Source organism: Microbacterium sp. AG790, assembly GCF_003634765.1.
In the GTDB taxonomy this organism is placed as follows: domain Bacteria; phylum Actinomycetota; class Actinomycetes; order Actinomycetales; family Microbacteriaceae; genus Microbacterium.
The window spans coordinates 284,093-340,928 of the sequence record NZ_RBWZ01000008.1 but is presented as its reverse complement, the minus strand read 5'-3'; the positions used below and the strand labels follow the sequence as shown (position 1 = coordinate 340,928).

General features: G+C 67.2%; 54 protein-coding genes and 4 tRNA genes (2 of these 58 cut by a window edge). 28 read left to right on the top strand and 30 right to left on the bottom strand.

Annotated elements, in window-relative coordinates; translation table 11 throughout:
* Positions 1-908, bottom strand: the 5' portion of a protein-coding gene (locus DEU37_RS09520) for a sugar-transfer associated ATP-grasp domain-containing protein (protein ID WP_121190470.1). 118 nt of this gene lie to the left of the window's left edge; the window shows 908 of its 1,026 coding nt (coding positions 1-908); the start codon lies at positions 906-908; its stop codon lies beyond the left edge, outside the window.
* 60 nt (positions 909-968) lie between these two features.
* On the bottom strand, positions 969-1,187 hold the full coding sequence (locus DEU37_RS09515) for a hypothetical protein (protein ID WP_005049478.1): 219 nt from the start codon (positions 1,185-1,187) through the stop codon (positions 969-971).
* A gap of 192 nt (positions 1,188-1,379) precedes the next feature.
* Here DEU37_RS09515 and DEU37_RS09510 point away from each other — a divergent pair, with 192 nt between their 5' ends.
* Positions 1,380-3,452, top strand: a complete 2,073-nt coding sequence (locus tag DEU37_RS09510) for a type IIA DNA topoisomerase subunit B (protein ID WP_396652197.1) — start codon at positions 1,380-1,382, stop codon at positions 3,450-3,452.
* A 311-nt stretch (positions 3,453-3,763) separates the two neighbouring features.
* On the opposite strand, the gene DEU37_RS09505 is transcribed toward DEU37_RS09510, so the two are convergent.
* Positions 3,764-4,933, bottom strand: coding sequence for a sensor histidine kinase (locus DEU37_RS09505; RefSeq protein ID WP_121190469.1), 1,170 nt, complete (start codon positions 4,931-4,933; stop codon positions 3,764-3,766).
* A gap of 207 nt (positions 4,934-5,140) precedes the next feature.
* On the opposite strand from DEU37_RS09505, the gene DEU37_RS09500 reads away from it, so the two are divergent.
* Positions 5,141-5,803, top strand: coding sequence for a response regulator transcription factor (locus DEU37_RS09500; protein WP_005049481.1), 663 nt, complete (start codon positions 5,141-5,143; stop codon positions 5,801-5,803).
* 8 nt (positions 5,804-5,811) lie between these two features.
* On the opposite strand, the gene DEU37_RS09495 is transcribed toward DEU37_RS09500, so the two are convergent.
* Complete coding sequence (locus DEU37_RS09495) at positions 5,812-8,256, bottom strand: DNA topoisomerase (ATP-hydrolyzing) subunit A (protein ID WP_121190468.1); 2,445 nt, start codon at positions 8,254-8,256, stop codon at positions 5,812-5,814.
* Between the two features lie 72 nt (positions 8,257-8,328).
* Between DEU37_RS09495 and DEU37_RS09490 the strand changes: the two genes are divergently transcribed.
* On the top strand, positions 8,329-9,465 hold the full coding sequence (locus DEU37_RS09490) for an alkaline phosphatase family protein (RefSeq protein ID WP_121190467.1): 1,137 nt from the start codon (positions 8,329-8,331) through the stop codon (positions 9,463-9,465).
* 30 nt (positions 9,466-9,495) lie between these two features.
* Here the strand turns inward: DEU37_RS09490 and sepH are convergent, their stop codons facing one another.
* Positions 9,496-10,536, bottom strand: a complete 1,041-nt coding sequence (sepH, locus tag DEU37_RS09485) for a septation protein SepH (RefSeq protein ID WP_121190466.1) — start codon at positions 10,534-10,536, stop codon at positions 9,496-9,498.
* 247 nt (positions 10,537-10,783) lie between these two features.
* Here sepH and DEU37_RS09480 point away from each other — a divergent pair, with 247 nt between their 5' ends.
* Positions 10,784-11,074 carry a DUF4193 domain-containing protein gene (locus tag DEU37_RS09480; protein WP_005049487.1) on the top strand — a complete coding sequence of 97 codons (291 nt, stop codon included), beginning with the start codon at positions 10,784-10,786 and terminating at the stop codon, positions 11,072-11,074.
* Between the two features lie 43 nt (positions 11,075-11,117).
* Here the strand turns inward: DEU37_RS09480 and DEU37_RS09475 are convergent, their stop codons facing one another.
* A complete protein-coding gene (locus tag DEU37_RS09475) occupies positions 11,118-11,594 on the bottom strand; it encodes a DUF3093 domain-containing protein (RefSeq protein WP_121190465.1) in 477 nt (158 codons plus the stop codon).
* Positions 11,595-11,606: 12 nt separating this feature from the next.
* Between DEU37_RS09475 and dut the strand changes: the two genes are divergently transcribed.
* The 5 genes from dut (at position 11,607) to dxs (ending at position 18,498) form a co-directional block, all read left to right on the top strand.
* Complete coding sequence (gene dut / locus DEU37_RS09470; RefSeq protein WP_051498858.1) at positions 11,607-12,056, top strand: dUTP diphosphatase; 450 nt, start codon at positions 11,607-11,609, stop codon at positions 12,054-12,056.
* Complete coding sequence (locus DEU37_RS09465) at positions 12,053-12,637, top strand: DUF3710 domain-containing protein (RefSeq protein ID WP_121190464.1); 585 nt, start codon at positions 12,053-12,055, stop codon at positions 12,635-12,637. Before dut ends, DEU37_RS09465 begins: the two co-directional genes overlap by 4 nt.
* The gene (locus DEU37_RS09460) at positions 12,634-13,392 is read left to right on the top strand and encodes a DUF3159 domain-containing protein (RefSeq protein WP_121190463.1); all 759 of its coding nucleotides are present in this window, start codon (positions 12,634-12,636) and stop codon (positions 13,390-13,392) included. Before DEU37_RS09465 ends, DEU37_RS09460 begins: the two co-directional genes overlap by 4 nt.
* 202 nt (positions 13,393-13,594) lie before the next feature.
* On the top strand, positions 13,595-16,432 hold the full coding sequence (locus DEU37_RS09455) for an aconitate hydratase (RefSeq protein WP_121190462.1): 2,838 nt from the start codon (positions 13,595-13,597) through the stop codon (positions 16,430-16,432).
* Between the two features lie 86 nt (positions 16,433-16,518).
* Positions 16,519-18,498 (top strand): 1-deoxy-D-xylulose-5-phosphate synthase, encoded by a 1,980-nt coding sequence (dxs, locus tag DEU37_RS09450; RefSeq protein ID WP_121190461.1) that lies wholly within the window; start codon positions 16,519-16,521, stop codon positions 18,496-18,498.
* 7 nt (positions 18,499-18,505) lie between these two features.
* Here the strand turns inward: dxs and DEU37_RS09445 are convergent, their stop codons facing one another.
* Positions 18,506-18,934, bottom strand: a complete 429-nt coding sequence (locus DEU37_RS09445; protein WP_259457233.1) for a hypothetical protein — start codon at positions 18,932-18,934, stop codon at positions 18,506-18,508.
* A 74-nt stretch (positions 18,935-19,008) separates the two neighbouring features.
* The gene (locus DEU37_RS09440; protein WP_121190459.1) at positions 19,009-19,689 is read right to left on the bottom strand and encodes a TetR/AcrR family transcriptional regulator; all 681 of its coding nucleotides are present in this window, start codon (positions 19,687-19,689) and stop codon (positions 19,009-19,011) included.
* 42 nt (positions 19,690-19,731) lie between these two features.
* On the opposite strand from DEU37_RS09440, the gene pepN reads away from it, so the two are divergent.
* A complete protein-coding gene (gene pepN, locus DEU37_RS09435) occupies positions 19,732-22,245 on the top strand; it encodes an aminopeptidase N (RefSeq protein ID WP_121190458.1) in 2,514 nt (837 codons plus the stop codon).
* A gap of 115 nt (positions 22,246-22,360) precedes the next feature.
* On the opposite strand, the gene DEU37_RS09430 is transcribed toward pepN, so the two are convergent.
* From DEU37_RS09430 to DEU37_RS09415, 4 genes are all read right to left on the bottom strand, one after another.
* Positions 22,361-24,505: a 3-hydroxyacyl-CoA dehydrogenase NAD-binding domain-containing protein gene (locus tag DEU37_RS09430; RefSeq protein WP_121190457.1), complete on the bottom strand. Its 2,145-nt coding sequence runs from the start codon at positions 24,503-24,505 to the stop codon at positions 22,361-22,363.
* A 13-nt stretch (positions 24,506-24,518) separates the two neighbouring features.
* Positions 24,519-25,721, bottom strand: coding sequence for a thiolase family protein (locus tag DEU37_RS09425; RefSeq protein WP_121190456.1), 1,203 nt, complete (start codon positions 25,719-25,721; stop codon positions 24,519-24,521).
* Positions 25,722-25,793: 72 nt separating this feature from the next.
* Positions 25,794-26,990, bottom strand: a complete 1,197-nt coding sequence (locus tag DEU37_RS09420) for an HRDC domain-containing protein (protein ID WP_121190455.1) — start codon at positions 26,988-26,990, stop codon at positions 25,794-25,796.
* The gene (locus DEU37_RS09415) at positions 26,983-27,588 is read right to left on the bottom strand and encodes a DUF3000 domain-containing protein (RefSeq protein ID WP_121190498.1); all 606 of its coding nucleotides are present in this window, start codon (positions 27,586-27,588) and stop codon (positions 26,983-26,985) included. Before DEU37_RS09415 ends, DEU37_RS09420 begins: the two co-directional genes overlap by 8 nt.
* A gap of 25 nt (positions 27,589-27,613) precedes the next feature.
* Here DEU37_RS09415 and DEU37_RS09410 point away from each other — a divergent pair, with 25 nt between their 5' ends.
* The 4 genes from DEU37_RS09410 to DEU37_RS09395 all read left to right on the top strand — a co-directional run bounded on the left by DEU37_RS09410 (position 27,614) and on the right by DEU37_RS09395 (position 32,004).
* Positions 27,614-28,858: a S9 family peptidase gene (locus tag DEU37_RS09410; protein WP_121190454.1), complete on the top strand. Its 1,245-nt coding sequence runs from the start codon at positions 27,614-27,616 to the stop codon at positions 28,856-28,858.
* Entirely contained in the window at positions 28,855-29,883 is a 1,029-nt protein-coding gene (gene zapE, locus DEU37_RS09405) for a cell division protein ZapE (RefSeq protein WP_121190453.1), read from the top strand. The genes DEU37_RS09410 and zapE overlap by 4 nt, the downstream gene beginning before the upstream one ends.
* Before the next feature lie 191 nt (positions 29,884-30,074).
* Positions 30,075-31,346 (top strand): ammonium transporter, encoded by a 1,272-nt coding sequence (locus DEU37_RS09400; RefSeq protein WP_121190452.1) that lies wholly within the window; start codon positions 30,075-30,077, stop codon positions 31,344-31,346.
* 91 nt (positions 31,347-31,437) lie between these two features.
* Positions 31,438-32,004 (top strand): type II toxin-antitoxin system PemK/MazF family toxin, encoded by a 567-nt coding sequence (locus DEU37_RS09395; RefSeq protein ID WP_121190451.1) that lies wholly within the window; start codon positions 31,438-31,440, stop codon positions 32,002-32,004.
* Between the two features lie 24 nt (positions 32,005-32,028).
* Here the strand turns inward: DEU37_RS09395 and DEU37_RS09390 are convergent, their stop codons facing one another.
* From DEU37_RS09390 to DEU37_RS09380, 3 genes are all read right to left on the bottom strand, one after another.
* Positions 32,029-32,376, bottom strand: a complete 348-nt coding sequence (locus DEU37_RS09390; protein ID WP_121190450.1) for a YnfA family protein — start codon at positions 32,374-32,376, stop codon at positions 32,029-32,031.
* Positions 32,377-32,388: 12 nt separating this feature from the next.
* On the bottom strand, positions 32,389-32,856 hold the full coding sequence (locus DEU37_RS09385; protein WP_121190449.1) for a hypothetical protein: 468 nt from the start codon (positions 32,854-32,856) through the stop codon (positions 32,389-32,391).
* A gap of 84 nt (positions 32,857-32,940) precedes the next feature.
* A tRNA-Val gene (locus DEU37_RS09380) sits at positions 32,941-33,016 on the bottom strand.
* A 160-nt stretch (positions 33,017-33,176) separates the two neighbouring features.
* On the opposite strand from DEU37_RS09380, the gene DEU37_RS09375 reads away from it, so the two are divergent.
* The 8 genes from DEU37_RS09375 to DEU37_RS09345 all read left to right on the top strand — a co-directional run bounded on the left by DEU37_RS09375 (position 33,177) and on the right by DEU37_RS09345 (position 38,115).
* A tRNA-Gly gene (locus DEU37_RS09375) sits at positions 33,177-33,249 on the top strand.
* Positions 33,250-33,316: 67 nt separating this feature from the next.
* Positions 33,317-33,387 (top strand) — tRNA-Cys (locus DEU37_RS09370).
* Between the two features lie 28 nt (positions 33,388-33,415).
* A tRNA-Val gene (locus DEU37_RS09365) sits at positions 33,416-33,487 on the top strand.
* A gap of 126 nt (positions 33,488-33,613) precedes the next feature.
* Positions 33,614-34,537: a hypothetical protein gene (locus tag DEU37_RS09360; RefSeq protein ID WP_121190448.1), complete on the top strand. Its 924-nt coding sequence runs from the start codon at positions 33,614-33,616 to the stop codon at positions 34,535-34,537.
* A 224-nt stretch (positions 34,538-34,761) separates the two neighbouring features.
* Positions 34,762-35,181 carry a hypothetical protein gene (locus tag DEU37_RS14745; protein ID WP_147424867.1) on the top strand — a complete coding sequence of 140 codons (420 nt, stop codon included), beginning with the start codon at positions 34,762-34,764 and terminating at the stop codon, positions 35,179-35,181.
* The gene (locus tag DEU37_RS09355; protein WP_121190447.1) at positions 35,168-35,635 is read left to right on the top strand and encodes a helix-turn-helix domain-containing protein; all 468 of its coding nucleotides are present in this window, start codon (positions 35,168-35,170) and stop codon (positions 35,633-35,635) included. Before DEU37_RS14745 ends, DEU37_RS09355 begins: the two co-directional genes overlap by 14 nt.
* A complete protein-coding gene (locus DEU37_RS09350) occupies positions 35,628-36,014 on the top strand; it encodes a hypothetical protein (RefSeq protein ID WP_121190446.1) in 387 nt (128 codons plus the stop codon). Before DEU37_RS09355 ends, DEU37_RS09350 begins: the two co-directional genes overlap by 8 nt.
* A 310-nt stretch (positions 36,015-36,324) precedes the next feature.
* The gene (locus DEU37_RS09345) at positions 36,325-38,115 is read left to right on the top strand and encodes a DUF4209 domain-containing protein (RefSeq protein ID WP_147424866.1); all 1,791 of its coding nucleotides are present in this window, start codon (positions 36,325-36,327) and stop codon (positions 38,113-38,115) included.
* 115 nt (positions 38,116-38,230) lie between these two features.
* On the opposite strand, the gene DEU37_RS09340 is transcribed toward DEU37_RS09345, so the two are convergent.
* The gene (locus DEU37_RS09340) at positions 38,231-38,740 is read right to left on the bottom strand and encodes a hypothetical protein (protein ID WP_121190444.1); all 510 of its coding nucleotides are present in this window, start codon (positions 38,738-38,740) and stop codon (positions 38,231-38,233) included.
* Positions 38,741-38,897: 157 nt separating this feature from the next.
* Positions 38,898-39,110 carry a hypothetical protein gene (locus DEU37_RS09335; RefSeq protein ID WP_121190443.1) on the bottom strand — a complete coding sequence of 71 codons (213 nt, stop codon included), beginning with the start codon at positions 39,108-39,110 and terminating at the stop codon, positions 38,898-38,900.
* A 472-nt stretch (positions 39,111-39,582) separates the two neighbouring features.
* Between DEU37_RS09335 and DEU37_RS09330 the strand changes: the two genes are divergently transcribed.
* A complete protein-coding gene (locus DEU37_RS09330) occupies positions 39,583-39,783 on the top strand; it encodes a hypothetical protein (protein ID WP_121190442.1) in 201 nt (66 codons plus the stop codon).
* Positions 39,784-39,931: 148 nt separating this feature from the next.
* Here the strand turns inward: DEU37_RS09330 and DEU37_RS09325 are convergent, their stop codons facing one another.
* From DEU37_RS09325 to DEU37_RS09285, 10 genes are all read right to left on the bottom strand, one after another.
* Positions 39,932-40,612: a hypothetical protein gene (locus DEU37_RS09325; protein WP_121190441.1), complete on the bottom strand. Its 681-nt coding sequence runs from the start codon at positions 40,610-40,612 to the stop codon at positions 39,932-39,934.
* Positions 40,609-42,990, bottom strand: coding sequence for a phage tail tape measure protein (locus DEU37_RS09320; protein ID WP_183043642.1), 2,382 nt, complete (start codon positions 42,988-42,990; stop codon positions 40,609-40,611). The genes DEU37_RS09325 and DEU37_RS09320 overlap by 4 nt, the downstream gene beginning before the upstream one ends.
* A complete protein-coding gene (locus DEU37_RS14855; protein WP_183043641.1) occupies positions 42,983-43,444 on the bottom strand; it encodes a hypothetical protein in 462 nt (153 codons plus the stop codon). Before DEU37_RS14855 ends, DEU37_RS09320 begins: the two co-directional genes overlap by 8 nt.
* Positions 43,444-43,989, bottom strand: a complete 546-nt coding sequence (locus DEU37_RS09315) for a hypothetical protein (protein WP_121190439.1) — start codon at positions 43,987-43,989, stop codon at positions 43,444-43,446. The genes DEU37_RS14855 and DEU37_RS09315 overlap by 1 nt, the downstream gene beginning before the upstream one ends.
* A complete protein-coding gene (locus DEU37_RS09310) occupies positions 43,986-44,360 on the bottom strand; it encodes a helix-turn-helix domain-containing protein (protein ID WP_147424865.1) in 375 nt (124 codons plus the stop codon). Before DEU37_RS09310 ends, DEU37_RS09315 begins: the two co-directional genes overlap by 4 nt.
* A gap of 955 nt (positions 44,361-45,315) precedes the next feature.
* Entirely contained in the window at positions 45,316-45,516 is a 201-nt protein-coding gene (locus tag DEU37_RS09305) for an AlpA family transcriptional regulator (RefSeq protein ID WP_121190437.1), read from the bottom strand.
* 139 nt (positions 45,517-45,655) lie between these two features.
* Positions 45,656-46,057 carry a hypothetical protein gene (locus DEU37_RS09300; RefSeq protein WP_121190436.1) on the bottom strand — a complete coding sequence of 134 codons (402 nt, stop codon included), beginning with the start codon at positions 46,055-46,057 and terminating at the stop codon, positions 45,656-45,658.
* 479 nt (positions 46,058-46,536) lie between these two features.
* A complete protein-coding gene (locus DEU37_RS09295; protein ID WP_147424864.1) occupies positions 46,537-47,106 on the bottom strand; it encodes a hypothetical protein in 570 nt (189 codons plus the stop codon).
* Positions 47,103-47,345, bottom strand: coding sequence for a hypothetical protein (locus DEU37_RS09290; protein WP_121190434.1), 243 nt, complete (start codon positions 47,343-47,345; stop codon positions 47,103-47,105). Before DEU37_RS09290 ends, DEU37_RS09295 begins: the two co-directional genes overlap by 4 nt.
* A gap of 87 nt (positions 47,346-47,432) precedes the next feature.
* Positions 47,433-48,587, bottom strand: a complete 1,155-nt coding sequence (locus tag DEU37_RS09285; protein ID WP_220699835.1) for a site-specific integrase — start codon at positions 48,585-48,587, stop codon at positions 47,433-47,435.
* A gap of 667 nt (positions 48,588-49,254) precedes the next feature.
* Between DEU37_RS09285 and DEU37_RS09280 the strand changes: the two genes are divergently transcribed.
* Positions 49,255-49,983 carry a hypothetical protein gene (locus tag DEU37_RS09280; protein WP_220699834.1) on the top strand — a complete coding sequence of 243 codons (729 nt, stop codon included), beginning with the start codon at positions 49,255-49,257 and terminating at the stop codon, positions 49,981-49,983.
* Between the two features lie 16 nt (positions 49,984-49,999).
* Positions 50,000-50,509, top strand: a complete 510-nt coding sequence (locus DEU37_RS09275; RefSeq protein WP_121190429.1) for a glycine cleavage system protein R — start codon at positions 50,000-50,002, stop codon at positions 50,507-50,509.
* Between the two features lie 28 nt (positions 50,510-50,537).
* Here DEU37_RS09275 and DEU37_RS09270 read toward each other — a convergent pair whose 3' ends face one another.
* Entirely contained in the window at positions 50,538-51,698 is a 1,161-nt protein-coding gene (locus DEU37_RS09270) for an SLC13 family permease (RefSeq protein WP_121190497.1), read from the bottom strand.
* A gap of 182 nt (positions 51,699-51,880) precedes the next feature.
* Here DEU37_RS09270 and thrS point away from each other — a divergent pair, with 182 nt between their 5' ends.
* The 3 genes from thrS to DEU37_RS09255 are packed head-to-tail and all read left to right on the top strand — an operon-like array spanning position 51,881 to position 54,967.
* Positions 51,881-53,899 carry a threonine--tRNA ligase gene (gene thrS, locus DEU37_RS09265; RefSeq protein ID WP_121190427.1) on the top strand — a complete coding sequence of 673 codons (2,019 nt, stop codon included), beginning with the start codon at positions 51,881-51,883 and terminating at the stop codon, positions 53,897-53,899.
* Positions 53,900-53,912: 13 nt separating this feature from the next.
* On the top strand, positions 53,913-54,509 hold the full coding sequence (locus DEU37_RS09260; RefSeq protein WP_121190426.1) for an HIT domain-containing protein: 597 nt from the start codon (positions 53,913-53,915) through the stop codon (positions 54,507-54,509).
* The gene (locus DEU37_RS09255) at positions 54,506-54,967 is read left to right on the top strand and encodes an SMI1/KNR4 family protein (RefSeq protein WP_121190424.1); all 462 of its coding nucleotides are present in this window, start codon (positions 54,506-54,508) and stop codon (positions 54,965-54,967) included. The genes DEU37_RS09260 and DEU37_RS09255 overlap by 4 nt, the downstream gene beginning before the upstream one ends.
* 175 nt (positions 54,968-55,142) lie before the next feature.
* On the opposite strand, the gene pdxY is transcribed toward DEU37_RS09255, so the two are convergent.
* Both pdxY and DEU37_RS09245 read right to left on the bottom strand, forming a co-directional pair.
* Entirely contained in the window at positions 55,143-55,994 is an 852-nt protein-coding gene (gene pdxY / locus DEU37_RS09250) for a pyridoxal kinase PdxY (protein WP_121190423.1), read from the bottom strand.
* 7 nt (positions 55,995-56,001) lie between these two features.
* Positions 56,002-56,836, bottom strand: the 3' portion of a protein-coding gene (locus DEU37_RS09245) for an aminotransferase class I/II-fold pyridoxal phosphate-dependent enzyme (protein ID WP_121190421.1). 524 nt of this gene lie beyond the right edge of the window; only the last 835 of its 1,359 coding nucleotides appear in the window; the start codon falls outside the window, past its right edge; the stop codon is at positions 56,002-56,004.

Genomic DNA, 56,836 nt, shown 5'->3' with positions numbered 1-56,836 from the left:
GGAGTGACGACGACGTCCCAGCCGACGTAGCGCACCTCGGGGATCACCAGCGCCACGTCGGTGATGAGCGCACGCACCTCGTCCATCATCGGCAGCCGGTAGTCGGCGATGCGGAAGCCGGTGTCCGGGTGGGTCTCGAAGAGCTCGCCCGACGTCGAGTAGCCCATCCCCATGGCGCGCCCGTCTTCGTGGAGGGCGGTGTAGAACCCGCCGAACGACGCCTGGTCGCTGACCTGACCGCGCCCGAACTTCTGCGCCATGTTGATGATCTCGACCGTTCCGTCATCCTTGACGAAGGTCGTGACGCGGGTCGTGTTGGCCGTGCCGGGAGCGATGGCTTCGAGGTCCGGATGCTGAACGATGCGCTCTTCGATCAGGACCTCGCCCTTCGCCAGCAGCTCAGCGTGGAACGCCTCCCAATCGGCGACGGCGCTCGCGTCGTAGCGGCGCACCCCGAGTCCGGACTTGCTGACGGGGACCTTGGCGATGAACACGGGATGCCGCTCGGCGAAGGCCGCGAGCTGGTCAGCATTGCCGGCGACGAGCTCGAGCCACTCACGGCCCAGGAAACGATCGAAATCGCGATTGAAGTCCACCTTGTTGTGGAAGCGATGCACCTGGGCCGGATCGTCGTAGCGGTTCGAGAGCTCCAGTGCCAGGGGACTGGTGACCCACGTGGCCCGCTCGGCGCGCGTCAGGATGGCGAAATCGAACTCCATGTAGTCGTTGAATCCGACGCGATGGCGCGCCGCCGACCAGAGCATGTCGACGAACACCAGCGGATAGCTCTTCCCGTGCACACGCGCAGTGAAACGCGCCCTCTCACGCACCGATGCGAGATCGAGCCCGCGGGCACGCTCGAAGAGCACTTCGAAACGGTGCAGGAGAGGAAGGCCTCGAGGCGCCATGACAGAGTCCTTCCGGGGACGGACGGAAAAGGGGAACTCCGCCAGTCTACGTGTGAGGGCTCAGCGCGCGTCGGCCAGACGAGCCGTCTCGTCGTGCCACGACGTCGCGATTGCGCGCAGCTTCTCTTCGTACTTGCGTCCGTGGTGCGCGCAGAACAGCAGTTCGCTGCCGTTGACTTCGGCCGCGATGTAGGCCTGGGCTCCGCACGAGTCGCAACGATCCGTCGCGGTCAGTCGGTACTCGAGGACGTCAGGCTCAGCGGTGGTCGACATGCTCATTTCGGTTCCTCCTCGGTACATGAGTTGCGGTGCGGTGTCATGACATACAACCACGCCGCGAGCTCAGCAATGCCGCGATCCGGTCACATTTCGCTGTGCGCGTACCCCGCCCCCGTCGCCATCGCCCGCGGTAGGAGGTGCTTCTGTGTGTCGCGGCGGGGGTGTCCGTGGGGCTGGATACGCTTGAGGATTGTGACCGCCGAGTATTCCGCCCACCACCTCCAGGTGCTTGAGGGCCTGGAGGCTGTCCGCAAGCGTCCCGGCATGTATATCGGCTCGACCGACTCCCGCGGGCTCATGCACTGCGTGTGGGAGATCATCGACAACTCGGTCGACGAAGCCCTCGCCGGCTACGGCTCGCGAATCGACATCGTCCTGCACTCCGACGGCAGCGTCGAGGTCCGCGACCGCGCACGCGGCATCCCTGTCGACATCGAGCCGCGAACCGGGCTCAGCGGTGTGGAGGTCGTGTTCACCAAGCTGCACGCCGGCGGCAAGTTCGGCGGCGGCTCCTACGCGGCATCCGGCGGTCTGCACGGTGTGGGCGCCTCCGTCGTCAACGCATTGTCCGAGCGTCTGGATGTCGAAGTCGACCGGGGCGGCAAGACCTATGCGATGTCGTTCCGTCGGGGAGAGCCCGGCCTGTTCGCAGGCCCCGGTCCGGAGTCGCCGTTCACCCCGTTCGAGAAGGCCTCGCAGTTGCGCGTCATCGGCACGGCACCCAAGGGCGTCACCGGAACGCGCATCCGCTACTGGGCCGACCGTCAGATCTTCACGAAGGACGCGACGTTCCACGCCGAGGAGCTGGAGCAGCGGGCGCGTCAGACAGCCTTCCTCATCCCCGGCCTCGAGATCGCGATCGTCGATCAGCGCGGCGAGGAGACGATCGAGACGACGCACCGCTACGACGGCGGCATCTCCGAGTTCGCCGATTTCCTCGCGCCGGATGCCGCGATCACCGATACCTGGCGACTGACCGGGGCCGGGACGTTCACCGAGACCGTTCCCGTGCTGCAGGCCGGCGGGGCGATGGTGCCGACCGAGGTCGAACGCGAGTGCGAGGTCGACATCGCGTTGCGTTGGGGGACGGGGTACGAGACCGTCAGCCGCTCGTTCGTGAACATCATCTCCACGCCGAAGGGCGGAACCCATCAGACCGGCTTCGAGCAGGGGCTGATGAAGGTCGTCCGCGGCCAGGTCGAGCAGAATGCTCGACGCCTCAAGGTCGGCGCGGGGGAGAAGCTCGAGAAGGACGACATCACCGCCGGTCTGACGGCCGTTCTCACTGTGCGACTGCCCGAACCCCAGTTCGAGGGCCAGACGAAGGAGATCCTGGGCACGCCCGCTGTTCGCGCCATCGTCGCGAATGTGGTCGCCAAGGAGCTCGCCGAGCGATTCTCGTCGAGCAAGCGCGACGACAAGGCGCAGACCGCGCTGCTGCTCGACAAGGTCGTGTCCGAGATGAAGGCGCGAATCTCGGCCCGCACGCACAAAGAGACCCAGCGTCGCAAGAACGCCCTCGAGTCGTCGTCATTGCCCGCGAAGCTCGCCGACTGTCGGACCTCGGACGTCGAGCAGTCGGAGTTGTTCATCGTCGAGGGCGACTCGGCCCTCGGCACGGCGAAGCTCGCGCGCAACAGTGAGTATCAGGCACTGCTGCCCATTCGCGGCAAGATCCTCAACGTCCAGAAGGCCTCGATCAGCGACATGCTCTCCAACGCGGAATGCGCGGCGATCATTCAGACGATCGGGGCGGGGTCCGGTCGGAGCTTCGACCTCGATGCGGCGCGCTACGGCAAGATCATCCTGATGAGCGACGCCGACGTCGACGGCGCGCATATCCGCACGCTCCTGCTGACGCTGTTCTTCCGCTACATGCGCCCCCTCATCGAAGCGGGGCGGGTGTATGCGGCTGTCCCGCCGCTGCACCGCGTCATCGTGGTCAATCCGGGCTCGAAGCCGAACGAGACGATCTACACGTACTCGGAGCAGGAGCTGCATACTCTCCTCGCGAAGGTGCAGAAGTCGGGACGGCGCTGGCAGGAGCCGGTGCAGCGCTACAAGGGACTCGGCGAGATGGATGCCGATCAGCTCGCCGAGACCACGATGGACCGTGCGGGGCGACTGCTGCGGCGCGTACGCGTTCAGGATGCCGAGGCGGTCTCGGGAGTGTTCGAACTGCTCATGGGCAGCGATGTGGCACCGCGACGCGACTTCATCGTCACCTCCAGCGACCGACTCGACCGTGAGGCCATCGACGCCTGACCGCCGGCCTCATCCGGGCCCGCTCTCGCAGAGCCGAAAAAGACGCGGGGCCCGAGACCGATCTGGGGGGATTCGGTCTCGGGCCATCGCCGCGGCTACGGGGGACATCCGGATGACGTCGAGCCCCGAACGGTCTCTTCGTCCCCGAAATCACGGACGTCTCGCGCCGTGCCCTGTGAAGAACCGACTGGGGATCAGTTCTTCGGCTAGCAAAAGGTTAGGCGCGCATAGGCGCCGCCAACGTGAACCATCGGCGGATTCGACTGCGACTTTCGTCTACTTTGACGCTGTGCGCAGAAATGTCGTGCTGATCAGCCCGAGAGCGGAAGTGAGGCGCTGACGACCCAGCCCTGGGACTTTCGTTCCGATTCGAAAGTGCCACCGAAAAGTCGGAAGCGCTCACGAAGACGCATGATGCCGTAACCCGACGCGGGCAGACCCGCCGTGCGTGCAGGCGGCGAGTCGTCGGTAAAGGTGAGGTGCACCCAACCACGCTCGACCCGAAGGACGATGGAGACGGTGCGGGCGCCGGTGGCGTGCTTGAGCACGTTCGTCGCACTCTCGCGGATCACGCGGGTGAGAGCGACCAGGGATGCACTCGGCAGCCGCAGGTCAGAGGGGACATCCGCGGTCACCGCAATACCCGCCTGTCCGAGTTCTTTCGTGACGGCAGCGATGGTGCCCGTGATCCCGTCCGGCGAAGACACACGTTCGGGGGAGAGGTTCTCTTCACCGCGAACCATCCCGAGCACGCGACGGATGTCGGTGAGCGCCTGAACCGCCGCTTCGCGGATCGCCGTCTGCGACTGCGACCGCGTCTGCATGTCTTCGGTGCGGTCCAAGACCGCGGCGTGCAGAGCGACGATGGTGATCTCGTGCGCGACGATGTCGTGCAGCTCGTCGGCGATGAGGTCTCGTTCGTGTTTGAGCTGCTCCGCGACCTCTCGCTCGCTCACTTCGAGTTGCAATGCCAAAGTTCGCGCCCTTTCGTACTGCTGCCGAATAGCCAGCCCGATCATCAAACTGACGAGGCTGAGGAACGCGATGATGACCGCGCCGAGCGGTTGAAACCCTGAGCCGGGTCTACTCACAATCGCCACGAGCCAAGCGATCCACGCCAACAAGTACGTGGTCGTCAACAAGGGGCTGCACGTGAAGGCAACCAAACCGAGGATGACTGCTGCTGTCAGCAGACTGTCAGCCACCCCAGTCACACTCGCAGCTGCCGCCGCAAGGATGAGAACTGATGTTCCGATCGGCGGACGCCAAACAAAGAGTGCAACCGACAGTGTGATTGTCGTGGTCACTACCGCCGATACGACGCTGGTGCTTCCACCGTTTGTCGCACGGAAGAGGGAGTCAAGAATAAGGGTCACCGCGACCAGGATGATCAGGATCCGCTTCGCCAAAGGGCTCAGGGCAAGATAGTCCAAGAAGGGCGTTCGCGCATAGCGCGCGATGTCCGAGCGGAAGGAGGTCACAACGCGATTATCTCGCGAGAAACTCTCACTTCCAGATGCCGATGAGCTGTCCGAGCCAGTACCACATGTGTTTCACCTCCTGCAATCTCTCGAATCGATTCTTCAAACAGAGGTCATCGCGCACGACCGACGTATGGCTACATCAATAGCGACTTTCGTCGACATCGATCTAAAGAGTGCACATCGCGCGGTTCGTAAGATGGTGCTGTGACCCAACCGATTCGCGTGATCATCGTCGACGACGAGTCGCTGGTGCGCGCTGCACTGCGCGTCTTCCTGGACTCTTCGGACGGGTTCGATCTCGTCGGCGAGGCCGACAACGGCATCGACGCCATCGCGCTGGTACGCAGCACGCACCCAGATGTCGTGCTCATGGACGTGCAGATGCCCAAGATGGATGGCATCGAGGCGACCCAGCGCCTCACGCGGGAGTTTCCCGGGATCAAGATCGTGGCGCTGACCACGTTCTCCTCGGAGCGGGTCATCGTCCCGATGCTCAGTGCCGGCGCCGCGGGCTTCCTGGTGAAGGACACGTCGCCCGACCGCATCCTCGACGCCGCGCGCCTGGCTCACGAGGGCGGCTACGTGCTGTCGCCACGCGTCGCGAAAGAACTCGTCAGCTCGGTGCAGCAGAACGAACCTCCCGCGCCGCGCCAGCTGGGCCGAGAGGAGGAGCTCACCGAACGGGAGCTCGAAGTGGTCACCCTTCTTGCCCAGGGAATGTCGAACGCCGAGATCGCCGCCGCGATGTTCGTGTCAGAGGCGACCGTCAAGTCACACCTCGGTCGCATCACGGCGAAGTGGGGTGTGCGCGATCGCATCCAAGTGCTGATCCGTGCAACCCAGTACGGTCTCGTGTCCCTGGGCTGACGCGCTCGTCAGGCGATCGCCGTGCCCACGGCAGCGACGACGGCATCCAGAGGGTGACCGGATGCATCCCGCTTCGCCCCCGCGTCCGGCAGCGTGCGCACAGCACCGTCTGCAGCCAGCCCACGGGGCTCTGTACCGACCCAGGCGAGGGTGAGGACGTCCTCACCCTTCAGGAAGCGCTGGGCGCGTACACCGCCGGTGGCGCGGCCCTTGGGCGGGAACTCCTCGAACAGCGACACCTTCGCGCTGCCCGCGTCGGTTCCGGCGATCGCCTGGGATGAACCGGCGATCGTGACGACCACGGCATCGGCCGGTTCGGTCACCACGTTGAAGGCCACGACGGAGGCTCCCGCGCTCAGGCGGACTCCGGCCATGCCCCCCGCCGCGCGCCCCTGCGGCCGCACGCTCGCGGCCTCGAAGCGCAGGAGCTGGGCGTCGGAGGCCACGAAGACGAGTTCAGCGCCGTCGGGGGCCACGGCCGCACCCACAACGAGGTCGCCGTCCTTCAGCGCGATGATCTCGGCCTCGTGCTTTCCGGGCGCGAGCTCCGAGGTCGCGACGCGTTTGACGACTCCCTGTGCGGTGCCCAGCGCGATGACGACCTCACCCAACGGCACGACGGCCACGACGTGCTCACCCGATCCCAGACCGAGGTACTGGTCGGCGCGGGTGCCCGCTGCGAGCTGGACGGCATTGGCCGGCACCGACGGCAGATCGACGGGCGAGAAGCGCACCAGCCGGCCGCGCGTCGTCACCGCGCCGAGCTCGCCCCTCGTCGTCGTGTCGACAGCGGACAGGATGCCGTCGTGCTTCGCCCGCCGCGTCGGAGCGACGATCTCGCCGGACTCGCCGAGTTCGGCGCGCACCATCCGCCCGGTCGCGGACAAGAGCACGCGGCAGGGGGAGTCGGCGATCTGCAGGTCTGCCGCTGCGGCGCTGCGTGAGCGCGCCGCGACGGGTCCGCCGTTGAGCAGAAGGGTGCGACGGGGTGTGCCGAAGGTCTCGGCCGCGGCATCCAGCTCTCGGGCGACCTGCTGCCGGAGGAGCACATCGCTGGCCAGCAGAGCCTGGAGGTCGGCGATCTCCTTCTTGAGCGTGTCCTGCTCGGACTCCAGCTCGATGCGGGAGAAACGCGTGAGACGCCGCAGGCGCAACTCCAGGATGTACTCGGCCTGCACCTGCGACAGGTCGAAGACGCTCATGAGCTTCGCTCGCGCCTGCTCGGTGTCGTCGGAGGCGCGGATGACCTGGATGACCTCGTCGATGTCGAGGATCGCGATGAGAAGACCCTCGACGAGGTGGAGGCGTTCCTGCTTGCGCGCGAGGCGGTAGCGGCTGCGACGCGTCACGACCTGGATACGGTGATCGAGGTACACCCGCAGCAGCGGCTTGAGACCGAGGGTCTGCGGCTGCCCGTCCACGAGGGCGACGTTGTTGATGCCGAAGGAGTCCTCGAGCGGGGTGAGCCGGTAGAGCTGCTCGAGGACGGCCGCGGGATCGAAGCCGGTCTTGATGCCGATGACGAGGCGCAGGCCGTGGTTGCGGTCGGTGAGATCGTTGACGTCCGCGATGCCCGTGAGCTTCTTGGCGTTGACCGCGTCTTTGATCTTCTCGATGACGCGCTCGGCGCCCACCATGTACGGCAGCTCCGTCACGACGATGCCGGTGCGGCGGGGGCCGAGCGACTCGATCGATGTCTTCGCCCGCGTGCGGAAGGTTCCGCGTCCGGTCTCGTACGCCTCGGTGATGCCGTCGAGTCCGACGATGATGCCGCCGCCGGGGAGGTCCGGTCCGGGGACGAACTCCATCAGCTCAGCCGTCGTGGCGTCGGGATTCTCGAGCAGATGGATCGCAGCGGCGACGACCTCGTTGAGGTTGTGCGGAGCCATGTTGGTCGCCATACCCACCGCGATACCGGAGGCGCCGTTGACGAGGAGGTTCGGGAAGGCCGCCGGCAGCACCGCCGGCTGCTGGAACTGCCCGTCGTAGTTCGGAACGAAGTCCACGACGTCCTCGTCGAGGTTCTCCGTGAGGGCGAGGGCTGCGGGGGCGAGGCGCGCCTCCGTGTAACGGGCCGCCGCGGGCCCGTCGTCGAGCGAGCCGAAGTTGCCGTGGCCGTCGACCAGGGGCACGCGCAGCGCGAAGGGCTGGGCAAGGCGCACGAGGGCGTCGTAGATCGCCGAGTCGCCGTGCGGGTGCAGCTTTCCCATGACCTCGCCGACGACGCGGGCGCTCTTGACGTGCCCCCGGTCGGGTCGCAGCCCCATGTCCGCCATCTGGAAGAGGATGCGCCGCTGCACCGGCTTGAGACCGTCACGGGCATCGGGGAGAGCGCGCGAGTAGATGACCGAGTACGCGTACTCCAGGAACGAGTCCTGCATCTCGGCGGAGACATCGACATCCTCGATGCGGCCGTGGTCTTCAGGAATGGACGCGGTGCGCGAAGCTGCCATGGATCTGCGGTTCCCTCGGTGCTCGGGTGGGCCGGGAAGTGGGGCCGCGCGCCATGTGCGAGACTGGCCCCGATGTCGTTCAGCCTACCCGCGGACCCGCCCACAGCCCGGAGCCTCACCGCCATCGTGCCGCAATTGCTTGCGTCGCTGACGGGCGACGGTGACTGGTTCGCGCCGGCCCGATCGGCGATCCTGATCCTCGTCGACGGTCTCGGTCGCGGGAACCTCACTGCCCGGGCCGGACACGCCCGGTTTCTGACGGGCGCGATGACGAAGAAGGATGCCGCGCGCAGCACTTTTCCCTCGACGACGGCCACGGCCCTCACCGGGCTTCTCACGGCGACCGACGCCGGCGCCCACGGAATCGTCGGATACCGCGCCCGTATCCCGGGGACCGACATCGCGCCCAACCAGCTCAAGGGGTGGGAGAGCGACGGACTCGACCCGATGACCTGGCAGCGCTCGGCGCCCCTGCTCGAACGGGAAGCCCACGCCGGACGACCCACCTTCGTGGTGACCAAGGGGCTGTATCGCGACAGCGGCTTCACGCGGGCGATCCAGCGCGGGGCGGAGTTCGTCGCCGCCGCGACGCCGTCCGAGCGTCTCGCCGCTGCCGCGGCGCGCGCGGCCGCGCACCCCGGCGCGCTGGTCTACGTGTACATCCCGGAGCTCGACACCCTCGGACACGCCTACGGGTGGGAGTCCGCGCAGTGGCTGCAAGGACTGGAGGAGCTCGACGCGGACCTTCGCCGGTTCGACGCTCTGCTCGCCCCGGGTGTCGGCGCCCTCGTCACGGCCGACCACGGCATGGTCGACGTGCCGGCTCATCGGCAGGTGCTGCTGCGGGACGGCGATCCGCTGCTCCAGGGTGTGCGGCTGGTGGCGGGGGAGCCTCGAATGCTGCAGCTCTACACGGAGGACGGCGAGTCGCACGCCGTCGCGGAGCGCTGGCGTGAGGCCGAGCAGTCGCGCTCGTGGGTGATGACGCGCGACGAAGCGATCGATCTCGGCCTGTACGGCGCCGCGGTGCACCCCGACGTCCGTCCCCGTATCGGCGACGTGCTCGTCGCGGCCCGCGGCGCGGTGGCCTACTACGACGACCGCCTGGCCGACAAGAAGCCACAGCGGATGATCGGCCAGCACGGATCGTTGACAGATCAGGAACGCATCGTCCCGCTGATCAGACTCGGCGCGCTCGCGAAGGGCTGAGCATCCGTCCCGCGCCGACCTCGACGCGACTCACCCGTCTTCGGTGCGCGCTCCGAAGACGATCTCGTCCCACGACGGCATCGAGGTGCGCCCCTTGCGGCGAGACGAATCGCTGATGACGGTGTCTTCCATCGTGGATGCCGAGTCCTCGGCATCCGTCGCCGATTCGTCGTAGCCGGGCTCGAGTGCGTCGAACAGGGCCACGGGGGAGTGCGGACGCTCCGTGGCCGACTCCTCGGCGGGCATGGGCTCACGCTGGCCGCGACGGCGGCGCAGCGCCTCGAGGAGGTCGGCTGTCTCGGCCGATGTGACCGCGTGGTCGGGAGCGCGCTTGATCGCGGCATCCTGAACCGCGGGCGCGACGGGCACGCGCACGTCCGGCCGCGTGATGTCCGCATCGGGAGCGAGGGAATCGGCGTCCAGACGCCGCGGGCCGAACGCACCGGAGTCGAACCGCGACGCATCTTTCAGCGGCGACGCATCGAGCGCGCGCAGGCGGGGGATCAGTCCTTCGGGGAGCGACCCCTGACGAGAGAGCTGGGTCGCATCGGCGTTGAGCGGAGCGAGACTGCTGCGGCGCGGGTCGAAGCCCCACCGTGCGTCGTGGTCGACCTCGTTCGCCGTGAACTCGAGCTTGACGACCCAGCCGTCCTCGTCCTTCCAGCTGGTCCACCGTTCACCGCTCGCGCCCGCTTCGGCGAGCTTCGCCCGCACCGCGACGCCGAACGTCGGCTGCGCTGCGGCATCGAGCTCACCCGCGATCAGCACCGGGACGGCCAGCGCCTGGCCCACGATGTGCTCGCGCTCGGCGAGAACGGGACGCTCGAAGCGCTGCACGTCCTCCAGACGAGCGCCGAGCAGCTCCGCGACCTCCTGCGCCGACAGACCGGAACGGATATGCGCCTGGATGTCGCGAGGGCTCGGTCGCGCCGCACGCGGCTCGTTGTCGCGCTGTGCGCGGCGCAGCTGACTGCGCAGCGTCTCGTCGATCGGCAGCGCGTACCGTTCGCCGGACTCCGTGGCGAGAACGAGGACACCTTCCTCGGTTCCGATCACCTTGAGCTGTTCCATGCGAAACACCCTCCCGTTCCCTGTTCGGGCACGATTCGATTGCCGGGGCCATGCTGTCACAGCACTTCGCCGCACTCGGGAATATCGCGGGCGCGCCGCGAGTTCCATGCGACGCACCCGCCGGAAGCGGGCACGCACACGACGATCATTTGCGAAATCCGAACCCGTCGTGCAAACTATCGCCGCCCCACGTCGGTCCCCCCGGCCGCGAGTCGGCACTTTGGCAACACACCTGGAAGTTGAGAGCATGGCGACCGATTACGACGCCCCCCGTAAGACCGACGACGACAGCGAGTCGATCGAGGCTCTGAAGGAGCGCGTTCCCGACAAGATGTCTGGGGCCGTCGACGTCGAGGATGCCGACAACCCCTCCGGCTTCGAGCTGCCCGGCGCCGACCTCTCCGACCTGGAGCTGGACGTGGTTGTCCTGCCGCCGCAGGAAGACGAATTCACCTGCGTCGAGTGCTTCCTCGTGAAGCACCGCACCCAGATCGACCACGAGATCGCGGGCGGCGCCGTCTGTATCGAGTGCGCCTGAGAACCCTCGGCCCCGCAGAGCCGATCCCGCTGTCGAGCTGATCTCAGCGCGACTGCGCACGCGTGATCGCGGCGACCACCCGGGCAGGCGTGCGCGTCGCGAACACCCACTCGGTGACGGGGTCGCCGGGATCGAGGACGGGAACGCGGACCACGGGGTCGATCCCGCCGCGGAACATGTGCCATGCCGTCGCGGACAGCTGAGGACCACGCGCAGCACGCGCCTCGTCCGCCCACAACGGCTCGGCGGTGCCCAGCTGATCGACCGGGATATGCGCGCGACCGACTCGCAGCTCGCCGCCTCGCACCTCCACGACCGGAGACGCGAAGACGAGCAGGCAGATCAGGACGGCACCCACGGCGATCCCCGCGGCGAGGGCGATGGTCGGATCCAGCGGGACGAACACGAGCGCGACCATCGGCGCCACCACCGCCGAGCTGAGCAGCGTCCACAGCGACGGACTGAGCCGTTCGCGGTAGCGGACGTCGGAAACGGGAGCGGCTGGAGCGGCGATGTGCATTACCCTCGTGGAGTGATCGAATCCGTGGACGTTCCCATTATCGCGCCGCAGGTTCCCGTCTACGCACATCCCGGCGACGCCGGCGCAGATCTGGTCTCCTCCGAGAGCGTGAGACTCGAACCGGGCGCCCGCGCACTGGTGGGCACGGGCGTGCGCATCGCCCTGCCGGACGGATACGCCGCTTTCGTCGTGCCGCGCAGCGGTCTGGCCGCGAAGCACGGCATCACCATCGTCAATGCGCCCGGAACGATCGACGCGGGGTACCGCGGTGAGATCAAGGTCGCGCTCCTGAACACCGATACGCGCGAGGCGTACGACATCGCCGTGGGCGACCGCATCGCACAGCTCATCGTCATGCCCGTCCCGCGCGTCCGCTTCCTCCCCGTCGACGACTTGCCCGACACCGCACGCGGCGAGGGCGGGTTCGGCTCGACGGGCTATCAGACAGGAGTCACCGCATGAGCGATGAACTGCAGCCCACCGGCACGGGCGACCGCGCGTCGACGGGTCCCTTCGACGAGGCGGAGGCGAACCCCGTTCGCCCCTACATCGATCTCGGTGGCATCAAGGTGCTTCCGCGCGAGGGACTGAACCTTCGCCTCGAAGTCGAGGAGCAGACGAAGCGCATCGTCGCGGTCGGGCTCGACTACGCCGATTCGACCCTGCAGGTGCAGCCGTTCGCCGCCCCGCGCTCCAGCGGACTGTGGGAGGAGACCCGCGACCAGATCCGCCAGCAGATCCGCCAGCAGGGAGGGCGCGTGGAGGAGCGCCACGGCCCGCTCGGCGCCGAACTGCTCGCGGAGGTTCCCGTGGTGAGCGGGCCCGACGCGGTGGCCGGCAAGCGCCTGGCACGGTTCGTCGGCGTCGACGGACCCCGCTGGTTCCTGCGCGGTGTGATCGGGGGAGCGGCCACGACCGACGTCGAGGCGGCTGCGCGCGTGGAGGATCTCTTCCGCTCGATCGTCGTGGTGCGCGGCGGTAGCCCCATGCCGCCGCGCGATCTCATCCCGCTGAAGATGCCCGCTGCCCCCGGCACCGCATGAGCTCGCCCGCGCAGGAGCCCGAGGACGCGGCATCCGATCCGCTCACGCCGCCACCACCGTCGGCGTCGGATCTTCTCGGAAGCGCACTGGGCAATGCGGCGCGACGGGCCGGCCTCGATCCGTCCCGACAGTCGCACACCGGACACGTCGTCTGGGCCGCCATGGGCGGCTGGCGGGGCGTGCTGGAGAGCGTGCTTCCCGGACTCGCGTTCGTCGTGCTGTTCACGACCACGGCCGACCTCGCGCTCTCGCTCGCGATCTCCGTGGGCGCAGCGGCGATCTTCACGATCGTCCGCCTCCTCCAGCGCTCGCCCGTCAGTGCCGCACTGGGAGGACTCATTGCGACCGGTGCGGCCGCGGTCCTGGCCCTGTGGACCGGGCGAGGACAGGACAACTTCGTTCCCGGCCTGATCACCAACGCGGCCTATGGGACCGCATTCCTCGTCTCGGCGCTGGTCGGTTGGTCCCTGATCGGGCTGGCCGTGGGTTTCCTCATGAACGAAGGCACGCGGTGGCGCGTCGATCCGCGCAAGCGCCGTGTGTTCTTCTGGCTCGCGATCGCTTGGGCCGCACTGTTCTACCTGCGCCTCGCGGTGCAGCTGCCCTTCTACTTCGCCGGCGATGTGACGACCCTCGGCACTCTCAAGCTCGTGATGGGCCTGCCGTTGTTCGCCCCGCTCGTCGCCGTCACCTGGCTCGCCGTTCGGGCTGTCTACCCCCGCCCGCACGAGACCGACTCGGCATCCGCGGCGTGATAGATTTATCTTGATATCAAGATAAATTCCTCCGCCCTCGATGCGCCCATGTCGACATCGTCGGGTAAGGACAACCTCACTAGCCCGCCGCCGCGGCGGCGGGGAAGATGGAGAGTCAGGCGACGGCCGTCCATGCCCGACCCTGACCCCGCCGACCGACTGAGCCCGCGGCCTCAGGAACTCCCAACGAAGGAGAGCAGACGTGTCCACTGTTGACAGCTTCGGAGCCAAGAGCACCCTCACGGTCGGTGGCACCGACTACGAGATCTATCGGATCGACACCGTCGCCGGTTACGAGAAGCTCCCGTTCAGCCTGAAGGTGCTCCTCGAGAACCTGCTTCGCACCGAGGACGGCGCGAACGTCACGAAGTCGCAGATCGAGGCCCTCGGCAACTGGGATGCCGACGCCGAGCCCGACACCGAGATCCAGTTCACCCCGGCGCGCGTCGTCATGCAGGACTTCACCGGCGTGCCCTGCATCGTCGACCTCGCCACCATGCGTGAGGCCGTCACGGCCCTCGGCGGCGACCCGGCGAAGATCAACCCGCTGTCGCCGGCGGAGATGGTGATCGACCACTCCGTCATCGCCGACCTTTTCGGCACCGAGAACGCACTCGAGCGCAACGTCGAGATCGAGTACGAGCGCAACGGCGAGCGTTACCAGTTCCTGCGCTGGGGTCAGACCGCGTTCGACGACTTCAAGGTCGTCCCGCCGGGAACCGGCATCGTGCACCAGGTGAACATCGAGCACCTCGCGAAGGTCATCTACGACCGCACCGGCCGCGACGGGGTGCTGCGCGCCTACCCCGACACCTGCGTCGGCACCGACTCGCACACCACCATGGTCAACGGCCTCGGCGTGCTCGGCTGGGGCGTCGGCGGCATCGAGGCCGAGGCCGCGATGCTCGGCCAGCCCGTCTCGATGCTCATCCCGCGCGTCGTCGGCTTCAAGCTGACCGGCGACATCCCCGCCGGCGTGACGGCGACGGACGTCGTGCTCACCATCACCGACATGCTCCGCAAGCACGGCGTCGTCGGCAAGTTCGTCGAGTTCTACGGCGCCGGCGTGGCCTCCGTCCCGCTTGCCAACCGCGCCACCATCGGAAACATGAGCCCCGAGTTCGGCTCGACCGCGGCGATCTTCCCCATCGACGACGTCACGCTGGAGTACCTGCGCCTCACGGGTCGCGACGAGCAGGCGGTGGCCCTCGTCGAGGCGTACGCCAAGGAGCAGAAGCTCTGGCACGACGCCGACAGCGAGCCGGTCTTCAGCGAGTACATGGAGCTCGACCTCTCGACGGTCGTGCCGTCGATCGCCGGCCCGAAGCGTCCCCAGGACCGCATCCTGCTCAGCGAGGCGAAGACCCAGTTCGAGAAGGACATCGTCAACTACACGACGCCGTCGGTCTCGAACTCGATCGTCGACCTCGACTCGAAGCACTCGTTCCCCGCCTCCGACCCCGGCTCCACCCCGGGCGAGGAGGAGCCCGAGACGCGCGACGTGCACATCTCCAGCGGTGCGCCGGCCACGGCATCCAACCCGGTGCCGGTCACGTCGCCCGCGGGCGACTCCTACCTGCTCGATAACGGCGCCGTGACGCTCGCCGCGATCACCTCGTGCACCAACACGTCGAACCCGTCGGTGATGATCGCCGCCGGCCTGCTCGCCCGCAAGGCGCGCAACAAGGGCCTCAAGCAGAAGCCGTGGGTCAAGACGACGCTCGGCCCCGGTTCGAAGGTCGTCACCGACTACTACGAGAAGTCCGGCCTCGACAAGGACCTCGAAGGTCTCGGCTTCTACACGGTCGGCTACGGCTGCACCATCTGCATCGGCAACTCGGGACCCCTCATCGAAGAGGTCTCGGCGGCGATCAACGAGAACGATCTCGCCGTCACGGCGGTGCTCTCGGGCAACCGCAACTTCGAGGGCCGCATCAGCCCCGACGTGAAGATGAACTACCTCGCCTCGCCGCCCCTCGTCGTCGCATATGCCCTCGCCGGATCGATGCACTTCGACTTCGAGACCGATCCGCTCGGGAAGGATGCCGAGGGCAACGACGTGTTCCTCAAGGACATCTGGCCCTCGCCGGACGAGGTCCAGGAGGTCATCGACTCGTCGATCTCGCGCGACCAGTTCATCAAGCAGTACGCCACCGTGTTCGACGGTGACGAGCGCTGGACGAGCCTGCCCACCCCCGAGGGCCCCATCTTCGAGTGGGATGCCGATTCGACCTATGTCCGCAAGGCGCCGTACTTCGAGGGCATGTCGATGGACCTCACCCCGGTGAGCGACATCCACGGCGCACGGGTGATGGCGACCCTCGGCGACTCGGTCACCACCGACCACATCTCGCCCGCGGGAAACATCAAGGCCGGAACCCCCGCCGCCCAGTACCTCACCGAGCACGGCGTCGCGCAGAAGGACTTCAACTCCTACGGATCGCGCCGCGGCAACCACGAGGTCATGATCCGCGGCACCTTCGCGAACATCCGCCTGAAGAACGAGCTGGTCGCCGCGGTCAACGACGGTCAGATCGTCGAAGGCGGCTTCACCCGCGACTTCACGCAGGAGGGCGGCCCGCAGTCCTACATCTTCGACGCCTGCGAGAACTATCGCGCCGAGGGCACCCCGCTCGTCGTCTTCGGCGGCAAGGAGTACGGCTCGGGATCGTCGCGCGACTGGGCCGCGAAGGGCACGTCGCTGCTGGGCGTCAAGGCCGTCATCACCGAGAGCTTCGAGCGCATCCACCGCTCCAACCTCATCGGCATGGGCGTCGTCCCGCTGCAGTTCCCCGAGGGCCAGAGCTGGGCCTCGCTCGGTCTCGACGGTACCGAGATCGTCTCGATCGAGGGCCTGGAGCAGCTGAACGAAGGGGTCACCCCGAAGACGGTGAAGGTCACCGCGGCACCCAGCGAGTTCTCGCCGGAGGGCAAGGAGACGATCGTCTTCGACGCCAAGGTGCGCATCGACACCCCCGGTGAAGCCGACTACTACCGCAACGGCGGCATCCTGCAGTACGTGCTGCGTTCGCTCGTCTGAGCGCCGGTTATAACGCCCCGGCATCGGTCCCCGCAAGGGGACGCCGATGCCGGGGCGTCGGCGTTGGCGAGACGTAGACTCGGAGGATGAGTCTGCTCGCTTCGATCACGGGTCCGCGCGACCTGGACTCCCTGACCGCCGAGCAGCTCGAGCAGCTCGCGCAGGAGATCCGTGACTTCCTCGTCGAGAACGTCGCGCGCACGGGAGGCCATCTCGGACCGAATCTCGGTGTGGTGGAGTTGACCATCGCTCTGCACCGCGTCTTCGACTCACCCAATGATCCCTTCGTGTTCGACACGGGTCACCAGTCGTACGTGCACAAGCTGCTGACCGGGCGCCAGGACTTTCGCGGGCTGCGCTCGCGCGGAGGCCTCGCCGGCTACCCGCAGCGGGCGGAGAGCGTGCACGACGTCGTCGAGTCCTCGCACGCCTCGAGTTCCCTCAGCTGGGCTGACGGCATCTCGCGAGCCCTGACGCGCACCGGACGCAAGGATCACCACGTCGTCGCGGTCGTCGGAGACGGCGCGCTCACCGGCGGGATGACCTGGGAGGCGCTGAACAACATCTCCGACGACAACGATCGCAACCTCGTCATCATCGTCAACGACAACGGGCGCTCCTATGCGCCCACGATCGGCGGCATGGCGCGCTACCTGAACCGCGTGCGCACCACCGAGGGGTATGAGAGCCTGCGCAAGAGCTCGGCATCCTTCTTCCGCCGCCTCGGGCCGATGGGGCGCGCCGTCTACCGCGGTGTACGCGGCGGCACGCATGGATTCCTCTCGCGCTTCTCGAACAACGAGGCGCTGTACTCGAACCTCGACATCAAGTACCTCGGTCCGATCGACGGGCATGATCTCGTCGCACTGCAGGAGACGTTGCAGCTGGCCAAGGACTACGGCGCCCCGGTGATCGTGCACGTCATCACCGAGAAGGGCCGCGGCTACGAGCCCGCGCGCAACGACGAGGCCGATCAGTTCCACGCCGTCGGCAAGATCGACCCGGCGACGGGCGAGCCGCTGGGCTCCTCGGATGCCGTCGCCTGGACCGACGCTTTCGCTGACGCACTCGTGGCGGCGGGGGAGCGCCGCGACGATGTCATCGCGATCACGGCGGCGATGCTGCGTCCGACGGGCCTGCAGCCGTTCGCGCAGCGCTTCCCCGACCGCGTCTACGACGTGGGCATCGCCGAGCAGCACGCGGTGGCCTCGGCGGCGGGCCTCGCCTTCGGCGGACTGCACCCGGTGGTCGCGATCTATGCGACGTTCATGAACCGCGCCTTCGACCAGGTGCTGATGGATGTGGCCCTGCATCGCGCGGGCGTGACGTTCGTTCTCGATCGCTCCGGTGTGACCGGCCCCGACGGCCCCAGCCACCACGGTGTGTGGGATCTCGCGATGCTGCAGCTGGTGCCCGGCATCCGCATCGCCGCGCCCCGCGACGAGGCGCGGTTGCGGGAGGAGTTCGACGAGGCGATCGCCGTCGATGACGCGCCCACGGTGATCCGCTTCCCGAAGGGCGCCGTCGCGGTGGATCAGCCGGCCCTCAAACGCCTCTCCGACGGCGTCGACGTGCTGTGGCAGGACGGCGCCGAGGATGTCCTGCTCGTCGGCATCGGCCCGATGACGCAGCTCGCGGTCGAGGTCGCCGAGCGCCTCCGTGCCCAGGGGATCGGAGCGACCGTCGTCGACCCGCGCTGGGTCGTGCCCGTGCAGCCCTCGATCGTGAAGCTCGCTGCCGCCCATCGCCTGGTGATCACGATCGAGGACGGCATCCGCGTGGGTGGTGTCGGAACGCGCGTGCGTCAGGTGCTGCGTGAGGCGGGCGTGGACACGGCGGTCGACGAGCTCGGCCTGCCCGATGCCTTCATCGATCACGCGAGCCGGGAGCAGATCCTCGAGGATGCCGGTCTGTCGGCGGCGAAGATCGCGCAGGACGTCGTCGCGCAGGTGCTCGGCACCCGCATTCCGATCGCCCGCCCCTCGACCGAAACGGGCGCAATCTGGACCGTGCGTGGCGGCGCCGACAACTCGGAGCACGCCGACCACGGCGATGGACGCGGCTGAGCCGGAGTCAGCCGCGGCGCGGGCGATCCTCCTCCTCCTCGATCGGGGGATCACGTCGATTCGGCGTTCGGTCGGCCTGCCATCGGCCGTAGACCGTCGCGCCCGCGCACACCGCGATGACAACGCCGACCATCACAGGATCGAGCATCGCCGGTCGCGACATCGCAGTGAAGATGCTCACCACCGCCGCACCGATGGCGATACCGAAGGCAGCGAACGCACTGAGATGAACCCATCGGCGACGCACGCCGCGAAGCGCATAGCCGACAAGCGCGGCGACGGGCAGTCCCAGGACGGTCACGAAGATCGAGACGACGCCGCCGACAGCGGCGACCCAGCCGGCAGCGTAGACCGCCGCGCCGACGCTTGGCGGGGTGAAGGGCCTCATGCTGGCAAACGCTGCCCACACGAAAGCAGCGATCGTGAGCAGCGTCACGAACCCGAGCCAGGCGTGCAGCGCACCGCGCCACAGCTGGTCGCGCGTGAACGCGCCCGCTGCCGACGGAGGGTTCACCGCCCGGCCTCGGCGATGAGCTCCAGAAGCTCGCGGACGACGCCACGCACGATGGGCAGTCGCGCAAGCGGCAGCGTGGTCCGCAGCAGTGCGAGTCCGCGATCGAGGAGTCGTCGTGTGCGCTCCTGCCCCTCGGAGCGGTCGTAGACCCAGAAGAGCGCCAGCAGGAGATGCCCGAGGAAGAGCACCGTGGGCAGCGCCTGACGGAGATCGCTCGGGACGGTTCCGGAACGTGCGCCGTCCACCGCCTCCCCGAAGAGTGCTTCCGTGATGGCGCGCGCCTCGCCGGATGCCTCGGCGAGCGGGTTGATCTCCGAGCGTGGGGAGACGGCGGCAGAGAGGAACTGGGCCGCATGCTCGTGGTACGCCGTGAGCTCGTCGAGCCCGGTGCGGTAGACGATGGCGATGCGTTCGACGAGATCGTCCGTGTCAGCGAGGGTCGGTTCGGCCGCCGCCCGATGGCGGCGTTGCACGTCGAGGTACAGCTCCTGGACCAGGTCGTTCTTGGTGGCGAAGTGGTAGTAGGCGTTACCCACCGACACGCCCGCCTCCTGCGCGATGAGGCGCATGGTCGTCGCTTCGTATCCGCGCTCGCGAAACGAGGCGAGCGCCACCTCGCGAAGCCGGGCACGCGTGCGTTCGCTTTTCGTGGACGCCGGCCCTTTAGAAGTGAACATGTTCGGAAAATATCACAACGTCCGGCGTGACAGCATGGAGCAATGAGTTCCGCCAACCTCACTCGCGAAGAGACGGCGGCTCGCGCCGCCGGCATCCGACTGCACACCGTCGAGGTCGACCTCGACCTGCGTTCAGCCCCGGATGCCGCGGCGACGACATTTCCCACGCGTTCGACGTTCGCGTTCACGGCCGTGACCGACACCACGTGGGTCGACTTCATCGGTGAGAGCGTCATCGAGGTGGTCGTCAACGACCATGCGCAACCGGTCGAGTGGGACGGTGCGCGCATCCGTCTGCGAGGGCTGGTGGCCGATGGGGCGACGCCGAATGTGGTGCGCATTGATGCGGCGGCGCGGTACAGCACGTCCGGCGAGGGTCTGCACCGCTTCCGCGACCCCGTCGATGACGCCACCTATCTGTACACCCAGTACGAGCCTGCCGACTGCCGTCGCGTCTACCCGTGCTTCGAGCAGCCGGACATGAAGGCGCGCTGGCGCTTCACCGTCGCCGCCCCGACGGGCTGGGAGGTGCTGTCCAACGGCGCCGAGACCTCGCGCGACGAGGTCGCCGGGGGAGTACGCGTGCACTTCACCGAGACGCTGCCGCTGTCGAGCTACATCACCGCCGTCGCCGCGGGTCCCTACCATCGCGTCGACGGCACGCATCGCGGCGCGCAGGCCCCCATCGCTCTCGGTGCGCTCTGCCGCGCGTCGCTGGCCGCTCACTTGGACGCCGACGAGATCCTCGACATCACCCGCCGGGGCTTGTCGTTCTTCGAGAACGCGTTCGACTTCCCGTACCCCTGGGGGAAGTACGACGAGATCTTCGTCCCCGAGTACAACCTCGGGGCCATGGAGAACCCCGGACTGGTGACCTTCACCGAGGCGTACGTGTTCCGCGGTGCGTCGACGACCGCGCAGCGCGAAGCCCGAGCGAACACGATCCTGCACGAGATGGCGCACATGTGGTTCGGCGATCTGGCGACGATGCGGTGGTGGGATGACCTGTGGCTGAAGGAATCGTTCGCCGACTACATGGGCACGCACGCTGCCGCGGCCGTGGGAGGCTTCCCGGACGCGTGGGTCAGCTTCGCCACCCGGCGCAAGGGATGGGCATACACGCAGGACCAGCTGCCCACCACGCACCCGATCGTCGCCGATATCCCTGATCTGGAAGCCGCCAAGCTCAACTTCGACGGCATCACGTACGCAAAGGGCGCGTCGGTGCTCAAGCAGCTCGTCGGCTTCGTGGGGGAGGAGGCCTTCTTCCGCGGAGCGCAGCGCTACTTCGCCCGACACGCCTTCGGCAACACCACCCTCCCCGACCTTCTCACGGCTCTCGAGGAGGCATCGGGGCGTGATCTGGCGGCGTGGAGCGCGGCGTGGCTGCAGACGACCGGCGTCACCGAACTCAGTGCCGAGCGCACGTCGGACGGCCTGGAGCTGGCCGTCTCGACGGTACGCCCCGACCGGGTGACCGTGGGGCTGTACGGCGACGCGGGCGGGCGTCTCGTGCGCCGCGGCGAGATCGCGACCGATGTCGTCGCGCCGCGCACGCCGCTCGAGGGGGCCCGGCACGATGACGTCGTCCTCGTCGTCCCCAACGACGACGATCGCACCTATGCGAAGGTCCGTCTGGATGCCGCGTCCACCGCGGCCGTCGCCCGCGGTCTGTCGACGATCGACGACGCGCTCGCGCGCGCCGTGATCTGGGCGGCACTGTGGAATGCGACGCGCGACGGCATCCTGCCCGCCCGGCGCTACATCGACATCGTCGCGCGACATGCGCCGGAGGAGACGGATGCGGCGCTGCTGACGGATGCGACGGTGCGCGCCGCGTTCACGGTCGGCCACTTCGCCGCGGATGATGACCGCACCCCGCTGGCCGCGCAGTGGCTGGACACGGCGTGGAACGCGCTGAGCCAGGCGACACCGGGCTCTGACGCTCAGCTCATCTGGGCACGTACGGTCGGCACCGCGGCATCGGTCTGCGGCGACCGCGCCGCCGACCTGCGGGCAGTGCTGTCCGGAACCACCCCGGCGCCGGCGGGTCTGCCGCTGGACCCCGAGCTCCGCTGGGCGTGGCTCATCGCCCTCGCGACGAGCGGAGACGCCGACGAGGCTGACATCGCACGCGAGCTGCGCACCGATGACACTGCGTCGGGACGCGTGGCCGCGCGGACCGCGCGGACGGCTCACCCCGCGGCATCCGTCCGCGCCGCAGCGTGGCAGGCGGCATGGAGCGACGACACGCTGACCAACGATCACCTCGATGCCACGATCGCCGGCGTGCGCGCGGGCGGACGCCGTGACCTGGTCGCCGACTTCGACGACGACTACTTCGCACGTATCCTGCCCACCTGGCAGTCACGGTCGATCGAGATCGCCCGTCGCCTGGTGATCGGCCTGTTCCCGGCATCCCCGTCGCTCGACGCCGCCGACGCCTGGTTGCGAGATCACCCGGACGCGCCGGGGGCCCTCCGTCGTCTCGTGATCGAGCAGCGCGACGGTCTCGCCCGCGATCTGCGCGTGCGGGCGGCGCAGCCCTCGCGCTGAGCCTGCCCCGGCGTCGCCACCGGACGCGGACATGAAGAACGGAATCGGATGCCGCGAGGTGCGGCATCCGATTCCGTTGCGTTCCTCCGAATCCGTGACGACGGATTCGGCAGTATCAGCCGCCGATGCCGCGAATCTGCGGCGTGTGGAACGAGCCGCCGAACGCCCGCTCGGACGCGCCCTCGCGGTCGAGGTACGGTGAGGCGCCACCGTCGATGAACGGCCAGCCGGCGCCCAGGATGAGGCATAGGTCGATGTCTTCGACCTCGGGCACGACACCCTCGTCGAGCATCAGCTTGATCTCGGTGGCCAAGCCGTCCTGCACGCGGCGCAGGATCGTGTCGGCGGATGCCGGGGCCGACCCGACATGCCCCTTCAGCGCCTTCTCGGCGGCCTTGGTGAAACCGGTGACCCGTCCGCCCTTGTCCTTCTCGACGACCTCCGGCAGCTCTGCGAGCTGGTGGAAGTTCTCGTTCGCGTAGAAGCGCTCGGGGAACGCGCGGACCATCGTGTCCTGGACGTGCGCCGCGACCTTCCAGCCGACGAGGTCGATCAGCTGGAACGGCCCCATCGGCAGACCGAGCGGCGCGAACGCCTTCTCGACATCCGCGACGGGAGTGCCCTCATAGACGGCGCGGGCCGCCTCGCCCATGACCTTGGCCAGAAGACGGTTGACGACGAAGCCCGGGGCATCGGCGGTCAGCACCGCGTTCTTGCCGAGGCCCTTCGCGACCACGAAAGCGGTCGACAGCGCGGCATCCGTCGTGTCCGACGTCTTGACGATCTCGATCAGCGGCATGACCGCGACCGGGTTGAAGAAGTGGAAGCCGACGAGCCGCTCGGGGTGCGCGAGCTTCGAACCGATCTCCGCGACCGACAGCGACGAGGTGTTGGTCGCGAGAATCGCATCCTCGGCGACGATCTTCTCGATCTCGCCGAAGACGGCCTGCTTGACGCCGACCTCCTCGAAGACGGCCTCGATGACGAAGTCGCAATCGGCGTACAGGCTCTTGTCGGTCGTCCCGGTCACGAGCGCGCGCAGCTTGTTCGCCGCATCCGCGTCGAGGCGGCCCTTGGCCTCGAGCTTTCCGATCTCGTCGTGTATGTAGGCGACGCCTTTGTCGACGCGCGCCTGATCCAGGTCGGTGATGAGCACCGGCACCTGGAGCTTGCGCACGAACAGCAGGGCGAACTGGCTGGCCATGAGTCCGGCGCCGATGATGCCGACCTTCGTGACCTTCTTCGCGAGCGCCTTGTCGGGGGCGCCGACGGGTCGCTTCGCCCGCTTCTGCACAAGGTCGAAGGCGTACATGGATGCCGCGAACTGATCGCCGGTGACGAGATCGGCCAGCGCCTCGTCTTCCCGCGCGAAGCCTTCGGCCTTCGTGCCGCTCTTGGCCTTGTCGAGCAGTTCGAGCGCGGCGTAGGGGGAGCGGGGGACGGTGCCGATCTTGGATTCGAGCATGCCGCGGGCCATCTTGATGGCGATGGGCCACTTGGTGAGGCGCTCGATCTTGCCCGGCTCGTTCTTGCGCTCGACCTTGACGGCGCCCGTGAGCACCGCGTCGGCCCAGGCCAGGGAGCTCTCGAGGTAGGTCGCCGCGGGGAAGATCGCGTCGACGATCCCGTAGTCGAACGCCTGCTGCGGCTTCAGCATGCGGTTCTGCTTGAGCGGGTTGCTGATGACGACCTCGAGCGCGTTCTCGATGCCGATCAGATTGGGCAGCAGGTACGCGCCGCCCCAGCCGGGGATGATGCCCAGGAACACCTCGGGCAGCGCGATCGCGGCTGCCGAGGCATCGACCGTGCGGTACGTCGAGTTCAGCGCGATCTCCAGGCCCCCTCCGAGAGCGAGGCCGTTCACGAAGGCGAAGGAGGGCACCCCGAGATCGCCGAGCGAGCCGAGCACTTTGTGACCGAGCTGCGCGACCAGGCGCGCGTTGTCCTTCGAGCCGACACTGGTGATGTCGGAGAGATCCGCGCCGGCGGCGAGGATGTACTGCTTGCCCGTGATTCCGACGGCCTGGATCTCGCCGGCGGCGGCGCGGGCCTTGAGTGCCGCCAGCGTCTCTCCGAGCTGGGTGAGGGTCGCCGGCCCGAGGGTGTTGGGGCGCGTGTGATCGCGACCGTTGTCGAGCGTGATCAGTGCGAGCACTTTGCCCGAGGGCAACGTGATGTCGCGCACGCGCGAGTGGGTCACGACCTCACCGTCTGCGAGGGCGGTGAGGGGGGAGAAGTCGATCTCGTCGTAGTTCGTCATGTCCGTCGTCCTCTCAGCGCTTGCGACCGTTGTAGTGCGGGTTCTCCCAGATGACCGACCCGCCCTGACCGAGACCCACGCACATGGCGGTGAGGCCGTAGCGGACGTCGGGGCGCTCAGCGAACTGCGCGGCGAGCTGGATCATTAGGCGCACGCCCGATGCGGCCAGCGGGTGGCCGAGGGCGATCGCCCCGCCCCACTGGTTGACGCGGGGGTCGTCGTCGGCGATGCCGAAGTGATCGAGCAGGGACAGCACCTGCACCGCGAACGCCTCGTTCAGCTCGAACAGACCGATGTCGGCGATCGTGAGCCCGGCCTTCTTCAGCGCCTTCTCCGTCGACGGGATCGGACCGATACCCATGATCTCGGGCTGCACGCCGGCGAAGGCGAACGAGACCATGCGCATCTTGGGCGTGAGTCCCAGCTCCTTGACCGCGCCGCCGCCGGCGAGCAGCGACATCGTTGCCCCGTCCGTGAGCGGTGAGGACGTGCCGGCGGTGACCCGCCCGTGCGGACGGAACGGCGTCTTCAACGCCGCAAGGTCTTCCATCGTGGTCTGCGGACGACGGCCCTCATCCTCCGTCGCCAGGCCCCAGCTGCCCTCGGCATCCTTCACGGCGACGGGGACCAGATCGGGCTGGAACTTGCCGGCCTCGTACGCGGCCTGCGCCTTGTGCTGGCTGAGCATGCCGAAGCGGTCGGAGCGCTCCTTGGTGAGCTGCGGGAACCGGTCGAAGATGCGCTCGGCCGTCACGCCCATGTTCAGTGCGCCCGGGTCGACCATCCTCTCGGCCACGAACCGCGGGTTGGGGTCGGCGTTTCCGCCGATGGGATAGTGACTCATGTGCTCGACGCCGCCTGCGAGGGCGACGTCGTACATGCCGGCGCTGATCGAGGCACCCATCATGGCGACGCTCGTCATGGCGCCGGCGCACATCCGGTCGATCGCGAAGCCCGGCACGGTCTGCGGAAGGCCGGCGAGGATGGCCACGGAGCGCCCGAGCGTCAGCCCCTGCTCTCCCGTCTGGCTGGTCGCGGCGATGGCGACCTCGTCGACGCGATCGGCGGGAACGGCGGTGTTCCGCGCCATGAGTCCGATCGTCGCCTTGACCGCGAGGTCATCCGCGCGGGTGTTCCAGTACATGCCCTTCTCGCCGGCGCGACCAAACGGGGTGCGCATTCCATCGACGAAGTAGACGTCCGAGAGCTCGGCCACACTGCCTCCAAGGGTTGAGATTCAGTCCAGCGTACGATGAAACTCAGTCTCACGGAAACGCTTGGAACGATTCTACGACGCGAGGTCGGAGGCAGCCTCGGCGCTCTGCACGGATTCGACAAACGCACCGGCGATGACCCCCGCCGTCGTCTCGATCTGCCACGGACGCGCACCGTGGGACGCGAGCGCTTCGCCGATGGATGCCGCATCGATCTCGGCCGGGGGAGCCCACGCGACCCGCCGCAGGGTGTCGGGAGTCAGGAGGTTCTCGGTCGGCATCCGCAGGTCGGCGGCAAGCTGTTCCACGAGCGGGCGCGCCGCCTTCAGCCGGAGGTCCGCCGCAGGGTTGCGCTCTGCCCACGCGCGGGGAGGCGGCATTCCGTCACCGGAGGCACGCTCGGCGGGCAGCGCGGGATCGGCGCGGCCGGCCTCGATCGCGGCCCACCACCGGTCGAGCTGGCTGCGGCTCGCGCGGCCGGTGAAGTCCTTGACACGCGCCAGATCCTGCTTCGTCTTGGGATCGGCGATGACGACCGCCACCAGTGCGCGGTCGGGAACGAGTCGACCGGGCGAGGTGTCCTGCTCACGCGCGTACTCCTCGCGGGCGATCCAGAGGGCTCGCGCGATGGCCAGGGCTCGGCGACCGCGGACGGTGTGCAGACCGCTGAGGCGCCGCCAGGGCTCCTCGCGAGCGGGCTTCACGGGCCGCGTGCGCACCGTCTCGAACTCCTGAGCCGCGATGCCGGTCTTTCCCTGCTCCTCGAGCTCGTCGCGCAGCACCTCGAAGACATCCACGAGGTGCAGCACGTCGAGCGCGGCGTACTCGAGCCAGGGCTGAGGCAGCGGACGCGTCGACCAATCCGCCGCGGAATGAGCCTTCGCGAGCGTGATTCCCAACGTGTCCTCGACGACCGCGCCGAGTCCCACGCGCTCGTGCCCGAGAAGACGGGCAGCGAGTTCGGTGTCGAAGATGTGCGGCGGCTCGAGGTTCTCCTCCCGAAGGGAGGGCAGGTCCTGGCTGGCGGCGTGGAGGATCCAGGTGATGTCTCCGATCGCCTCTTGCAGCGGCGACAGATCGCCCACCGCAGGAGGGTCGACGAGGAAGACGCCGGCGCCGCGCCGGTACACCTGGATGAGATACGCCCGCTGGGAGTATCGGAAGCCGGAGGCGCGCTCCACGTCGACAGCCACCGGGCCGGTGCCCGCGGCGAGCGCGTCGGCGGCGGCGGCGAGGCCGGCGGCATCCGTGATGACGTCGTACTCAGCCACGCGTTCCCCTTCCTGATGCACCCCGCTGCGAGCCGAACACGGCGATGCCCTCTGATCCCGGCGGCAATCCCGCCAACATGCACACGAGCTCCGCCCACGCCTCGATGTGGGCCGTCAGGTCACCGGCGGGCGTCCAGGACGACCGCAACTCGATCTGCGCCCCGTCGCCCTCGGCGGCGAGCGAGCCGAACCCCTTGGACAGGGTCTTGGTCGCCGTGCCGGACTCCGAGTGGAAGTCCGCGCCGCGCGCCTCGAGCGCATCGACGAGCCACGACCAGGCGACGTCCGCGAGCAGCGGGTCGACGCCGATCTCAGCTTCGAGCGGAGCTTGCGCAAAACACACGATACGCCACGGCCCACCCCAGGCATCCGGTTCGGCCGGGTCGTGCATGAGGACGAAGCGCCCGGTGCCGTACGGCGAATCCAGCCCGTCCGCATCCGGACGGACGTCACCCGCGAAGGCGATCGCCTCCGGGGCAAGGCTCGTCGGAGCGGCGATCTCGCGCACGGAGAAGTCAGACCGGAAAGTCAGGGACCGCAGCTGCTCTGCGGCGCGTGCGAAGGCCGGGGTCTCAGCGGCGGGACGGGTGTCATCCACGGTCACAGACTAGGATGGGCCCACGATGAAGGCACCCAGGCGCGCCGCCCTCGGCGCCTCACGAATCGGCGCTCCGGCCACCCTGCGGATGCTAGCCCTCTCCCTCGCTGCAGCCCTGTTCGCGACAGCCGCGATGGCTTTCGCCGTCGCACTGCGCATGGCACGGCGAGTGGTCACCCCGTCACGGCGCGTCCCCGACACGCGCATCGTCGACATCGACGTGCCCGCGCAGACGATCACGCTGGCGCGCACGCCCGACACGGTGCTGCCCGGACGCTACGGCCTGTTCACGACCGGCTCCGCCGACTATCTCAAGGTGGGCTCGGTGCTGGCCAGCGACGGCGACACCGTCAAGCGGAAGCTGCTCACGCAGGTCGGCGGCCAGTCGAGCCTCGACGCCGACGCGGCTTTCAGCGGCTGGTACTACCAGCGCCCGGAGGAGCTGCACCTGCCGTTCACGCGCGAGCACGTGCCGGCGGCGATCGGCGCCTGCCCGGCATGGCTGTTCCCGGCAGAGCCGCCCCGTGACCTCGACCACGAGACCTGGGTCATCCAGATCCACGGACGCGGCACGACGCGTGCCGAATGTCTGCGTGCCGTGCCCGTGTTCCATGCCCTGGGCATCACGTCGCTCGTCGTCTCGTACCGCAACGACGGCGACGCTCCGCGCAGCCGTGCCGGCGCCTATGCGCTCGGCGCGACCGAGTGGCGCGATGTGGATGCCGCCGTCAGCTGGGCTCTGCGACACGGCGCCCGCCGCATCCTGCTCATGGGCTGGTCGATGGGCGGCGCCATCGCACTGCAGACATCGCTCGGCTCAGCACACCGCGAGCAGATCGTCGGCGTCATCCTCGATTCGCCGGTGGTGGACTGGCGCACCGTCCTCTCCTACCAGGCCAAGGCGTTGCACGTGCCCACACCCGTGACCGATCTGGCGATGGGAGCACTGCGCACGGGATGGGCTGCGCCCGCGATCGGCGCCGACGGCGCGATTCCGCTCGACCGGCTCGACATCGTGGCGCGTGCCGCAGAACTGCGCCATCCCGTGCTCATCCTGCACAGCGATGACGACGGGTTCGTCCCCTCCAGCGCCTCGCACCGCCTGGCCGATGCCCGACCCGACCTCGTCGAGTTGCAGGTGTTCCGCACGGCGCGCCACACGAAGCTCTGGAACTACGACCAGCAGCGCTGGACAGACGCGATCGGCGACTGGCTGCGCACACACGATCTGGTGCCCGCGCCGGCGCCGGTCGACGAGGGAGAACGATGACAACCACCGGCTCCGGCACGATCCGCCTCGTCGATCGCCAGCCGGCGGTGTCCGGTGCCGAGATGGTCGCCGCGCTGGTACCGCCGCCGCAGTTCGACGGCGCCACCTTCGACACGTATCGCGCCGACCCGGCGTTTCCTTCGCAGCAGGAGGCGAAGGAGCGACTCATCTCGTTCAGCCTGGGCGGAGGACCGGCAGAACGCGGAGGACTCTTCCGTCGTGCGAAGAAGGTCCCGGAGATGAAACCGGGCGTGTATCTCGACGGCGGTTTCGGCGTCGGCAAGACCCACCTCCTGGCGGCGATCTACCATGCGATGCCGGCGCGGCGGAAGTACTTCGGGTCGTTCATCGAGTACACCGCACTGGTCGGAGCACTCGGGTACCAGAAGACGGTCGAGCTCTTCCGCGGCGCGGACCTGCTGTGCATCGACGAGTTCGAGCTCGACGACCCGGGCGACACGATGGTGATGACGCGGTTGCTGGGGGAGCTGGTGCCGACCGGCACGCGGCTCGCGGCGACGTCGAACACTCCGCCCAATGCGCTCGGCGAAGGGCGATTCGCCGCGCAGGACTTCCTTCGCGAGATCCACGCCATGGCGTCGAGCTTCGAGACCATCCGCATCGACGGCACGGATTACCGTCAGCGCGCCCTCGACGGGCACGCCGAGGTGTGGGACGACGATGCCTATCGTGCGGCGATCGATGCCGCCGCGGCATCCGGCGTCGTCTCGGACGACGCCTTCGCCGACCTGATCCGCCATCTCGCGACGGTGCACCCGTCGCGCTACGTGCGGCTGATCGAGAACCTGTCGACGATCGGCCTGCGCGACGTCATCACGCTGCAGGACCAGTCCGCGGCGCTGCGATTCGTCGCCTTCGTGGACCGGGCGTACGACGCGCAGATTCCCGTGCGCGCGACCGGTCGACCGCTCGACGAGGTCTTCGGCGAGGAGATGCTCGCGGGCGGCTACCGCAAGAAGTATCTGCGAGCGATCTCCCGCTTGAATGCACTCACGCATTCCTGACCGCTCTCACGGGCGACGGATGCCGCGCCGAAACGTGATGTTTACCTGGGCACGTCGGCCGTAACGAGCGCGAAACACGACGCGGGTACCGGCGGTAACCGCGTACCGCAACACTGAGTGCGCTGGGACGTCCCGACCCCGAATCCGCGACGCCCCGGTCCGAGTTACACAACACATCAGTGAGGACCTTCATGGACAGCGGAAATCTCGCTTGGTATATCGCCGCTACGGCTCTCGTGCTCTTTATGACGCCGGGCGTGGCTTTCTTCTACGGCGGCCTCGTCAAGGCGAAGAGCGTCATCAGCATGATGATGATGAGCTTCGGCGCGATGGGTCTCGTCGCGGTGCTCTGGATCCTCTACGGATACAACATGCAGACCGCCGACTGGTGGGGCGGCATCCTGGGCAACCCCTTCTCCGACTTCGGCCTCGGCGCGATGGCGACGGGTGAGAACGCGACCGTGAACCTCACGGCCGTCGCCTACGGCGCCACCTTCGCCATCATCACCGTGGCCCTCATCTCCGGCGCCATCGCCGACCGCGCCCGCTTCGGCTCGTGGATGATCTTCGCGTTCTTCTTCGCGACCATCGACTACTTCGCCGTCGCCGGCTGGGTGTGGAACGCCAACGGCTGGATCTTCAACCTCGGCACCACGCTCGGCTTCTCGACCGAGGTGATCGACTACGCCGGTGGCACCGCTGTCCACATCAACGCCGGTGCGGCCGCTCTCGCTCTCGCCCTCGTGCTCGGCAAGCGTGTCGGCTTCCAGAAGGGCATCCAGAAGCCCCACAACGTGCCGCTGGTGATGCTCGGCGCTGCGATCCTGTGGTTCGGCTGGTTCGGCTTCAACGCCGGCGCGGCCGCGTTCTACGCCGCCCCCGAGGGCACCTCGGGCGAGATCCTCTCCGGCATCGCCGCGGTCGGATCGCCTGCTGGCCTCATCGTCCTGAACACGCTCGGCGCCACCGCCGCGGCCATCCTCGGCTGGGCGATCGTCGAGAAGCTCAAGGACGGCAAGCCGACCGCCGTTGGCGCCGCCTCGGGTGCCGTCGCGGGTCTCGTCGCCATCACGCCCTCCTGCGCCAACCTGGCACCGGGCTGGTCGCTGCTGCTCGGTGTCATCGCCGGTGCGGTCTGCGCCCTCGCGGTCGAGCTCAAGTGGCGTCTCGGCTTCGACGACTCGCTCGACGTGGTGGGCGTCCACCTCGTCGGCGGTCTGATCGGAACGCTCTACCTCGGCTTCTTCGCCACCGGAACGGGCCTGTTCCTCGGCGGCAACGCCGACCAGCTGATCCTGCAGGCGATCGCCGCCGTCACCGTGCTGGTGTTCTCCTTCGTGGTCGCCTACGTGCTCGGCTTCATCATCGAGAAGACGATCGGCTTCCGCGTCAAGAACGAGGACGAGATCGCCGGCATCGACACCGTCGTGCACGGTGAAGAGGGCTACGCGCTCGTCGACTGACACACTCCCATCGAAGGGGCGTCGGATCTCACGGTCCGGCGCCCCTTCGGCGTGTGCGAGGAACCCCGACAGCGATTGGTAGCGTGAAGCCATGGCATCTCGCGACGGCCGCGGCACCCTGACATCGCTCGTCCGGGGGATCCTCGGCCTCTTCAGCGGCCGCTCCCGCCCCTCGGCGACGGCGAGGACGCCGGGGTCGTCGCGGCCCACCGCCCCCACCGCGCTCAGCCCCGGTCAGGGCGGGCAGACGGCGACACGCGAGGTCCGTCCGCCGGCGCGGGGCGGTCTGACGATCAGATACGCACCGCAGCGTGACGGGGCTCCGGATGCCGGGGAGGTCGTGTGGACCTGGGTGCCGTACGAGGAGAATGACGGGCGCGGCAAGGACCGCCCCGTTCTCGTGATCGGCCATGACGGCGCCGACCGGGTGTTCGCGGTGCGTTTGACCAGCAAGGCCCACGACGGCGACCGTGATTACCTCGCTATCGGCACCGGGGCGTGGGACTCGCAGGGCCGGCCGTCGTGGGTCGACATCGAGCAGCTCTACAGCGTGCACGTGCGCGGGATGCGGCGCGAGGCCGCAGCCCTGGACCGTCGACGGTTCGCCGGGGTCGCTGCGGCTCTTCAGGGGCGCTACGGCTGGCTGAGCGAGGTGTGAGCGGCCCGGTGCACCCGGTGCCGACTATTCCGCCCCGCGCTGGAGCGCGGGGGCGAAGATGATGATCGCGGCGCCGAGGAGCGCCACAGCCGAGCCGACGTAGTCCCAGAGCGTGGGTTTGAAGCCGTCGATGACGATTCCCCAGGCAAGGGAGCCGGCGACGAACACGCCCCCGTACGCGGCCAGCACACGCCCGAAGTGCGCGTCGGGCTGGAGAGCCGCGACGAACCCGTAGGCGCCGAGGGCGATCACGCCGAGCACGGCGAACAGCCACCCCCGGTTCTCGCGGACCGACTGCCAGATGAGCCAGGCCCCGCCGATCTCGGCGATCGCCGCGAGGACGAAGAGGATGATGATCCGCGCGGTGGTCATCACGCCAGTGTGTCAGGCGGACGTATCGGCCGTGTTTCCCCTGCCGATGCGGGATCGTCTCGGCATCCGGGCGAGGAACGGCCGTGGCCAGGCCCCGAGGGCGAGAACGGCGAGCACGGTCTGCAGGAGCCCGGTGGCGAAGTAGATGCCGTGCAGCGGCGACCAGACCAGCAGCAGGGCGATCTCGACGAAGATCCAGATCATCATCACGAGCCCGGATGCCGCGTGCAGTCCCCATGCGACGGCGCACCGCTCTCGCTGTGCGATGATCGCCAGCAGCTGAGAGCCGCCGACGATGACACCGAGGATGAGTCCCGGCCACACCCACGAAGAGAAGGGCGTGCGCTCGAGCCACTCGGGCGGCATCCCGACACGGTCGCCGCCCACGAGCACAAGGAGCACGCACCCGGCGACGGCCGATGCCAGATTGAAGAGGGCGACGACCGCCAGCGTCACGCGGATGCCGGGGGAGACGCTCACGATCGTGACGCTACGCGTCAGCGCCGCCGGGTGTTCGACTGTTCGCCGTGAATAGCGAAACCCCCGGCGGGGCCGGGGGTTTCATGGTGGGCGATACCAGACTCGAACTGATGACCTCTTCCGTGTGAAGGAAGCGCGCTACCAACTGCGCCAATCGCCCAAGACCCGTGCGGGCCGAGACTCGATGCTACCGGATGCCGGGCGCTGACACGAATCCTGCGGCCGCCCAGACCGCGAGACACGCGCGGGCGGCGCTCGGTTTTGCGATGGCGAAATAGTCGGCTAAAGTCGATCAAGTTCCCGGGGCAACCAGGGAGCATGCGGATGTAGCGCAGTTGGTAGCGCATCACCTTGCCAAGGTGAGGGTCGCGAGTTCGAGTCTCGTCATCCGCTCGAGTGCAGGGATCGTTTTTCGAAGCGATCACGGCACGTGGGGTCAAACCACACGGTTAATCCACACGGTGGCGTGGCCGAGCGGCTAGGCACCGGCCTGCAAAGCCGTTTACACGGGTTCGAATCCCGTCGCCACCTCGCCTGATAACTGAACACGCCTGTACAGGCGCGATTGGCGCAGCGGTAGCGCGCTTCCCTGACACGGAAGAGGTCACTGGTTCGATCCCAGTATCGCGCACAAGAACAACCCCGGTCATGCGGGGTTTTTTTGTGCCCACTGAGGCGTCGTGCAACATGCGTGCAACATCGCTCCGCGACCTCGTGCAACAGTGCAGCTGCTCCGCTGTGTGACTAGAACCACAGTATGACCAGGGAAAAGTCCACGGCTTCGGCCGAAACAACACAGGATCTCGAGCTCTCCGCAGAAACCTCGTCGATCGCCGTCGGCCCCGGGGGAGAGACCGCGGAGTACGTCTTCGTCACGCCCGAGATGGCGGCGGAGTGGCTGGCCCGCAACATCGACCGCAACCGCAACGTGAAGAAGAGCCGGATCAGCGGGTACGTGAGGGACATCCAGTCCGACAACTGGGTGCTCACGGGGGAGGCGATCAAGTTCGACACCGACGGTCGGCTCATCGACGGGCAGAACCGGTGCCACGCGATCGTGTCCGCCGGCTGCGGCGCGTGGGTGCTCGTCGTTCGAGGGATCAGCCAAGAAGCGCTCGTCGTGCTTGACTCGGGGTCGGCGAGGAACACGGGGGACATGCTCGTCATCACCGGTCTGGCGGAGCGTGCGGATGCGAAGGACGTGGGCGCGATCGCACGACTGCACGTCGCGTGGAAGAAGGGTGACGTGAAGCACGCGGCTTCCCACATCGGGGGGAGCGCACAGCTCACCAAGACGGAGATGGCCGAGGCGGTCATGTCGATCCCGGACATCGACTTCGCGGCCCGGTTTGCCCGCAACGTCTACCGGTATATTCGCCTGCCCGTCAGCGCTCTCGGGGTCGCATTCCTCGAGTTCTCCGCGATAGACGTGGACGACACCGCGGAGTTCTTCAACCGCATACGCGACGGCATCCAGACGGGCCCTGGAGACCCCTTCCTGACACTATCCCGCCGCGTGGCATCCGACCTACAGGCCGGCGCCTCCCGACGCATCCTGCCCGGACAAGCGCTGTTCTACCTGTTCCGCACCTGGAACGCGTACCGCGGGGGAGAGACGCTCCTCAAACTGCAGATCGGTTCACCGCAAGCTGGGTTCGCCCCCGTGCCGCCACCTCGGTAGACCGAGCCTGCTGCGGATCACGCCAGAAGCGGGCACATCCAAAGGATCCTGCCGTTCGGACTCCCCCCGTGGCAAACTGACGTTGGCGCGAGACCATCGCGGGTTGGGGGGCTTTACATTTGCCTAAAGTTGAACGTAGACTGTTCTGTCAGGAGCAGACGCACACAGTGCATCATGCGTTGATCTCAGACCTGTCCTCACCGTCATTCGAAGCATGGTGTGAGATGACTGCGGGAGAGTGGGCCGAGGATCCAAACTTCGAGGCTGCGCCGGATGACGAGCAGATCCGCCAGTCAGCAAAACTACGAGCTGGCATCGAGTTCTTCGCTGAATACGGCTTCCCCCAAGCGTCATATTGCAATGTCAATGCACTCAACGATGGGATCTGGGAGTTCAAGCTAGGTAGAGTACGCATCTCATTCTTCGACACGGACGGTCTCGGAGGCTTTGTCCCGAAACATCGAGTGCTCGATAGACGTGATGCAGACTTCCCGGAGGATGATGACTACTGGTGGATACCGCTCTTCGATGACCAACTACGCCTCGGGCACTGCTTCGGTAAGAACAGCCAGAAGACCGAGGAAGACGACTTAGCTGAGACCATAAGGGTTCGGGAGGAGGACTTGCAGCATGATCGATCATGATCGTGTCGAGATGGCTGGGGCGCGCCTTGCTGTGAGAGTCGCGGAGCTTATCCGACTCACCATGGCTAGGTCCGAGCTAACTCAGCGGCAGCTGGCGGAGCGTCTCGGCGTTGGTGAGGCAAGGGTCTCGCAGATCCTGAGAGGTGACGGCAACTTCCATCTAGCGACAGTTGCGCGTGTCTTTGCCGCGCTGGGTTATGACACCGAACTCAAGGTCTATGACGGAGAAGACCGAGAGGTAAAGATCGTTCCGCGACGCGCGCGGCGCAAGCCGCGGAGCGCGCACTTCTCACTTGCCTTCGAGACGACCGACGGTGGCGTGCGGAACGTCGAGAGTTATGTGCGTAAGCGCCCGACTGGCCGGCCAGTCGATTTCCCGCTAGAAAAGCCGCTGGAGCGCGAGCTTGCTTCTCGGCAAATTTCGTTCACGCTTGAGGAGAGCCTCCGTGCCTGACGTAGCGCAGATCACACTGAGACGTTTCTCGGTCGAGGATCGTGAGTTTGACCGAGCGTCTGAGAGTAGCGTCCGTTCCTCGAACGCACAGATCACTGTCGAGGTGGACGAACCTGAGGTTCCATACGGGAGGCGTCTGGTCGACATTGGCTTCAAGGGCTACGTGGAAGATGAAGAGGATCCAACCTGGAGCTTCGACTACCTGGTGAAGTTCGATGTCAGCGAGAACGAGAACTGCAGTGACGAGGTGTTGGCGCACCTCGCGGCTCAAGCCGTCTATCCCTACGTTCGCATCGGGATCATGCACGCTGTTTCCCTGATGCAGAGAGGCCCTGTCATCCCCCCTGCAGGGATACCGATTTCTCTCCAGGTCAAGTGAACTCGGTTCCACGGTTCGTAACCGTGTCGAGCCAGACTTTCAACTCGTACGCCTGCTGAGGGAACGCACACGGGATCTGGGGAGTGTCCGCGACCTTCTCCGCTGCGACCCGATCGCAGTACTCGGAGTATCGCTTCGACGTGGCCACCCGGATGCTCCTGTTCTCCGGCCGAGAAGATCAGGATAGGACGGAATCTCCGACATCGGCCATCGCGGATGCGGGAGAACCCGTCCGCGGCCGTCGGGCGCTCGGCCCGCGGGAATGCTGGACGCTGCCAGAACCAAGCGCATGGCGCGGTAGTGTCCGGCTGTGAGCGACGCTGCGCGAGAGATGTTCAGAGACACCACCGCAACTGGTTGGCATGCGCTGGTAACGGTGGAAAGCCCCCTGCCGTTGGAAGAGCTGGGCGCGCTGGCGCAGGAGGTATCTAGCGAGGCAGCCAAGCGTGGTCTTGGGCTCATCGCCACTGTGGCCGGCATGGCCCTCCACGGCGACGACTGGTTCAGGCCCTACCACCCCGCCTGGCAGATGGACGGGCAACGTAGCTTAGTCCCGGAGGACTTCAGCGACGAGGAAGTTGAGTTCCTCTCGCTTCTCGCCGATCAGCCAGAAGGTAGCCAACTGAGTGCGCGTCTCGCGGACATCGTGTATCTCAGAACGCGTGACCGTGCGGATCGGTATCGATGGGCGAAGCTAGCTGTTGAGCGATGGGTTCAGGCTGGCATCACCGATGCACTGTCGTGGGAGCAGCTCGCTGGTTGGAGCAGAGCCGCAAACATTGCGGCACGCTTTCGTCTCGTAGACCTCGCACGGGCACTAACAGACGTCGGCGTGGACGCTTTCAACAAGGCTCACGCGATGGGGGCTCTTCGAGTGGCTCAGACAATGCGCGAAGCCCGCTATGTCCCCGACAACGAGCACTTTGAGGAGCAATTGGAGTCGCTCGTTGTAGGAGACATACCTGTCTTCCTTCAGAATGTGCTCCTTGAGGAGGCAATCCGATGGACACCCTCCTCAGATGAGAAGAAGAAGGCGGCCCTTCGAGCGCGGGTCGGCGACCTGTGGTGGGACGAGGCCGAACTTCGTCAGGCTGACTCGCACATGGTGGCGAGGGACCACTACGCGAACGCGCTTCGGAGCTACCGTGCAGTGCCGGCGAGGCTTCGAGACCCGCGGACCGTGGACCGGATCAATAGGCTCCCTGCGATCGTGCGGCAGGAAGGTGAGCGCACCCTCGATGAGATGCATTTGACGACGACCGATGGCATCGATATCAGCGAATGGATCGAGGGTGTGGAAGCGATCGCTGACGCGGACAGCCTGATGAGCGCCCTCGTGAGTTGGATCGACATGGCACCTCTGGATACTCTCGAGCACGCTAAAGAGCAAGCTCGCGAGCAAATGGCAGAACACCCGATTGCGTTTCTTTTCGGGCATTCAACCATTGACGAGAAGGGGCGAAAGGTCTATGACTCGAGAACTGCGGTTGGGCGCATGGGCGTTCCGGCTGATGTCTGGTCGGTTATGGTTCGCAACTACCAGATCGCGTCGGGCTTGCTGTGCCAATCACACATCGTCCCGGGGATCCGGAAGTTGAGCACACGTTGGAGACCGACGCTCGCGGAGTTCCGATTGATGGTTGAAACCTCTCCATTCGTCCCGCTCGAAATTCGCGACAACTACGCACGAGGGCTCTTCCACGGCTACTACGGACACCATGCCGAGTCCGTGCATCTGCTCGCTCCAGCGATCGAGGCGTGCGTACGGTCAGTCCTGCAGCAGGCCGGCATCGAAACCAGCCTGATCAAAGACGACGACACGGAATCCGAAATCGGCCTCACAGGTCTCCTCGATCAGCCTGGAGCAGACGAGGCGCTTGATGTCGACGTTTCCTGGAATATCCGAGCAATCTTCGCCGACCCGATGGGGCAGAATCTGCGCAACCGCGTTGCACACGGCCTCGTGTCGAGCGATGAGTCTCAGGGCGAGGGCATGCTGACCGCATGGTGGTTCGCGTTCCGACTTGCCTTTGTCCCTTATTTCAACGCGCTGAGCCGCACGCAGACCCAACGGAATGACGTCGATCGCGAAGGCGTCTGAGACCGCGACTTCTCACCAAGCCGGGCGCTGAGGTCTCCTACTGTCCAGCGGCGCGCCGAGCTGAAGAAACGCTTCAGTAAGGCTCGGCAAGGGTTCGGGTTCTCTACACGTGACGTTAGCCGCGGATGAGTGTCGCCGCGAGGTCTCGGATGGCCGCGAAATCGACCTGGCTGTTGCTGAAGGCCGGAACAGTGATAGTGCTCTCGCCGAGAAGCGCTCGGTCCAGCATGATCTCAATCTGCGCGGCCCGTGGCCACTCACGCTGTGGTTGACCCACGAGAGCCCGGTGAACGCGGACCCCGGCGACGGATGAACGGGGGATGCCCTCAACAACGGTCTCCAGCCGGGGAAAACCGCCCACGTCGACGGTAGTGAACGTCGCCTTCACGATCGAAGTAGCAGTAACGACGAGCAGAAACCCCGTTGGCCCGTTCTCGTCCTCCACCTTTGCATCGACCACCACTGGCTCCTCGGCACCGGTCAGAAGAACCAACCGAGACAGCATCTCGGCGCTGGCGTCCCCGAAACCGCTCGCAAACGAGAGGTTCGACCACATCGCCTGACTGTGTGGTGTCATGCGCTGCAGGATGGCGTTAGCACGGTCTTGGAAGTCTTCAGTGTTCATGGTGGGAACCGTACAGGTACCCGCCGACCCCTGCAGGGCATCGCCCCCTCCCCGCCCGCCCAGGGCCCTCCCGTAGGCATAGGGCCTTTTCACACACGGAGCATCACGGCGGCAGTCGCGATCAAACCAGCTATCGAGGGCGCGGTACGCCGCGATGTTAGGCGGCGTCTCGCCTTGCGACGTGCTCGGTGAGTTGCTCTCGTTGCCTGATGGTGAGCCACATCGCCTTCTCCGGGTAGAAGTCCTCGGTGAACTGCTCCCGTCGCGCCTGCCGTAGCGCAGCGGTAACGGCGTTCCGGATCACGAGATACATGATCGCGAGGGAGATAGCGAGGGCTACGACGGAGATGAGAAGCGGGGTGGCATCCATGTCCGGAGCATATAGATGATTCATGGTCGCCCACTACTAGTTCAGATCCGCCCACTGCTGGGAACTCAAATGCCAGTCGGGTCGAAGGGGCCGTCCGGAACCGGTCGCAACTCCCGCTCCTCTTGATCGCGCGCGATATCGCCACCGGGCCACCCGAAGGCCTCGGAATGCGCCTCGCGAAGAGCGACCCAGCTCGCCCGGTCAGCAAGCCACCGGTTGAAGACTCTCACACGCTCCGCAAGCGGCACTGAGTAGTCGATCGTCGGACAGGGCCGCAGGGCCGAGATGGAGATCTGAGGCGGAACTGCGCCCACCGGCACGCGCCGCCTCATCGCCGTCTCCCAGCAGGCGAGTACACGCCTCTGACACCGCTAGAGGCCGGCAGGACGTCGTCTTCGAGGCCAGGCACAGCGAGTGTCGCCAACAGCCGAGCAAGCGTGAGCTGTTGCGCGCGAATCTCCGCGATACCCGGATGCAGCCGAGCACCCTGCGACGACAAGATCATCGTCCCGTCTTCATCGACCTGGCGACGAAGGACGCCGATCGTGTCTCGCACACGGCACGCTTCCTCGAGCTGCGCAAGCTCATGCTCAGCCAGCTCAAAGTCGTTCGTCACCGCCGACCACAGCTTCTTCCCTGCAGATCCCAGCTTGCTTGGTACTCGCGTCGTTGACATGGGTTTCTGATCACCGTCCTAAAGGGCTGTTCATTTCGTGGGGCGGGGGGAGGGATCGCCTGACCCCGGAGGTCCGGCGGGTGTGCCCTGTGGGGGGGCCTGCCCTGGGGTTTGTTCGATCGTCAGCGGTCGCATGGTGTGGACATCAAGCTTTGGTCCGGTGCGGAGAATCGTTGGGGTCGCCGGCATCGGCGTTGTGAAGCACCGTGTTCAGGTAGATGATCTTCTGCGCGATCTCGTAGTCAGGGAACCGGTGGAGGCGTTGCGTCGTTTGCGACCAGTTCGACACTCTGGTCGCGAACAGTTCCCCGCCGATGCCGTGACGGTTCGGATCCTCCAGACGGATCCGTGTCACCAGTTCGACGTTCGACTCGATGTTCATGGGTATCCACGGTGCGAAGGTCCGCGGGTAAGGCTGCACGAAGCATGGTGCTTCGAACAGTTCCGGCTCGAAGTCGTTCGCCGCCTCGTACATGTACATGAGGGGCTTCTCGGAGTCGGTGGGAAATCCGACGTGCACGACCCGTTGGCCGCCGACGGGACCGTGCTGTTCTTCAATCCGGTCGCGGATCTTCCGCAGCTGCGTGGGTGCGAAGAGGTTGAGTTCTTTGATGTCGCGCACCGAGCCGATGCGATCCCTCACGAGGGTCAGCCATTCGTCCCGAACTCCCATGGTTCCCGTGAATGCGATCGCGAGGTTCAGGTGCGGGATGCTCTGCGTCTTCGACCCGAACCCGGTGATGGTGGTGGCGTCCTCGCCGGAGATCAGTGTGTCGGTGACAATGACCGCGCTGTCCTCGTGGAGTGTGACGAGTAGGTAGCTCATTCGGTGACCTCCGGGTTGATGCTGCCGCCGTCAGCGTAGGGTGTGGCTCCGACAGACGGGTTCGCGGCAACGTGCAGGCCGATGACGCGGCCGTTGTTGTCCCGGATGAACGTGTCGATCTGCTTCTGCGCGGCCGCGGTGTCTGCGATCATGTTCCACTCGGTCTGCGACGGGATGCGGAAGATCTGATCGGCGAGGGACTGCGCTTGGTCGGCGTTCATGCCGAGCTGCTGCGCCCGGTCGATGAGTGCCTGCCGGCTGGCTTCGAGGGTGGCTTTGTAGTTGCCGGTGTTGCCGTCGAGAGCGAACTGCGCGTCGGCTGCGTCCTGCGCTTTCTTCGACAGGTCGACGAGCATGCCCATGTTGTCGCGACCAGCCTGCGTCGACAGGTCGAGGGTCGCGTTGTACCCCTCGACCCCTTCGGCGGCTTTCGTGATCGTCTCGTCAACCTTCGCGAGCGCGTCCTGATAGCTGAGGTTGGAGGAGACCGCGTCCTGGCCGACGCCGTTGGCCTTGTTGATCGTGTCGATGAGGCTGTTGAGCTTGCTGGTCAGTTGATCCGCCGAGGTCGCTGCGTCGACGTACGCGTCCGCTGCGGACTTCGTGACCTCGACGCCCTTCTCGGTGATCTTGTTCTTCTGCTCATTGATCCGCATCGCCTCCTCGAGGGACGACGCTTCACCGAGCGCACCCTCCGCGACGAGCGTTGACGCCGCGGAGACGTCCGCGAGCGTCATGCCGTACTTCTCAGCCAGGCGGGTCGCAGCGTCCTGGTCGCCGCTTCCTGCCGCGATGACCTCGGACATGGACTGCAGCGCATCGTTCGAGCCCTGTGCAGCGTCAGCGAGGGTGCTGAGGCTGATGCCGAACTTCTCCGCAGCGTCCGCCGCGGAACCGCGCGACACCCACAGCCACGACTTCTCGGCGGTGAGGTTCTCCGCGACCATCTTCCGGGTCGCCTCCGTCCCATCCTTCAGCGCGTCCGCATACGCCTGCGCCTTCGCCTGGGCGTCGGCTTGCGCCTGAGCGAGAGCGCCCACGATCGCGAACACCCCGCCGATCGCGAGGGCAGTTCCGCCGGCTGCGAGCCCGACCGTCTTGAGGCTGAGACCTGTGACGGTGAGCGCGTTCTTGAACTCGGCGATCTTCGGAACGGCGAGCAGGGCACTCCCACCGGTCAGGGCGATCGCCGCCGCGGCACCTCCGACGGCGAGGACGGTCGCCTGGGCCGGGGCGGGGAGCTGGTTGTACATGTCAACCAAGCCCGTCAGCGCCTGCACCAGGGTGCGGAGCGATTCGTTGGCGGCACTGCCGGTCTGGATGAACGCGGTGTCCATCGCGCCGCTGAGCGCCTCGAGATCGCCCTTGAGATTGTCGAGCCGCATCCGTGCGGTCTCGGCGGCGTAGCCCTGATCGTTGACCTTGTCGGTCCAGTCGGCGATGCCCTTCGCGCCCTCGGTGTAGAGAACGTTCGCGGCGCGGACGGCGTCGGAGCCGAAGATGATCGACATCGCCGCACTCCGGGCCTCAGGCGTGAGTCCGGCCATCGCGTGCTGCAGGTTGCCGGCGAACTTCTCCATCCCGATGAAGTTCCCCTGCGCGTCGTAGGCGCTGATCCCGAGCTCCAGCATCTTGTCGGCCGCTTCCTTCGACTGCGGGGTGAGACGCTGCAGCATCGTCTTGAACGCCGTCCCGGCATCCGAGCCGAGAAGCCCCTGGGAGGCGAACGCGGCGAGCGTGGCGGTGGTCTCCTCGATCGACAAGCCGGTCGCAGCGGCCACCTGGCCGCCCTGAGCGAGTGCCTGGGACAGATCCGATACGTCACCCATCGCCTTGCCCGCGCCAGCCGCGAGGAGGTCCGCGACGTGCGACATGTCGGAGCCCTGCAGGTTGAACACCTTCAGCGACGTCGCCGCGATACCCGCAGCCTCCGACACGGCGAGGCCGCCCGCCGCGGCAAGGTCGAGCGCTGCCGACAACCCGCCGGAGAGAATGTCGGCCGTCGACACGCCAGCCTTGGAGAGCTCCTCGATCGCCCCAGCCGCTTCGGTCGCGGAGAACACCGTCGACGCACCCGCATCCAGAGCGGCATCCCGCAGCTGCGCCATCCCGGCTGCGGACTCGTGCGTCGCGGCTTCCACGTTCGACATCGCCTGGTCGAAATCGGCGAACCGGGATACTGCCAGACCGATCCCCGCGGTGAGGAGTGCGCCCATCGCGACGCCGGCGCGGCCGACCTGGTTGAACGACTCACGGGCCTGGGCGAGCTTCTCCGCCTCGCTGCCGAACTGCTTGGTCTGCTGCGACGCTTCGGCGAACTTCTTCTTGAAGTCGCCGATCTCCGCCGCGATGGTCACCTTGACGACGCGGTTACCCACGATTGCTCCTCCGTGCTTGCGCGAGCACGAGCTCAGCTTTCGCCTGCTCGTGACGGCCGATGTGCAGCCACCAGAGGGCCGCGGTGATGTCAATGCGGTCAGGGGCGGTGATGTACCCGACGAGCTCCGCCCATTCCTCGCGAGTCGGATGCTCATCGCCGATCACGATGTGATCGACCGGGTACGTCAGCAGCAGAGCATCCCCGTTGCACCCCAGACGCGCATCGCTGCTGTTGAACGGGCGCGGCGGAACACTCGCGGCATCGCACCACTCCGCCCCGTTCAGCTCCGTGATCACCACCGACACCAGATGCTCGCCGACCATGAGCTCGAGCGGCACCGACTCGAACTCGTGGGACGCTTCCGCCTCCGCCAGCAACTGCGTGAACCGACGCTCCGACTCCGACACGATCACCTCCGGGCGCGCTTCCTGCAGCACGTCTTGAATGCTCATCAGCGGACAGCCGCGTAGATCCACCGACCGGTCATCGTTTGCGGATCGTCCTTCCACCGCTTCAGCTTCATCAGGTCGTCGAGAGCGGTGCCGATCGCCGGATTCTCAGCGCTGTACGCTTCGGCGACCGTCGGCCATCCCCTCTCGACCGCGCGATTGAGGAGCGCCTTCGCGAGCCCGGTGTCGCCTGACAGGAGCGCGCGACGCATCATCTCCTCACCGGTGCGGAGGTCGTCGACGGCGGAGGCTCGTTCGGTTGCGTCACGGTAGGAGATGACCTCGGTGGGGTCGGAGCCGACGGTGCCGAGGACGGTGCGCTCAAGGGAGCGCAGCTTGTCGGCGACGATCGTGTCTTCCTTCTCCTGGAGGGCCGCGAGTTTGCCGCGGAGGTCGCTGCGGATCTGGTTGACGTCCTGGTAGCGGGCGTCCTCCGTCAGTCGGGGATCGTTCTTGACCGCATCCAGATTCCGGTTCGCGGTTTCGATCAGCGCGGTGGCCTGTGCCCGGTTGTTCTCGATCTGAGATTCGAGTGCTTCGAGGCTCATGATTTCCTTCCTTCGATGTAGTCCAGGGCCGCATCCCGGGTGAAGACCCATGTGCGGCCGGCTTTGGTCCCCTTGAGGTGTTCCTGTTGTGCGTCGAGTCGTACGGTTCGTTCGGATAGTCCGGCGGCGGTTGCCACCTGTGCGACTGTCCACGTCTCACGTTCCTCCGATGCCGTCGATTGCCGCGGCTCGTTGCCGTCGTCGGCAACCGTCGTCAGTGCGGTGCGGTAGATGTCGCACAGCAGGTCGTACATCTTCTGGTTGCCGACCCGGAACTTGATCCGCGTCCTGTTCAGATCAGCCGCCGACCACAGCATCCGAGCCTCGGTAGCGGTGAGAGTGATCGAAGCTTCCGTAACTACGCGGGTCATGAGTCATATGCCGTGCGTCGAGGTGCAGTGATATCGGGAACATCTACGTGGCGAGAACGACGGCCGAACTGCGATTGCCCGTCATCGCGCCAACCACAACCACCGAGACACCAGCCGGAGACGGGATCGAAGTCATGCTCAAGACCGCGCCGGCACGTGTTGGGCATCATGCGACGTCCTCCGCTCGCACATCGCAGTTCATGCATGTTCCGTCTGCCACGAGACGATGCCTGCCGGGGGAGCAGCGACTGCCCGGAGATACCGTCTGCATTCGGGGCGCGCTGGAAGCCGCGTTCGCGGCGTCGGCGCGCTTGCGAGCCTCGCCACAGGCTCTGCATGGCTGGCTCCACCCGTCGGGATGAGCGTCGCAGTTACGTCGCAGCACGTGACCGGTCACGTGACCGGTTGTGTTGCCGTTCACGTAGGCAGAGGCCCCAGTAGAGATTTCTTCAGTAGAGCCTTCGCCTACGTTGCCGGGAACGTGACCGGTCACGTGACCGCTCTCCGAACGCTCTCTGGCGCGCTGACGATACGCGGCCTGGTTCCCCCTCTTCCGCTCCCGATACTGAGCCACAGTCGCAGCCGAGGACTGTCTGAGACCACGATCATCGGACCACCCCGGCATCGTGACGTCGCCCGCGTCCGTCACGAGCAACACACCCGCGTCGACTAGGGGAGCGAGATCAGCCATCGTGACGTCGACGTCGTGCAGCTTGCGTACATACTTCGCCGGGATCAGACCATCCGTGCCCTGCTCCGCCGACCACATCAGGGCGTTCGTGAAGATCCGCCACGTTCGGTCATCCAAGTCCGCAAACCGCAGCTCGTTCAACCAGTGGCCAGGAAGGCGCGCGTCAGTCATCGCAGACCTCCCCAAGTGCGTTAACCTGGTGTCGATCTCGCCGGCCAGCAAGATTCTCGATCCCCTCGATCCGTCGAGGGGTTTCGTTTTCGATCACTCGTCGCCACCGGCTGCGTAGTGCAGCGGACGCGCCGCAGCGACGACGTCATCGATCCGCACGCGGATCAGCCGCGGGCCGAAGCGCCTGGCTTCTAGCTCCCCGCGGGTGATCATCCGTCGGATGGTGTCGGGGCTGAGGCAGAAGTGCGCGGCCGCGGTTTCGAGGGGGACCCAGGGCGTATCGTGCTGGGACATGAGAAAAGCCTCCAGAGCATGAGGAACTTTCCTCTGCTGGGAGGCTGGTGCAACCGGGGAGCCTCAATGTGGGCCCGTCGCCGTGCCCTATCACTGTAGCGCGCTATGCGTCCCTATGCGAGCTACTGCGGGCGGCGTGTCAGCGACTACCGGTGAGGTGGGAAACGAATCCGCGGAGCGATACCTCGAACACGCCGTCATCGGAACGCAGTGCAGCGAGTTGGTCGATCGCGCCAGAGTATTGCCGGGTATCAGCGAACGTTCTGCCGAAGCCGCACTTGGGACACTTGATGGCCCATCTGGCGCGGAAGGTTGGGTCATCGCTGTGGAACGTTTGCTCAGGCTCGGTCAGCCAGCGATCGCCGACGAGGTATTGGGTGATGGCTGGGTGTGTGCGGAAGTAGTGCGGGTTGTCGTGGTCTGCGTACCCGCTAACGCTCTCTGTCCAGTAGTGCTCGCCATGATGCTCGGCCGGCTGCAGCGCGCCGATGCGCCACTTGTCGTGGGGTGCGGAGTCGTCGCCTCGGCAGAAGATTGACACGTACGCCGGACCGCCCCGGAGGATGTTCGTCCACCCTCCGTGGCGGGGGTTGTTCCACTTCTTTGACCGACTCACAGTCCATCCATTCTTGCGTGGGTCCCTCCGGTCGGGTTCGTACCTGCGACCAACGGATTAGAAGGCCGTCGCGCTTCCACTGAGCTCTGAAGGGTGTCGCGAATGGCTACCCCCTTCAGACGGCCGTCTGGGTTGATGTCGGCATTTGTTCAGCTCGTCGTTGCGGGCAAAGTCGCTGGGGACCGACATCTCGTAGTCAGCGCGAGGTCGGTTTGCGCCCGGAGGGAACCGGGTACCACCGTCTTGTCCGCGCCGTGAGATCTCGCCCGCCTCTTCGCCCTTGCGGATAGCCACGCCCAGAGCACGCTCTGCACGACGTACCATTGCCGCCACCGCGACGATGAGGAAGGGCTTCACGGGGGCGTGCAGAGTTTGGACACCCCCGGCCCGTGGCGCCAAGGGTCTCATGCTGGGCCGCCGATCATCTTCTCGGGAGGAAGAACGTCCCTAAGGAGAAACTGGTCGCGTAGCGGGTAGCGCTTGCCGATCACGAGCGCCAGGTCCGAGAGGGCGCTCCGGGCGGCGTAGAGCAGACGCTCGCGGGTCCAGAACGAGTTCGGCGCCCGCAGGTTGAACTCCTCGTTGAGGACGAAATTGTCGATGAAGTCGTCCTCTCCGGCGTACATCCAGATTTCTTTCGCGAGGAGACGTCCGAAAGCGCGGCACTGTTCATGGTCGTCGTCGCTCATTTGCGACGATCCAGGGCGACCGTCACTCGTGGCAGGCGCGCGGGATCCATCGTCGAAGAAGCAGAGGACGTCAACATCGAGTTTGGCGGCAATCTCCTCGACTTCATCCATCGCTATGTCGCGGGTACCCTTGTAGACAGCCCGCGCCCGGGAATAGGGCCAGCCCATCAGTCGTGCGAGTTTCGCGGCCCCGCGTCCCGGCTCAGCCTGCCCTCTCTCGCTCACCACTAGCCAGTACCTCACTTTCCCCGCAACAGACAGCGTGAGCGGGCGCGGCGTGGTCATCGTCTCGTCGCTGGGTCGGTGGCGAACATGGCGCTCGGCTTCTCGCCGATGGCCATGCACAGCCTGAACACCTCGGAAACCGTCCAGCCATTGCCGCGCAACCGACGTCGGGCGGTGGTCGGGCTGCACCCGATGATCTTTGCCAGGGCTGGTCCGCTCAGGTGCGCAGCGGCGTCCGCGATCCGTTGGCTGACCTCATCGGCCTCAGCCCGCGGGTCGGTGATAATGGTGTCGGTCATGCGTACTCCTAGTTGTGTGACCTCCGCCCCTGTTCCGAGTTGCCGCTCGGGCGGGGGCACTTTCATGACGGCGGGTGCCGCCACGCTCTACGCGAGTTCGGACATCCGCCTCGCCAGTTCTTCGTCCCGCCCGGCGGTGTGCTGGTAACGCATCGCCGCCGCGACCGTGGAGTGTCCCAGACGCGTCTGCAACTCCTTGAGCGTCGCACCAGCTACCGCTGCCCTCGTCGCCCCGTAATGGCGCAGCCCGTGGAGGGGGAGGTCGGGTCGCTTCGCCGCCCTCCGCGCCGCATCCCAGTGCCGGTAGAAGGTGGAGTACGCGAGATGCGTGTGACCGTCCGCCGCGGGGAACAAGAGCGAATCCGGGAACCTCGTGACGTGATCCTTCAGGTGACCGATGACAACGCCGTTCACGTGCGGCGGCAGAACGATCGACCTGACACCCGCCTCAGACTTCGTCGGGCCTACCACGAAACCCTGACCCGTCACATGGGTGACGCCTCTCGAGACGTTGACGACGATCGTCGTCCCATCACCCTCACCGACGACTTCGATGTCCTTTCGTCGGAGCTCCGTCAGCTCCCCGAACCTCACGCCCGTCCACGCCGCCAGCATGATCGCCGCCTTGAGGTTCTCGGGCATCGCATCGGCCATCTTCTGCAAGTCAGCAGCGACCGGGGGAGTCGTCTTCTTTCCGGTCGACGCCGACGCCGCGCCCCGAATCTGGCACGGGTTTAACTTGATCCGCCCGTCCGCGACTGCTGTCGCAAGGATCGACTTCAACAGCTCATAGGCGCGGGCGGCCTGAGTCTTCGTCCCAGCCGAGATGAGCGCCGAATACCAACTGCGAACATCCTCCGAGGCAATCGCAGACAGACGAGCGCCCGCAAACTGACCGAGGGGTCCTTTCACGAGTCGGCGGTACTCCGTCGCGGTACGCGGGCGCAGGTGCTCGCCGAAGCGGTTCGTACGCGTGCTGATCCAAGTCTCCGCATAGTCGGCGAACGTCTCGGTGCGGCCCAAGCGAGCCTGCTCGACAGCGCGGGTCTCCTGGGGTGACCAGGACTCGCTGAGGATCTTCGTCTGCTGCCCCGCGAGCCAACCGCGGGCGTCGGTCATGTTGTCGAAAGTCTGCGGAGCGTTGTGCCGTACACCGTCCGGGCCGACGTAGGACGCCTGGTAGCGACCGCTCGGGAGCTTCCTCAGCGCACCGAAGGTCTCACGGCGCTTCCTCTTCGCCACGGTGCCCCCTGCCGTTCGTGCAATACCGTGCAATATCTCTTGCCTCGGCATGCGTTCTCTTGCGTCCCTGTGACGTTAACACTGGGTCCCGACATTCCGCAAGAAATCAGGGGTTCTCGGCACGATTACGGGTCAATCGCTCAGTCGCGTGGGTACAGTTTCGATCCCAGTATCGCGCACAAGAACAACCCCGGTCATCCGGGGTTTTTTTGTGCCCGAAACGCGTGGTGCAACGTGTGCAGACTGCGCCGGCGCCATGGGTAACGCCGGAAACGCAGAGAGGCGGGACACGGCACTGCGACCCGCCTCTCCATAGCTCGCATCAGCTATCGAAAGTGGAACTCGATGACCCCCAGGCCATCAGGATCACCATAGGGCGTCGCGATGCCGCGAGGCAACGAAAAAGGCGGGACGTTTGCATCTGACGTCCCGCCTTGCGCAGCTCATCGTCGCGAGACAACTCTGCGATGTGATGGTCCCCAGACCGTTCACCTTCTCACCGTAGCCACCTGCCATCGCCCGGCGCCGCAGCTCGCTCGGCGTGCCGTGCCCCTTCTCGGCGTGCTTTCTTGGCGCCGTCTTGGAGCGACGCCGCCATCATCTGAAAGTGCCTGACCTACGCAACGAGCCCGATCAGCCTCCTTCACCCGCTGCACCTCCCTCGCGCGTGCCCGAACCGACCCTGATCTTCTGGGTCGCGAAGGCCACCTCGACGGCGCTGGGGGAGGCCGTCTCCGACTACTCCATTCGCATCATGGCTCCCGAACTCGCCGTTCTCCTCGGCTTCGCCTTCTTCGTCGGCGCCGTCGGCTTTCAGCTCACGCGGCGGCGATACCGCCCGGGAGCGTACTGGATGGCGGTCGCCGCGGTCGGCGTGTTCGGCACCATGGCCGCCGATGTGATCCATGTCGCCCTGGGCGTGCCGTACGCCCTCACCGCGCTGGTCGGCGTGGTGGGCCTGACCGTGGTGTTCGCGGCGTGGCGCCGCGCGGAGGGGACCGTGTCCGTGCACGCGATCACGACCACACGGCGCGAGCTCTTCTACTGGGCCGCCGTCGTCGGAACCTTCGCGCTCGGCACCGCCGTCGGAGACCTGACGGCGGTGGGCCTCGGCATCGGGTACGTCGGTTCGATCGCCCTGTTCACGCTCGCGATCGCCGCGATCGCCGCGGGCTTTCGGTGGTTGCACTGGCCCGCGGTGCCGGCGTTCTGGGCCGCGTACGTCCTGACACGACCGTGGGGTGCCTCCGTCGCCGACGCACTCGCGAAGCCGGCCGCCGACGGCGGCGCGGGTCTGGGCTCCGGTGGGGTGGCCCTCGCGTTGACGCTTCTGATGGTCGCGCTGGTGGCGATGATGGGCCGGCGTGCAGCAACGCTCGCACCCGCCGCAGCCTGAGCGTTAGGCTCGCCGCATGGCCCACCTCGTGCTCACTGTCGTCGGCGACGATCGTGCCGGACTCGTCAGCGCTCTCGCCCACACCATCGCCGACCATGGCGGCAACTGGGAGCAGAGCGAGCTCGCCGAACTCGCCGGCGCCTTCGCCGGCATCGTGCTCGTCGCGGTGCCCGACGACCAGCAGCAGGCCCTCACCGCCGCCCTCGGTAGCCTTGACGGGCTGTTGCGCGTCACGACGCACGACGCTCCGGCCGCGGCATCCGCCGACGCACCCCATGCCGTCTCGTTCACGGTGCTGGGCAACGACCGCCCGGGCATCGTCCGGGACGTGACCGCCGCCATCGCCGCCCACACGCTCAGCATCGACACCTTCCGCAGCCGCACCATCGAGGCCCCCATGGCCGGCGGCACGCTGTTCGAGGCGACCGTCACCGTCAGCCTGCCGGCGGCGGCGGATGCCGAGACGCTCACTGCCGCGCTCGAAGCCCTCGCCGGCGAGATCCAGGTCGACCTCACCGTCGCCTGAGTCGAACGGGCGTCTGCGTGAGCAGTCGTCAGTGCAACGCCAGCGGGAGGACGGCGAGCGCCACCGTGAGCGGGGCGACGACCAGACCCAGGAGGATGTAGCGCTTCCAGGGCACATCGACCCCGACGGCGTGCAGACGCTCGTGCCAGAGCAGGGTCGCCAGTGACGCCCACGGCGTGATCAGCGGACCCGCGTTGACGCCGATGAGCAGAGCGGCGAGCCGCACGGGCGAGCCGGCGGCGGATTCGAGAGCAAGGTAGGCCGGCAGGTTGTTGACCACGTTCGCGCCCAGCATGCCGACCCCGGCGACCTGCCAGAGCGAGACGAGGTCTTCTCCCGAACCGGTCGCCGCGGCAAGGAGGGCGCCCGACCCGAGCGCCTCGGCCGCACCGACCGCGAGGAACAAGCCGGACGCGAAAACCACCAGCTGCCACGGCACGAGCGCCCAGCGCAGGGCCGTCGGCGAGCGCCAGGCGAAGACGGCGGCGAGCACGACGGCGGCGCCGAGCGCCGGCATCCACGGGGGAATGCCGATGACCAGCAGCGGCATCATGACGACGAGCACGACGGCGGAGATCCGCAGAAGCACGGGGTCGGACACCCGGGGCGGATGGGCGGGCGTGAAGCGACCCCGCAGGTCACGCCGGTTCGTGAGCCACAGCAGGATCACCGTGATGACCGTCGCGATGATCGCCGACGGTCCCAGAAGGCCCAGGAAGCCGAGCGCGTCGAGATCGCCGAGCCGATGCGCGGCGAGCAGGTTGGTGAGGTTGGACACCGGCAGGAACAGCGACGCGGTGTTGGCCAGCCACACGGTCGCGAACGCGAAGGGCATCGGCGAGAGCCCATTGGCGCGGGCGACCGCGACGACCACCGGCGTCAAGAGAACGGCCGTGGTGTCCAACGACAGGAACGCCGTCACGACGGCGGCGAACGCCACCACCATGAGCCACAGCAGGATCACTCGACCTCGCGACAGGCGCGCCAGGCACGCTGCGGCGGCGTCGAACACGCCAGCCCGGGCGGCGAGTTCGGCGACGATCGTCACGGCGACGACGAACAGGAGGATCGGCCACACGCGGTCGCCGATCTCCAGCGCCGCATCCAGCGGAAGAACTCCGAACACGACGGCTGCGCCGCCCAGGAGCAGGAGCACCGCTCCGATCACGGCAAGCATCACGGCATCCATCATGGACCCTCATCGACCCGTCCCGTGCGGCGATAGACTGCACATATGGAACTGAGCCGGATCACCGCCTTCGCGACCGGCGCGCGCACGCCCGGCGTACGAACGATCTGGGCCTGAGCGGGCAGGGCGCACGGCGCCCGAAGCTGAGCACCCCATCCGATCCCTCTTCTGGAGACCTTCCCTTGACCGATGTCTCACCCGCGGCGGACGTGACCTATCCCGCCGACGGCTTCGCCCTGTTCCCCGACCGCTCCGTCGTCGCTCTGCGCGTCAACGGCGACCTGAAAGACCTCTCGACCATCGTCACGGCCGATGACGCGGTCGAGCCCGTTCTGGTCGACAGCGCCGACGGCCTGTCGATCCTGCGCCACTCCACCGCGCACGTGATGGCCCAGGCCGTGCAGCGCATCAAGCCGCAGTCGAACCTGGGCATCGGCCCGCCGATCACCGACGGCTTCTACTTCGACTTCGGCAACGTCGACCCGTTCACTCCCGAGGACCTCAAGGCCATCAAGAAGGAGATGGAGCGCATCGTCCGCGAGAACCAGCGCTTCGTCCGCCGCGTCGTCGACGAGACCGAGGCGCGAGAGCTCATGGCCGACGAGCCGTTCAAGCTCGAGCTGATCTCGCTCGCGGGCGGCCCGGGCTCCGGGGCGAACGCCGCAGAAGGCGCCTCGGCGGAGATCGGCGCCGGCGAGCTCACCGTCTACGAGAACGTCAACCGCGACGGCGAGGTCGTCTGGCGCGACCTCTGCCGCGGACCCCACGTTCCCGGTACGCGCTATGTCGCCAACGGCTGGGATCTCACCCGCGTCGCCGGCGCCTACTGGCGCGGCAGCGAGAAGAACCCGCAGCTGCAGCGCATCTACGGCACCGCGTGGCCCACGAAAGACGAGCTGCGCGCGCACCAGCAGCGTCTGGAAGAGGCGGCCAAGCGCGACCACCGCAAGCTCGGCAAGGAGCTCGACCTCTTCTCGTTCCCCGACGAGATCGGCCCCGGCCTCAGCGTTTTCCACCCCAAGGGCGGCATCATCCGCTACGAGATCGAGCGCTACATGCGCGAGCGTCTGCTCGCCAGCGGCTACGAGGTCGTGAACACACCGCACATCACCAAGGGCGACCTGTTCATGACGAGCGGTCACCTGCAGTGGTACGCAGACGGCATGTACCCGCCGATGGTGCTCGACGAGGTCGTGGATGCCGACGGTCACGTCAGCCGCGAGGGCCAGGAGTACTACCTGAAGCCCATGAACTGCCCGTTCCACAACCTGATCTTCCGCTCGCGCGGCCGCTCGTACCGCGAGCTGCCGCTGCGCCTCAGCGAGTTCGGGTCGGTGTACCGCTACGAGAAGAGCGGCACCCTCTCGGGCCTCACGCGCGTGCGCGGTATGACCCAGGACGACACCCACATCTACGTGACGGCGGACCAGGTCAAGGGCGAGCTCACCCACAGCCTCGACTTCGTCCTGCAGACCCTCCGCGACTACGGCCTGAACGACTTCTACCTGGAGCTGTCGACGAAGGAAGACGGCAACCCGAAGTTCATCGGCGCCGACGAGCTCTGGACGGAGGCGACCGAGACCCTGCGCGAGGTGGCCGAGGCATCCGGGCTCGAGCTCGTGCCCGACCCGGGCGGCGCCGCCTTCTACGGGCCGAAGATCTCGGTGCAGGCGCGCGACGCGATCGGCCGCACCTGGCAGATGTCGACCATTCAGCTCGACTTCAACCAGCCCGAGCGTTTCGAGCTCGAGTACACCGGCCCCGACGGCGAGAAGCACCGCCCCGTGATGATCCACCGTGCGCTGTTCGGCTCGGTGGAGCGCTTCTTCGCGATCCTGCTCGAGCACTACGCCGGCGCGTTCCCCGTGTGGCTGGCTCCCGTGCAGGTGGTCGGCATCCCCGTCGCGGACGACTTCGCCCCCTACCTCGATGAGATCGTCGCGCGCCTCCGGGCCGCCGGCGTGCGCGCCGAGGTGGATCACTCCGACGACCGCATGCCGAAGAAGATCCGCACGCACACGACCCAGAAGGTGCCGCTGCAGCTCATCGCGGGGGAGCAGGACCGCTCCGCGGGCACGGTCTCGTTCCGCTTCCGCGACGGGTCGCAGACCAACGGCATCCCCGTCGACGAGGCGATCGACAAGATCGTCGCCGCGATCGCCGGCAAGCTGCTCGTCAACACCGCCGAGGACCTGGCGTGAGAGGGCCCGGTCGGTGAGCGAGCCGGAGCCCACTCGGCCGTCGAGCGAGCCGGAGGCGAGTCGAAACGCCGACGCCGCCCTCGAGGACGCCGCGACGTTCGCGGCCGTCCCCGACGCCTTCCAGCGCCTGTGGACGCCGCACCGCATGGCCTACATCAACACGGGCGCCGATGCCCTCCGGGGCTCGGGCTGCCCGTTCTGCGCCGCGCCGCAGAAGTCGGATGCCGAGGGGCTCATCGTGCACCGCGGTGTCACGTCCTACGTGCTGCTGAACCTGTTCCCGTACAACTCGGGTCACATGCTGGTGTGCCCGTACCGCCACATCGCGACGTACGACCAGGCCACGCCGGAGGAGGTCGCCGAGATCGGCGCTCTCACCCAGACCGGTATGCGGGTGCTCCGCGCGGTCTCGCGCTGCGACGGCTTCAACATCGGCATGAACCAGGGCGCGGTCGCCGGCGCAGGGGTCGACGAGCACCTGCATCAACACATCGTTCCGCGGTGGAGCTCGGACGCGAACTTCTTCCCGATCATCGCACGCACGAAGGCCCTGCCCCAGTTGCTCGGCGAGGTCCGCGAGACCGTCGCCGCCGCCTGGCCGACGGCGTGAGCCCGGGCGGTCCCGACGACAGCGCGGCACCGTTCACGGTCGACGCGCGGCGTCTGCGCACGCTGCCGGCATCCACCGTGGAGCTGTGCGGCGACATCACCGCGTTCGACGCTCGCCGCGCCGAGGCCGAGACGCGCGAGCGTCAGGACCCGCTGTACTGGGTCGACCTCGAGGTACCCCGGGGATGGGTGCTCGTCGGCGACAACGGCCAGGGCGATGAGTGGTGGCTCGGTCCGCGTGGCGACGTCTGGTTCTTCGACCACGTCGACGGCGAACGGGCCGTGTCGCGCTTCGCGCCGATGCACCTCTCGATCACGCAGTGGCTGATGGTGGGGCACGTGCTGCACGCGCTCGAGCAGTTCGACGAGGCGAGTGATGCCACCGTGGAGCGCACCCGCGCCGCACTGGATGCGATCTCGCCCGAGCTCGGTGTGCGCTGGCCGTACGAGCTGTTCTGACGGAGCAGGGCGTTTCGACTCGCTGCGCTCGCTCAACGACCGGGGCGGGGCGGGCGCGGCAAGGCGGGGGGGGCGTTTCGACTCGCTGCGCTCGCTCAACGACCGGGGCGGGGCGGCGGGCGGGAAGTCCCGGTCGTTGAGCGAGGCGCGCAGCGCCGAGTCGAAACGGCGAACCTCAGCGCACCTGCGTCACGGGGAATTGCAGCCGCGGATGGGCGTAGAACTCCTGCGCCTCCACGAGCTGGAGCTCGCGCGCGCCCGCGTCGAACGTCGTCTGCAGCAGGTCGTACACACTCGACACGGTCTTTGCCAGCGCATCGGCGGCGTCGCCGCTCGCACGATAGTGGGCCGTGAACAGCGCCGCCGTGACGTCGCCCGACCCGTTCGCCTTCATGGGGATGCGCGGCGTCTGCACGATCCACGCGCCGTCGTCGGTCACGGCAAGCATTTCGATCGTGCCTTCGGGTGCATCCGGACGCTCGACCGACGTGACGAGCACGGTGCGCGGGCCCATCGCGCGCGCGGCATCCGCCGACGCGAGCGTCGAGGCGAGGTCCGTCGGCTCGGTTTCCGTGAGGAAGCCGAGCTCGAACTGGTTGGGCGTGATGATGTCGGCCGCCGGCACGACGCGATCGCGGAGCAGCACGGGGATCGCCGGAGCGACGAAGCACCCGCTCTTGGCGTTGCCCATCACGGGATCGCAGGAGTACACCGCCGCAGGATTGGCCGCTTTCACGCGCGCCACCGCGTCAAGGATGACGTCTGCGATGCCCTCCCCGCCCTGATAGCCGCTGAGCACGACGTCGATCTCCCCGAACACGCCCCGCTCCTCGATGCCCATGATGACGTCGCGGACGTCATCGGGGGAGATGAGCGGACCGCGCCAGGCGCCGTAACCGGTGTGGTTGGAGAAGTTCACGGTGTACACCGGGAGCACCTCGACGCCGATGCGCTGCAGCGGGAACACGGCGGCCGAGTTGCCGACGTGTCCGTACGCGACGGCGGACTGGATGGAGAGGATCTTCATCGGGCGATCATCCTGCTTTCGAGGTCGCGGCTGCGGCGGGGATCGCCGCGGCCAGGTCGGTGGCCAGACGCGCGAGATCGGCGTCCGAGAGGTCGTGGACGGTGATGCGCAGATGGCGGGTGGCGCGCGCGCCTTCGAGCACGAACTCGTCGCCCGGACGCACGAGCCATCCGCGACGCATGAGCTGCTCGGATGCCGCGCGCGCCGGCACCGCCAACGGCACCCAGAGGCTCAGACCGTCGCCCGCGACCACCGGGACGCCCGCCGCGGTGAACGCCGCGGCGGCCGCACGGTTGCGCGCGGCGTAGTGGGCGGATGCCGCGGCCACCGCCGCGACCGCGTCCGGATCGGTGAGCTGTTCGAGTGCCACGCGCTGGAGGAGGTGGCTGACCCACGTCGCGCCCGGGTTGAGGCGCTCAGCGAGCCGCTCGGCCGTATCGGGGTCTGAGGCGACCACGGCGAGGCACATGTCGGGCCCCAGGAACTTCGAGACGGAGCGGATGAGCGCCCAGCGCCGATGCGACGCGGAGATCACCGAGTGAAAGGGCTGCGCCGACAGCATCGAGAAATGGTCGTCTTCGATGACGAGGACATACGGGTGGTCGGCCAGCAGTGCGCGCAGCGCCGCAGCGCGCTCGGCACTGAGGCTCGCCCCCGTGGGGTTCTGAGCGCGAGGAGTGAGCAGCACGGCGCGCACCCCGGCATCCAACGCCGCCTGGAGCCCGGCGACGGTCATGCCCTCATCGTCGACGGGGACGGCGACGGGGCGGTAACCGCCGAGGCGAACCGTGTTCAGGCTCGCGAGGAAGCACGGGTCTTCGAGAGCCACCGCATCGTCGCGC

Excerpts from the sequence above, each read along its gene's own strand:
- dxs (WP_121190461.1), top strand. The coding sequence starts at position 16,519 with ATGAGTCTGCTCGCTTCGATCACGGGTCCGCGCGACCTGGACTCCCTG.
- DEU37_RS09475 (WP_121190465.1), bottom strand. The coding sequence starts at position 11,594 with ATGCACATCGCCGCTCCAGCCGCTCCCGTTTCCGACGTCCGCTACCGC.
- DEU37_RS09480 (WP_005049487.1), top strand. The coding sequence starts at position 10,784 with ATGGCGACCGATTACGACGCCCCCCGTAAGACCGACGACGACAGCGAG.
- DEU37_RS09305 (WP_121190437.1), bottom strand. The coding sequence starts at position 45,516 with ATGTCCCAGCACGATACGCCCTGGGTCCCCCTCGAAACCGCGGCCGCG.
- DEU37_RS09335 (WP_121190443.1), bottom strand. The coding sequence starts at position 39,110 with ATGGATGCCACCCCGCTTCTCATCTCCGTCGTAGCCCTCGCTATCTCC.
- DEU37_RS09340 (WP_121190444.1), bottom strand. The coding sequence starts at position 38,740 with ATGAACACTGAAGACTTCCAAGACCGTGCTAACGCCATCCTGCAGCGC.
- DEU37_RS14855 (WP_183043641.1), bottom strand. The coding sequence starts at position 43,444 with ATGAGCATTCAAGACGTGCTGCAGGAAGCGCGCCCGGAGGTGATCGTG.
- DEU37_RS09275 (WP_121190429.1), top strand. The coding sequence starts at position 50,000 with ATGGCCCACCTCGTGCTCACTGTCGTCGGCGACGATCGTGCCGGACTC.
- DEU37_RS09400 (WP_121190452.1), top strand. The coding sequence starts at position 30,075 with ATGGACAGCGGAAATCTCGCTTGGTATATCGCCGCTACGGCTCTCGTG.
- DEU37_RS09410 (WP_121190454.1), top strand. The coding sequence starts at position 27,614 with ATGAAGGCACCCAGGCGCGCCGCCCTCGGCGCCTCACGAATCGGCGCT.
- DEU37_RS09460 (WP_121190463.1), top strand. The coding sequence starts at position 12,634 with ATGAGCTCGCCCGCGCAGGAGCCCGAGGACGCGGCATCCGATCCGCTC.
- DEU37_RS09495 (WP_121190468.1), bottom strand. The coding sequence starts at position 8,256 with ATGGCAGCTTCGCGCACCGCGTCCATTCCTGAAGACCACGGCCGCATC.
- pdxY (WP_121190423.1), bottom strand. The coding sequence starts at position 55,994 with ATGAAGATCCTCTCCATCCAGTCCGCCGTCGCGTACGGACACGTCGGC.
- DEU37_RS09515 (WP_005049478.1), bottom strand. The coding sequence starts at position 1,187 with ATGAGCATGTCGACCACCGCTGAGCCTGACGTCCTCGAGTACCGACTG.
- DEU37_RS09295 (WP_147424864.1), bottom strand. The coding sequence starts at position 47,106 with ATGACCACGCCGCGCCCGCTCACGCTGTCTGTTGCGGGGAAAGTGAGG.
- DEU37_RS09395 (WP_121190451.1), top strand. The coding sequence starts at position 31,438 with ATGGCATCTCGCGACGGCCGCGGCACCCTGACATCGCTCGTCCGGGGG.
- DEU37_RS09330 (WP_121190442.1), top strand. The coding sequence starts at position 39,583 with ATGCAGCCGAGCACCCTGCGACGACAAGATCATCGTCCCGTCTTCATC.
- DEU37_RS09270 (WP_121190497.1), bottom strand. The coding sequence starts at position 51,698 with ATGGATGCCGTGATGCTTGCCGTGATCGGAGCGGTGCTCCTGCTCCTG.
- DEU37_RS09440 (WP_121190459.1), bottom strand. The coding sequence starts at position 19,689 with ATGTTCACTTCTAAAGGGCCGGCGTCCACGAAAAGCGAACGCACGCGT.
- DEU37_RS09465 (WP_121190464.1), top strand. The coding sequence starts at position 12,053 with ATGAGCGATGAACTGCAGCCCACCGGCACGGGCGACCGCGCGTCGACG.
- DEU37_RS14745 (WP_147424867.1), top strand. The coding sequence starts at position 34,762 with ATGACTGCGGGAGAGTGGGCCGAGGATCCAAACTTCGAGGCTGCGCCG.
- DEU37_RS09430 (WP_121190457.1), bottom strand. The coding sequence starts at position 24,505 with ATGACGAACTACGACGAGATCGACTTCTCCCCCCTCACCGCCCTCGCA.
- DEU37_RS09355 (WP_121190447.1), top strand. The coding sequence starts at position 35,168 with ATGATCGATCATGATCGTGTCGAGATGGCTGGGGCGCGCCTTGCTGTG.
- pepN (WP_121190458.1), top strand. The coding sequence starts at position 19,732 with ATGAGTTCCGCCAACCTCACTCGCGAAGAGACGGCGGCTCGCGCCGCC.
- DEU37_RS09325 (WP_121190441.1), bottom strand. The coding sequence starts at position 40,612 with ATGAGCTACCTACTCGTCACACTCCACGAGGACAGCGCGGTCATTGTC.
- DEU37_RS09290 (WP_121190434.1), bottom strand. The coding sequence starts at position 47,345 with ATGACCGACACCATTATCACCGACCCGCGGGCTGAGGCCGATGAGGTC.
- DEU37_RS09490 (WP_121190467.1), top strand. The coding sequence starts at position 8,329 with ATGTCGTTCAGCCTACCCGCGGACCCGCCCACAGCCCGGAGCCTCACC.
- sepH (WP_121190466.1), bottom strand. The coding sequence starts at position 10,536 with ATGGAACAGCTCAAGGTGATCGGAACCGAGGAAGGTGTCCTCGTTCTC.
- DEU37_RS09390 (WP_121190450.1), bottom strand. The coding sequence starts at position 32,376 with ATGACCACCGCGCGGATCATCATCCTCTTCGTCCTCGCGGCGATCGCC.
- zapE (WP_121190453.1), top strand. The coding sequence starts at position 28,855 with ATGACAACCACCGGCTCCGGCACGATCCGCCTCGTCGATCGCCAGCCG.
- DEU37_RS09360 (WP_121190448.1), top strand. The coding sequence starts at position 33,614 with ATGACCAGGGAAAAGTCCACGGCTTCGGCCGAAACAACACAGGATCTC.
- DEU37_RS09310 (WP_147424865.1), bottom strand. The coding sequence starts at position 44,360 with ATGACCCGCGTAGTTACGGAAGCTTCGATCACTCTCACCGCTACCGAG.
- DEU37_RS09315 (WP_121190439.1), bottom strand. The coding sequence starts at position 43,989 with ATGAGCCTCGAAGCACTCGAATCTCAGATCGAGAACAACCGGGCACAG.